This window comes from Azospirillum sp. OGB3, assembly GCF_014192915.1.
Lineage (GTDB): Bacteria > Pseudomonadota > Alphaproteobacteria > Azospirillales > Azospirillaceae > Azospirillum.
Genome location: NZ_JACHYN010000017.1, coordinates 55,989 through 111,026, shown reverse-complemented (window position 1 = coordinate 111,026; position 55,038 = coordinate 55,989). Strand labels below are relative to the sequence as shown.

58 protein-coding genes and 1 tRNA gene (2 of these 59 running past the window's edge) are annotated in these 55,038 nt (G+C 66.9%); 36 read left to right on the top strand and 23 right to left on the bottom strand.

Features of this window, described 5'->3' with window-relative positions:
• The 6 genes from FHW79_RS26235 to FHW79_RS26210 form a co-directional block, all read right to left on the bottom strand.
• Positions 1-37, bottom strand: the beginning of a protein-coding gene (locus FHW79_RS26235) for an MlaD family protein (protein ID WP_247884611.1). It extends 1,658 nt beyond the left edge of the window; only the first 37 of its 1,695 coding nucleotides appear in the window; it begins with the start codon at positions 35-37; its stop codon lies beyond the left edge, outside the window.
• Positions 30-1,301, bottom strand: coding sequence for a paraquat-inducible protein A (locus FHW79_RS26230; RefSeq protein ID WP_183181623.1), 1,272 nt, complete (start codon positions 1,299-1,301; stop codon positions 30-32). The genes FHW79_RS26235 and FHW79_RS26230 overlap by 8 nt, the downstream gene beginning before the upstream one ends.
• A 160-nt stretch (positions 1,302-1,461) precedes the next feature.
• Positions 1,462-2,163, bottom strand: coding sequence for a hypothetical protein (locus FHW79_RS26225; protein ID WP_183181622.1), 702 nt, complete (start codon positions 2,161-2,163; stop codon positions 1,462-1,464).
• Between the two features lie 111 nt (positions 2,164-2,274).
• Positions 2,275-3,969 carry a tetratricopeptide repeat protein gene (locus tag FHW79_RS26220; RefSeq protein ID WP_183181621.1) on the bottom strand — a complete coding sequence of 565 codons (1,695 nt, stop codon included), beginning with the start codon at positions 3,967-3,969 and terminating at the stop codon, positions 2,275-2,277.
• 66 nt (positions 3,970-4,035) lie between these two features.
• Positions 4,036-6,354, bottom strand: a complete 2,319-nt coding sequence (locus FHW79_RS26215; RefSeq protein WP_183181620.1) for an NADP-dependent malic enzyme — start codon at positions 6,352-6,354, stop codon at positions 4,036-4,038.
• A gap of 164 nt (positions 6,355-6,518) precedes the next feature.
• Entirely contained in the window at positions 6,519-7,820 is a 1,302-nt protein-coding gene (locus FHW79_RS26210; protein ID WP_183181619.1) for a dicarboxylate/amino acid:cation symporter, read from the bottom strand.
• Between the two features lie 240 nt (positions 7,821-8,060).
• Between FHW79_RS26210 and FHW79_RS26205 the strand changes: the two genes are divergently transcribed.
• Positions 8,061-9,890, top strand: coding sequence for an ATP-binding protein (locus FHW79_RS26205; protein WP_247884610.1), 1,830 nt, complete (start codon positions 8,061-8,063; stop codon positions 9,888-9,890).
• The gene (locus tag FHW79_RS26200) at positions 9,887-11,266 is read left to right on the top strand and encodes a sigma-54 dependent transcriptional regulator (protein WP_183181618.1); all 1,380 of its coding nucleotides are present in this window, start codon (positions 9,887-9,889) and stop codon (positions 11,264-11,266) included. The genes FHW79_RS26205 and FHW79_RS26200 overlap by 4 nt, the downstream gene beginning before the upstream one ends.
• Before the next feature lie 7 nt (positions 11,267-11,273).
• On the opposite strand, the gene FHW79_RS26195 is transcribed toward FHW79_RS26200, so the two are convergent.
• The 5 genes from FHW79_RS26195 to FHW79_RS26170 form a co-directional block, all read right to left on the bottom strand.
• On the bottom strand, positions 11,274-11,966 hold the full coding sequence (locus tag FHW79_RS26195) for a DUF2161 family putative PD-(D/E)XK-type phosphodiesterase (protein WP_183181617.1): 693 nt from the start codon (positions 11,964-11,966) through the stop codon (positions 11,274-11,276).
• Between the two features lie 254 nt (positions 11,967-12,220).
• Positions 12,221-14,374, bottom strand: a complete 2,154-nt coding sequence (gene scpA, locus FHW79_RS26185) for a methylmalonyl-CoA mutase (RefSeq protein ID WP_183181615.1) — start codon at positions 14,372-14,374, stop codon at positions 12,221-12,223.
• 169 nt (positions 14,375-14,543) lie between these two features.
• Positions 14,544-15,137 carry a biotin transporter BioY gene (locus tag FHW79_RS26180; RefSeq protein ID WP_014198536.1) on the bottom strand — a complete coding sequence of 198 codons (594 nt, stop codon included), beginning with the start codon at positions 15,135-15,137 and terminating at the stop codon, positions 14,544-14,546.
• A gap of 38 nt (positions 15,138-15,175) precedes the next feature.
• Complete coding sequence (locus FHW79_RS26175) at positions 15,176-17,176, bottom strand: acetyl/propionyl/methylcrotonyl-CoA carboxylase subunit alpha (RefSeq protein ID WP_183181631.1); 2,001 nt, start codon at positions 17,174-17,176, stop codon at positions 15,176-15,178.
• Between the two features lie 23 nt (positions 17,177-17,199).
• Positions 17,200-18,732, bottom strand: a complete 1,533-nt coding sequence (locus FHW79_RS26170) for an acyl-CoA carboxylase subunit beta (protein WP_183181614.1) — start codon at positions 18,730-18,732, stop codon at positions 17,200-17,202.
• 219 nt (positions 18,733-18,951) lie between these two features.
• Here FHW79_RS26170 and FHW79_RS26165 point away from each other — a divergent pair, with 219 nt between their 5' ends.
• Positions 18,952-20,400 carry a short-chain fatty acyl-CoA regulator family protein gene (locus tag FHW79_RS26165; protein WP_183181613.1) on the top strand — a complete coding sequence of 483 codons (1,449 nt, stop codon included), beginning with the start codon at positions 18,952-18,954 and terminating at the stop codon, positions 20,398-20,400.
• 61 nt (positions 20,401-20,461) lie between these two features.
• Positions 20,462-21,190, top strand: coding sequence for an amino acid racemase (locus tag FHW79_RS26160; RefSeq protein WP_183181612.1), 729 nt, complete (start codon positions 20,462-20,464; stop codon positions 21,188-21,190).
• A gap of 32 nt (positions 21,191-21,222) precedes the next feature.
• On the opposite strand, the gene FHW79_RS26155 is transcribed toward FHW79_RS26160, so the two are convergent.
• Together FHW79_RS26155 and FHW79_RS26150 are read right to left on the bottom strand one after the other, a co-directional pair.
• Positions 21,223-21,807 (bottom strand): DUF2087 domain-containing protein, encoded by a 585-nt coding sequence (locus FHW79_RS26155; RefSeq protein ID WP_183181611.1) that lies wholly within the window; start codon positions 21,805-21,807, stop codon positions 21,223-21,225.
• A 257-nt stretch (positions 21,808-22,064) separates the two neighbouring features.
• Entirely contained in the window at positions 22,065-23,069 is a 1,005-nt protein-coding gene (locus FHW79_RS26150) for an AraC family transcriptional regulator (protein WP_183181610.1), read from the bottom strand.
• A gap of 86 nt (positions 23,070-23,155) precedes the next feature.
• On the opposite strand from FHW79_RS26150, the gene FHW79_RS26145 reads away from it, so the two are divergent.
• The 3 genes from FHW79_RS26145 to FHW79_RS26135 all read left to right on the top strand — a co-directional run bounded on the left by FHW79_RS26145 (position 23,156) and on the right by FHW79_RS26135 (position 25,169).
• Complete coding sequence (locus tag FHW79_RS26145) at positions 23,156-24,139, top strand: oxidoreductase (protein WP_211108495.1); 984 nt, start codon at positions 23,156-23,158, stop codon at positions 24,137-24,139.
• Positions 24,140-24,544: 405 nt separating this feature from the next.
• Positions 24,545-24,853: a hypothetical protein gene (locus tag FHW79_RS26140; RefSeq protein WP_183181609.1), complete on the top strand. Its 309-nt coding sequence runs from the start codon at positions 24,545-24,547 to the stop codon at positions 24,851-24,853.
• Positions 24,854-24,914: 61 nt separating this feature from the next.
• Entirely contained in the window at positions 24,915-25,169 is a 255-nt protein-coding gene (locus FHW79_RS26135) for a DUF4167 domain-containing protein (protein ID WP_183181608.1), read from the top strand.
• Positions 25,170-25,390: 221 nt separating this feature from the next.
• Here the strand turns inward: FHW79_RS26135 and FHW79_RS26130 are convergent, their stop codons facing one another.
• Positions 25,391-25,624 carry a hypothetical protein gene (locus FHW79_RS26130; protein ID WP_183181607.1) on the bottom strand — a complete coding sequence of 78 codons (234 nt, stop codon included), beginning with the start codon at positions 25,622-25,624 and terminating at the stop codon, positions 25,391-25,393.
• Positions 25,625-25,821: 197 nt separating this feature from the next.
• Here FHW79_RS26130 and FHW79_RS26125 point away from each other — a divergent pair.
• Positions 25,822-25,915: transfer RNA gene (locus FHW79_RS26125), tRNA-Ser, on the top strand.
• Positions 25,916-25,934: 19 nt separating this feature from the next.
• Here FHW79_RS26125 and FHW79_RS26120 read toward each other — a convergent pair.
• From FHW79_RS26120 to FHW79_RS26110, 3 genes are all read right to left on the bottom strand, one after another.
• Positions 25,935-27,008: a site-specific integrase gene (locus FHW79_RS26120; protein ID WP_183181606.1), complete on the bottom strand. Its 1,074-nt coding sequence runs from the start codon at positions 27,006-27,008 to the stop codon at positions 25,935-25,937.
• Between the two features lie 197 nt (positions 27,009-27,205).
• Positions 27,206-27,628: a hypothetical protein gene (locus tag FHW79_RS26115; protein ID WP_183181605.1), complete on the bottom strand. Its 423-nt coding sequence runs from the start codon at positions 27,626-27,628 to the stop codon at positions 27,206-27,208.
• Positions 27,629-27,678: 50 nt separating this feature from the next.
• The gene (locus FHW79_RS26110) at positions 27,679-27,894 is read right to left on the bottom strand and encodes a hypothetical protein (protein ID WP_137104996.1); all 216 of its coding nucleotides are present in this window, start codon (positions 27,892-27,894) and stop codon (positions 27,679-27,681) included.
• Positions 27,895-28,040: 146 nt separating this feature from the next.
• Here FHW79_RS26110 and FHW79_RS26105 point away from each other — a divergent pair, with 146 nt between their 5' ends.
• Together FHW79_RS26105 and FHW79_RS26100 are read left to right on the top strand one after the other, a co-directional pair.
• On the top strand, positions 28,041-28,514 hold the full coding sequence (locus FHW79_RS26105; protein ID WP_183181604.1) for a DUF29 domain-containing protein: 474 nt from the start codon (positions 28,041-28,043) through the stop codon (positions 28,512-28,514).
• Between the two features lie 6 nt (positions 28,515-28,520).
• Positions 28,521-28,973 (top strand): DUF29 domain-containing protein, encoded by a 453-nt coding sequence (locus tag FHW79_RS26100; RefSeq protein ID WP_183181603.1) that lies wholly within the window; start codon positions 28,521-28,523, stop codon positions 28,971-28,973.
• A gap of 575 nt (positions 28,974-29,548) precedes the next feature.
• On the opposite strand, the gene FHW79_RS26095 is transcribed toward FHW79_RS26100, so the two are convergent.
• Positions 29,549-29,905 (bottom strand): helix-turn-helix transcriptional regulator, encoded by a 357-nt coding sequence (locus FHW79_RS26095; protein WP_081863150.1) that lies wholly within the window; start codon positions 29,903-29,905, stop codon positions 29,549-29,551.
• A gap of 84 nt (positions 29,906-29,989) precedes the next feature.
• Between FHW79_RS26095 and FHW79_RS26090 the strand changes: the two genes are divergently transcribed.
• The 4 genes from FHW79_RS26090 (at position 29,990) to FHW79_RS26075 (ending at position 32,659) form a co-directional block, all read left to right on the top strand.
• Entirely contained in the window at positions 29,990-30,274 is a 285-nt protein-coding gene (locus tag FHW79_RS26090; protein WP_183181602.1) for a hypothetical protein, read from the top strand.
• A gap of 207 nt (positions 30,275-30,481) precedes the next feature.
• Positions 30,482-30,787: a hypothetical protein gene (locus FHW79_RS26085; protein WP_183181601.1), complete on the top strand. Its 306-nt coding sequence runs from the start codon at positions 30,482-30,484 to the stop codon at positions 30,785-30,787.
• Between the two features lie 741 nt (positions 30,788-31,528).
• Positions 31,529-32,323: a hypothetical protein gene (locus FHW79_RS26080; protein ID WP_183181600.1), complete on the top strand. Its 795-nt coding sequence runs from the start codon at positions 31,529-31,531 to the stop codon at positions 32,321-32,323.
• Between the two features lie 3 nt (positions 32,324-32,326).
• Positions 32,327-32,659 carry a hypothetical protein gene (locus FHW79_RS26075; RefSeq protein ID WP_183181599.1) on the top strand — a complete coding sequence of 111 codons (333 nt, stop codon included), beginning with the start codon at positions 32,327-32,329 and terminating at the stop codon, positions 32,657-32,659.
• A gap of 108 nt (positions 32,660-32,767) precedes the next feature.
• Here FHW79_RS26075 and FHW79_RS26070 read toward each other — a convergent pair whose 3' ends face one another.
• Genes FHW79_RS26070 through FHW79_RS26050 form a run of 5 tightly spaced genes read right to left on the bottom strand, consistent with a single transcriptional unit; the run spans position 32,768 to position 40,476 of the window.
• On the bottom strand, positions 32,768-35,938 hold the full coding sequence (locus FHW79_RS26070) for a type I restriction endonuclease subunit R (RefSeq protein ID WP_247884609.1): 3,171 nt from the start codon (positions 35,936-35,938) through the stop codon (positions 32,768-32,770).
• On the bottom strand, positions 35,935-36,666 hold the full coding sequence (locus FHW79_RS26065) for an abortive infection family protein (protein WP_183181598.1): 732 nt from the start codon (positions 36,664-36,666) through the stop codon (positions 35,935-35,937). The genes FHW79_RS26070 and FHW79_RS26065 overlap by 4 nt, the downstream gene beginning before the upstream one ends.
• Positions 36,663-37,667 (bottom strand): DUF4268 domain-containing protein, encoded by a 1,005-nt coding sequence (locus FHW79_RS26060; protein WP_183181597.1) that lies wholly within the window; start codon positions 37,665-37,667, stop codon positions 36,663-36,665. Before FHW79_RS26060 ends, FHW79_RS26065 begins: the two co-directional genes overlap by 4 nt.
• The gene (locus FHW79_RS26055; RefSeq protein ID WP_183181596.1) at positions 37,664-38,893 is read right to left on the bottom strand and encodes a restriction endonuclease subunit S; all 1,230 of its coding nucleotides are present in this window, start codon (positions 38,891-38,893) and stop codon (positions 37,664-37,666) included. Before FHW79_RS26055 ends, FHW79_RS26060 begins: the two co-directional genes overlap by 4 nt.
• Positions 38,890-40,476 (bottom strand): class I SAM-dependent DNA methyltransferase, encoded by a 1,587-nt coding sequence (locus FHW79_RS26050; RefSeq protein ID WP_183181595.1) that lies wholly within the window; start codon positions 40,474-40,476, stop codon positions 38,890-38,892. Before FHW79_RS26050 ends, FHW79_RS26055 begins: the two co-directional genes overlap by 4 nt.
• Before the next feature lie 592 nt (positions 40,477-41,068).
• Between FHW79_RS26050 and FHW79_RS26045 the strand changes: the two genes are divergently transcribed.
• From FHW79_RS26045 to FHW79_RS25940, 22 genes are all read left to right on the top strand, one after another.
• Complete coding sequence (locus tag FHW79_RS26045; RefSeq protein ID WP_183181594.1) at positions 41,069-41,365, top strand: hypothetical protein; 297 nt, start codon at positions 41,069-41,071, stop codon at positions 41,363-41,365.
• Between the two features lie 22 nt (positions 41,366-41,387).
• Positions 41,388-42,209, top strand: coding sequence for a hypothetical protein (locus FHW79_RS26040; protein WP_183181593.1), 822 nt, complete (start codon positions 41,388-41,390; stop codon positions 42,207-42,209).
• Positions 42,210-42,323: 114 nt separating this feature from the next.
• On the top strand, positions 42,324-42,581 hold the full coding sequence (locus FHW79_RS26035; RefSeq protein ID WP_183181592.1) for a hypothetical protein: 258 nt from the start codon (positions 42,324-42,326) through the stop codon (positions 42,579-42,581).
• On the top strand, positions 42,578-42,967 hold the full coding sequence (locus FHW79_RS26030; RefSeq protein WP_183181591.1) for a hypothetical protein: 390 nt from the start codon (positions 42,578-42,580) through the stop codon (positions 42,965-42,967). The genes FHW79_RS26035 and FHW79_RS26030 overlap by 4 nt, the downstream gene beginning before the upstream one ends.
• Positions 42,968-43,000: 33 nt before the next feature.
• Entirely contained in the window at positions 43,001-43,999 is a 999-nt protein-coding gene (locus FHW79_RS26025; RefSeq protein WP_183181590.1) for a site-specific integrase, read from the top strand.
• A 17-nt stretch (positions 44,000-44,016) separates the two neighbouring features.
• Positions 44,017-44,811: a site-specific DNA-methyltransferase gene (locus FHW79_RS26020; RefSeq protein ID WP_183181589.1), complete on the top strand. Its 795-nt coding sequence runs from the start codon at positions 44,017-44,019 to the stop codon at positions 44,809-44,811.
• On the top strand, positions 44,808-45,074 hold the full coding sequence (locus tag FHW79_RS26015; protein ID WP_183181588.1) for a hypothetical protein: 267 nt from the start codon (positions 44,808-44,810) through the stop codon (positions 45,072-45,074). The genes FHW79_RS26020 and FHW79_RS26015 overlap by 4 nt, the downstream gene beginning before the upstream one ends.
• 2 nt (positions 45,075-45,076) lie before the next feature.
• A complete protein-coding gene (locus FHW79_RS26010; protein WP_183181587.1) occupies positions 45,077-45,451 on the top strand; it encodes an HNH endonuclease in 375 nt (124 codons plus the stop codon).
• 119 nt (positions 45,452-45,570) lie between these two features.
• Positions 45,571-46,065, top strand: a complete 495-nt coding sequence (locus FHW79_RS26005) for a phage terminase small subunit P27 family (protein ID WP_183181586.1) — start codon at positions 45,571-45,573, stop codon at positions 46,063-46,065.
• Entirely contained in the window at positions 46,065-47,801 is a 1,737-nt protein-coding gene (locus FHW79_RS26000; RefSeq protein WP_183181585.1) for a terminase TerL endonuclease subunit, read from the top strand. The genes FHW79_RS26005 and FHW79_RS26000 overlap by 1 nt, the downstream gene beginning before the upstream one ends.
• Positions 47,801-49,087 (top strand): phage portal protein, encoded by a 1,287-nt coding sequence (locus FHW79_RS25995; RefSeq protein WP_183181584.1) that lies wholly within the window; start codon positions 47,801-47,803, stop codon positions 49,085-49,087. Before FHW79_RS26000 ends, FHW79_RS25995 begins: the two co-directional genes overlap by 1 nt.
• A 12-nt stretch (positions 49,088-49,099) precedes the next feature.
• Positions 49,100-50,143, top strand: coding sequence for a S49 family peptidase (locus FHW79_RS25990; protein WP_183181583.1), 1,044 nt, complete (start codon positions 49,100-49,102; stop codon positions 50,141-50,143).
• 5 nt (positions 50,144-50,148) lie between these two features.
• On the top strand, positions 50,149-51,465 hold the full coding sequence (locus tag FHW79_RS25985; RefSeq protein WP_183181582.1) for a phage major capsid protein: 1,317 nt from the start codon (positions 50,149-50,151) through the stop codon (positions 51,463-51,465).
• A gap of 15 nt (positions 51,466-51,480) precedes the next feature.
• Positions 51,481-51,642, top strand: a complete 162-nt coding sequence (locus FHW79_RS25980) for a hypothetical protein (protein ID WP_183181581.1) — start codon at positions 51,481-51,483, stop codon at positions 51,640-51,642.
• A gap of 69 nt (positions 51,643-51,711) precedes the next feature.
• A complete protein-coding gene (locus FHW79_RS25975; RefSeq protein WP_183181580.1) occupies positions 51,712-52,020 on the top strand; it encodes a head-tail connector protein in 309 nt (102 codons plus the stop codon).
• Positions 52,017-52,352 (top strand): phage head closure protein, encoded by a 336-nt coding sequence (locus FHW79_RS25970; RefSeq protein ID WP_183181579.1) that lies wholly within the window; start codon positions 52,017-52,019, stop codon positions 52,350-52,352. Before FHW79_RS25975 ends, FHW79_RS25970 begins: the two co-directional genes overlap by 4 nt.
• Entirely contained in the window at positions 52,352-52,864 is a 513-nt protein-coding gene (locus FHW79_RS25965; protein WP_183181578.1) for an HK97 gp10 family phage protein, read from the top strand. The genes FHW79_RS25970 and FHW79_RS25965 overlap by 1 nt, the downstream gene beginning before the upstream one ends.
• Entirely contained in the window at positions 52,861-53,250 is a 390-nt protein-coding gene (locus FHW79_RS25960; RefSeq protein ID WP_183181577.1) for a DUF3168 domain-containing protein, read from the top strand. Before FHW79_RS25965 ends, FHW79_RS25960 begins: the two co-directional genes overlap by 4 nt.
• Before the next feature lie 28 nt (positions 53,251-53,278).
• A complete protein-coding gene (locus tag FHW79_RS25955) occupies positions 53,279-53,692 on the top strand; it encodes a phage tail tube protein (protein ID WP_183181576.1) in 414 nt (137 codons plus the stop codon).
• 8 nt (positions 53,693-53,700) lie between these two features.
• Complete coding sequence (locus tag FHW79_RS25950; RefSeq protein ID WP_183181575.1) at positions 53,701-54,075, top strand: gene transfer agent family protein; 375 nt, start codon at positions 53,701-53,703, stop codon at positions 54,073-54,075.
• Positions 54,075-54,257 (top strand): phage tail assembly chaperone, encoded by a 183-nt coding sequence (locus FHW79_RS25945; protein WP_183181574.1) that lies wholly within the window; start codon positions 54,075-54,077, stop codon positions 54,255-54,257. Before FHW79_RS25950 ends, FHW79_RS25945 begins: the two co-directional genes overlap by 1 nt.
• A 9-nt stretch (positions 54,258-54,266) precedes the next feature.
• A protein-coding gene (locus FHW79_RS25940) for a phage tail length tape measure family protein (RefSeq protein WP_183181573.1) crosses the window boundary here: on the top strand, positions 54,267-55,038 show its 5' end (the start). Its footprint extends 2,177 nt past the window's final position; only the first 772 of its 2,949 coding nucleotides appear in the window; it begins with the start codon at positions 54,267-54,269; its stop codon lies off the right edge, out of view.

The following is a 55,038-nucleotide window of genomic DNA, read 5'->3' as shown; positions in this document are numbered from 1 at the left end:
GCTTGGCCGGCTCTACCGTGGAATTCGAGTCAGTCATAGGAGGAATCCTGCCGCTGCGCCCGCCGGGGCGGCGCATCCCAGATCAGCCGCGGATCGAAGGACTCCGACGCCAGCATGGTGATGATGACGACCGCGGCGAAGGCGACGGCGCCAATCTCCGCGTGGATGGTGGCGATGGCGCCCAACTGGACCAGGGCGGCCAGCAGCGAGATCATGAAGATGTCCACCATGGACCAGCGCCCGACCCCTTCGATCAGCCGGTAGAGCCGCGTGCGGTCGCGCCGCCGCTTCGGCGAGCCCCGCTGCACCGTCCACAGCAGATAGGCCAGCCCAATCAGCTTCAGCACCGGCACGGTGATGCTGGCGAAGAAGACCAGCAGGGCCACCGGCCACATCTCCGCCGCGATCAGCGCCTCCACGCCGGACAGGATGGTGTCGGGCTGGCCGGCGCCGAAATAGACCACCGTCATGATCGGCAGCAGGTTCGCCGGAATGTAGAGGATCGTCGCCGCGGAGATCAGCGCCCAGCCGCGCGGCAGGCTGTTCGGCTTGCGGTGGTGCAGACGGGCGCCGCAGCGCGGGCATGTCCCCTCCGGTCCACCGCCATCGGGCCCGGCGACCACTTGGCGGCAGTCGTGGCAGGCGGTCAGCCGCTCCGGTTCGGTGCTCGCCGCCTGGGCGACGCGCGTCTGCGGCGCGATCCGCTCCCACACCTCGAACGGGCTGAGCGACGCCTCCCCCCACACCTGCACCAGGATGAAAGCGACCAGGGCGGCCAGCGACGCCCCGGGCTCCAGCTCCGCCAGATCGGACAGCTTCACATAGGCGACGATCAGGCCGAGCAGGAAGACCTCGGCCATCGCCCAGCGGCGCAGCCGAGCCACCGTCCGAAAGGTCCAGGCGGCGCCCGGCGCCGCCGTCCGCCCGGCGGCGAGCGGCATCACGACGTAGAGCGTGCCGAGCACCTGCGCCAGCGGCGCCAGGAACAGCACGAAGAAGACCAACACGCCCAGCGCCTCGTAGCCGCCGTCCCACAGCGCCACCGAGCCGCTGAGCAGGGTGGCCGTCTGCGCCCGCCCTTCCAGCTCGAAGGTCAGGATGGGGAAGAGGTTGGCGGTGACGAACAGGATGGTCGAGGCGATGGCCAGGGCGACCGCGTGCCCCAGCCCGCCGGTCCGGAAATGGCGCAGCACCGCCCCACAGCGGTGGCATTCGGCGCGGTGGCCGGGCAAGGCCGGCGGCAGAGCGTGCGGCGCGCCGCAGTCGTGGCAGAGCAGGATCGGGTGGTCCGGTGCGGTCATAGCGTTGGCTTAACATTTCCCACGGGCGAAAGGTCCGCCGCTTGCGGGGTGCGCCGACGGAGGGTTACCGACCGGGGCGGACCGCAGGCCCCGGATGGAAAAAGCCCTTTCCCCATGGGTGGGGAAAGGGCTTCGGTCTTTGGTGGAGAACAGGTTTCGATCAGACGAACATGTTGAAGCTGCCCAGCAACTTCTGCGTGCCGGACTGGCCGGTGGGAATGGAATTCAGGCTCGCCGCCGCCTGGCTCAGCCCGTCCAGCATAGCCTGCTGACCGGTGGACAGGTTGAACGGGCTTTCACCCTTCTTCGGAGCCTTGACGACCGTGTCGTAATCCTGGGTGTATTTGCCCATGCTGAGCTGGATGGCGTAGTTCTTGGGGTCCTTGGCGGACTGCCCCTTCTCGCGCGTCAGGCGCAGCGTGTAGTCGCCGCGGTCGAGTTCGTACTCGCCCTGCATCATGCCCTTGAAGGCGTCGTAATTCTTGCCGGTGCTCTTGTCGCTGTCGGCCACGACCGTGCCGAACTTGGACATCACCTGGACGCGCAGCCCCTCGTCGCCGACCTGACCCAGAGTGACTTCGCCCTTGGTGGTCACGCGGAACTTGTAGAAGTCGACGGGGTCGTCGGCGCCCAGTGCGCCGACCACGTTCAGGCGGGTCACGTTCTTGGCGAGAACGCCCATGTCCGTGGCGAAGCCGGGGGTGTTGACGGAGGATTTGCGGACGTCCTTGCGGAATTCCTGCACGTTCGCGGCGGCGGCGGCTTCGGCCTCCCGCTGCGCGTTCATGCGTTCCACAGCGGCGGACACGGACTTGTTGAGGTCCGAGACCATCTGGTTGACGCCGGCCATTCCGTCAGACATGGCACCTTCTCCCATCAGGCGCGCCCCCCGAACGGAGGAGCGCGAATGGATCGCTGGATCCCCACTTTACCGCAATGCATGTAAAGTTGCGAATTGTTTTTCGCTGAAATTTCAGATAGGGCGCCGGACGAGTTGTGCGGCCATCCGGTTCAGCACGCCATGGACGTCCTCCCCGCCCTGCGGCTGGAACAGGCGCTGCGCCGGAAACCAGGGGCGCACCGCGGTGCCGAGTTGGGTCCAGTCCCGCCCGCCGAAGCGCCAGACCGGCACCCCGAGCGCCGCCGCCAGTTCCCCCACCGCCGTGGCGGGCGCGATCACCAGATCCAGGCTCGCCATCAGCGCCGCCGTCCCGTCGAAGTCGTCGGTCAGGTCGAGATCGTCCCAGCGGTGGATGGCGACGCCGAACCGGTCCTCCGCCGCAACCCGCTCGGCCTCGCACGCGCCGTACTGGAGGTTGACGAAGACCACGCCGGGCACGGCGAACAGCGCGCCCCACTGGGCGAGCCGGCTGTAGGCGGCGCGGCGCGATTCGGTCATCAGCCCGCTGCGCCAGCCAATTCCCACCCGCAGGCCGGGGCCGAGCGCCACCACCCGCTCCCGCCAGAGCGCCACCCGCGCCGGGTCGGGGACCAGCCAGCCGCCGGCAAAGCCCGCGAAGGCGGGCAGGTCGCGGCGGAAGACCCGCGCAAGGGAGCCGATGGGCGTGTGCAGGTCGCAATCGGACATGGCCACGGCATCGGAGCTTTGCGGACGGACGAGCGCGCCGGGAAAGGAGCGGGCGAACAGCGACACCAGCCGCCGGTCCGTCTCGATCACCACGGACCGGGCGCGGACTATGGCCTCCGCGCAAAGGGAAGAAAACAGGATGGTGTCGCCCACCCCCTGCTCCCCCCAGATCAGCAAGCGCTTTCCCGTCAAGTCCTCGCCGCGCCACGCGGGCAACCGCGGCTGCCGTGCCCCGCCCGCCTGACCGGACGCGAAGCGCCAGCCATAACCGGCCCACCCCTCCGCCAGTTCGCCGCGCTCCAAACGCAGCAAGCCGCGGTTGAACTGCGCCAGCGCCAGATCAGGCGCCACGCGCAGTGCCCGCCCGTACAGACGTTCCGCCCATGCCCCGTCGCCTAGGCGCTGGACCGCCAGACCGAGATTGCAAAGTGCCGCCGCATAGCCGGGGTTGAGCGCCAGGGCACGGCGGAACCAGCGGGCCGCTTCCGTATGGCGGAGCCGCGCCTGCAGCGCGTGGCCGAAATTGTTGTTGGCCTGCGGCTCGTCCGGCAGCAGGCAGAGCGCGCGGCGGTGCGCCCGCTCGGCCTCGTCCAGCCGCTCGGCGTCGCGCAGCCCGCCGCCGAGGTTGGACAGCGCCTCCGGCAGCGCCGGGTCGAGCAGGACGGCGCGTTGCCACGCCGCCAGGGCCGCTGGGGCCCGGCCTTGCCGGCTCAGCGCGTTGGCCAGATTGTTCCAGAGCGGCGCCCGGTCGGCGCAGCGGGCCAGAGCAGCGCGGTGGTAGGCCTCGGCCTCCGCGAAACGACCCTGCCCGGCGCGCAACGTGCCCAGGCTGTCGGCGGCGTCCACGCATGAGGAATCAAGAGCCAAGGCCGCCTCGAAGCATGTGGCGGCCCCGTCAGTCTGTCCGAGATCGCGCAGCACCAGCCCGAAGCCATAAAGCAGCGCCGGGTTGCGGCGGTCCAGCCGCAACGCGTCGGTGTAGGCGGTCACCGCCTCCGCCAGCCGTCCCTGCGCGTGATGGCGGGCGGCCTGTGCCGTCAGATTGAGGAGGTCATCGCGAGAGGGAGCGTCGGAACTCATCCCGGCAGAGTGGCCCGCGGAACCGGAGCGGCGCAAGCGCCGTCCGGCCCCGCGGTTGCCGGTTGCTCAGTCCTCGCCGTCCTGAAGCGCCGGCGGACGCGGGGCGGCGTTGACCGGGGCGGCGAGCTGGGCGTCGACCACCGCCACCGCCGTCATGTTGACCAGACCGCGCGTCGTCACCGACGGCGTGACGATGTGCACGGGGCGCGCGGCGCCCAGCAGCATCGGCCCGACATTCTGCGCGTCGGCCATGATCTTCAGCATGTTGAAGGCGATGTTGGCGGCGTCCAGGGTCGGCATGACCAGCAGGTTCGCCTCGCCCTTCAGGCGGCTGTCGGGCAGCACGCCCTTGCGCAGCACCTCCGACAGGGCGGCGTCGGCGTGCATCTCGCCGTCCACCTCCAGGTCGGGCATCTCCTCGGCGATGAGCTGGTAGGCCAGCCGCATCTTGCGGGCCGACGGGGTGTCCGCGCTGCCGAAGTTGGAGTGGGAGAGCAACGCCACCTTCGGCTCGATGCCGAAGCGCTTCACCTCCTCCGCCGCCAGCCGGGCGATCTCGGCCACCTGCTCGGCGGTCGGGTCGGGGTTGACGTAGGTGTCGCAGATGAAGTGCGTGCCCTTCTGCGAGATCAGCCCGTTCATCGCCCCGGCGACCTTCACGCCCTTGCGCAGGCCGATCACGTCCATGACGTGGTTGAAGTGGTCGCCGTAGCGGCCCGAGGTGCCGCAGACCATGCCGTCGGCCTCGCCCCGGCGGACCATCAGCGCGCCGAAGACGCTCGGCTGGGTGCGCACGACGTTCAGCGCGTTGGCCGGCGACACGCCGCGGCGGCCCATAAGCTGCCGGTAGACCTCGGCGTAGTTGTGGCAACGCAGGTCACGGGCGGCCTCGATCACCTCCACGTCCTTGCCGATGCGGATGCGCAGGCCCATGTCGGCGATCGTCCGCTCGATCACGTCGGCGCGGCCGAGCAGGACCGGGTGGGCGATGCCGTCGTCCACCACCACCTGGGCGCAGCGCAGCACGCGCGGCTCCTCGCCCTCGGCGTAGACGATGCGCTTGGGCGCCGCCTTCGCCTTGGTGATGACCGGCTTCATGACGAGGCCGGAGCGGAAGACATACTGGCCGAGGCTGTCGCGGTAGGCGCGGAAATCGACGATCGGCCGCGTCGCCACGCCCGACTCCATGGCGGCCTTGGCGACCGCCGAGGACACCTCGATCACCAGACGCGGGTCGAAGGGCTTCGGCAGGATGTAGTCCGGGCCGAAGCGCAGGTTCTCGCCGACATAGGCGGCGGCCACCACGTCCGACGGCTCGGCCTGGGCGAGGCTGGCCATGGCGTGGGTGGCGGCGATCTTCATCTCCTCGTTCACCGTCGTGGCGCCGACGTCGAGCGCGCCGCGGAAGATGAAGGGGAAGCAGAGGACGTTGTTGACCTGGTTGGGGAAGTCCGAACGGCCGGTGGCGATGATCGCGTCCGGGCGGGCCTGCCGGGCGAGGTCCGGCATGATTTCCGGTTCCGGGTTGGCGAGCGCCAGCACCAGCGGCTTGTCGGCCATGCGGACCAGCATCTCCGGCTTCAGCACCTTGGCGCCGGACAGGCCGAGGAAGATGTCCGCCCCGTCGATGACGTCGTTCAGCACGCGGGCGTCGGTGTCCTGCGCGTAGGCGTCCTTGTAGGGGTTCATCTCCTCGTTGCGGCCCTTGTGGACCACGCCGATGCGGTCGACCAGCCAGACGTTCTCGCGCTTGACGCCCAGGCTGAGCATCAGGTCCAGGCAGGCGATGCCCGCGGCCCCGCCGCCGGTCGAGACGACCTTGACGGTGGCGATGTCCTTGCCGACCAGCTTCAGCCCGTTCAGGACGGCCGCACCCACCACGATGGCGGTGCCGTGCTGGTCGTCGTGGAAAACCGGGATCTTCATCCGCTCGCGGCAGCGGCGCTCCACCTCGAAGCAGGCGGGGGCGGCAATGTCTTCGAGGTTGATGGCGCCGAAGGTCGGCTCCAGACGGACGATGGTGTCGACCAGACCGTCGACGTCCTTCTCGTTCAACTCCAGGTCGAAGCAGTCGATGCCGGCGAACTTCTTGAAGAGGACGGCCTTGCCCTCCATGACCGGCTTTGCGGCCATCGGACCGATGTCGCCCAGGCCCAGAACCGCCGTGCCGTTGGTGATGACCGCCACGAGGTTGGCGCGGGCCGTAAGCTCCGCGGCCTGGGCCGGATCGGCGGCAATGGCGCTGGACGCTGCGGCCACGCCCGGCGAGTAGGCCAGCGCGAGGTCGCGCTGGTTCGCCATGGGCTTGGTGGCGACGATCGCCAACTTACCGGGCTTCGGATTCCGGTGGTACTCAAGCGCCATCGCGTCGAAGTCGCCGGACATACGTCCTCTCCCCTTTTAACTTGATTTCAGTTAATTTGCCGAACGACGAACTGTTTCCCCTCCGGCTTATACCCGAATTGCCCGAGTACCGGAATGGGAAAGGGGCAGCCCGCGGCGGACCGCCCCTTCCTTTTCACCCCCAAGGTCCGGAGGCCGGACCCGGATCAGATGCGGGCCAGGGCCGGCTCCTTGAAGTGCTCCTGGTATTCGGCGACCGCCTTGCTCTCGTCGAACTCGCCTTCCATCTTGGCAACCACGATGGTGGCGACGCCGTTGCCGATCAGGTTGGTGATGGCGCGGGCTTCCGACATGAAGCGATCCACGCCGAGCAGCAGCGCCAAACCTTCGATCGGCAGGTGGCCGGTGGCCGACAGGGTGGCCGCCAGCGTCACGAAGCCGCCGCCGGTGACCGCCGCCGCGCCCTTGGAGGTCAGCATCAGCAGGCCGAGGATGGTGAGCTGCTGCCAGATCGTCAGGTCGATGTTGAAGGCCTGGGCGATGAAGATCGCGGCCATCGACAGGTAGATGGAGGTGCCGTCGAGGTTGAACGAGTAGCCGGTGGGGATGACGAGGCCGACGACGTGCTTGGAGCAGCCGAACTTCTGCATCTTCTCCATCATGCGCGGCAGCACGGACTCCGAGGAGGAGGTGCCGAGCACGATCAGCAGCTCGTCCTTGATGTAGCGCAGGAAGGTCAGGAGGCTGAAGTTGTACAGGCGGGCGATGCTGCCCAGCACGACGAAGACGAACAGCGCCATGGTGATGTAGACCGCCGCCATCAGCTGGCCGAGCGAGGTCAGGGATGACACGCCGTACTTGCCGATGGTGAAGGACATCGCGCCGAAGGCACCCAGCGGGGCGACGCGCATCAGGATGCCGATCACGCCGAACATGGCGTGCGACACCTTCTCGAACATGTCCTCGACCACCTTGCCTTTCTGACCCATGGCGGACAGCGCGACGCCGAAGATCACCGCGAAGAACAGGATCTGCAGCATGTCGCCCTTGACGAAGGCGCCGACGACGTTGTCCGGGACGATGTTGACCAGGAAGTCGATGGTCGTGTGGTTCTGCGCCTCGGTCGCGTATTTGGCGACGGCGTCGGCCTTCAGCGAACCGGCCTGGATGTTCATCCCCGAGCCCGGCTTCACCAGATTGACGACCAGCAGGCCGAGCCCCAGTGCGAAGGTGGTGACGATCTCGAAATACAGGATCGCCTTGCCGCCGACCTTGCCGACCTTCTTCATGTCGCCGATCGAGGAGATGCCGGTGACCACGGTCAGGAAGACGATCGGGCCGATGACCATCTTGATCATCTTGATGAAGACGTCGCCCAGCGGCTTCATCTGCACCGCAAGAGCCGGATAGAAATGGCCGAGCAGAATGCCGATGGTGATCGCGGTCAGAACCTGAACCGTCAGGTTCGTGTAGAATGGCTTTTTCTGGGGCTGTCCTTGGGCGTGCATGGTCGTCTCCTCGTGGCGTTCCTGAAATGGGCTGCCGCTCTTGTCTCGCGGTCGGCGGCCTGCCCGTCATACCCCTCTGGAAGCAAGCGGTGTGCCAAAGACAAAAGTGAGGAATCGCAGCGCTCTGACGGAGCGCGTGGGTCAGAATCCGCACGACAGGGGTGGAATCCATGTGCGAAAATCCGCACATCGCTCCCTCCGTGCGATCTCTTGTTGCGGCGCAGCATGAATTGAGGACCGTTGGTTAGGATCGCCCCCACCCGCTGGACATTTTCGCAAAGCCGCGACTGGCTCGCCCGGCGGTTGCCGGTCCTGTTCGCCCGTCCGCGAAGGGTGATGCTGGCCGTGCTGGTCGTCGGCATGCCGCTGGCCGCGGCGGTGGCCGCGGGTCTGGCGGCGGACAACGCCAGCGAGTCCCTCCGCGAACAGGGGTCGGCGCAGCTGTCGCTGTACGAATCCAACCTGCGCACGGAGCTGGAGCGCCACGCCGCCGTGCCGATGGTGCTCGCCCGCGACCAGGAGGTCGCCGACCTGCTGCGCGACCCCAGCCCGGAGCGGGTGGACCGCCTGAACCGCAAGCTGGAGGCCATCGCGGCGACGCTGAAGGCGTCCGCTTTGTATGTGATGAACGGGACGGGAACCACCGTCGCGGCCAGCAACTGGAACGCCTCGCCCAGCTTCGTCGGGCAGAATTTCAGCTACCGCCCCTATTTCCAGTCGGCCATGGAACAGGGGGAGGGGCATCACTTCGCGCTCGGCACCACCTCGCTCGTCCCCGGCTACTACACGGCGCAGCGGGTGGTGGCGGAAAACCGCACAGATGGGCGGGCGGGCGGGCGGCCGGCCGGCGTCGTGGTCCTGAAGGTCGGTTTCCACGAGCTGGAACGGGCTTGGTCGCACGGCCAGGAGAAGGTGCTGGTCTCCGACCGCGACGGCGTCGTCTTCATCACCAACGTCGAGGGCTGGCGCTACAACGCCCTGCCCCGCCGCCTGCCGGTCACGTTGCCCGCCGCGGCGGCCCCCGCGACCGAGGAGATCCCAACCCTGCCCTGGGCCTTCGGCGGGGCGTCCGACCGCATCACCCTGCGGGAGGGCAACGCGGAGCGGCGCTACCTCCTGCAGTCCGCCGCGGTGCCCGGCGGCGACTGGACCATCCATGCCCTGACCAGCCTCGCCCCGGTCGCCACCCGCGCCCAGCAGGCCGGGCTGCTCGCCGCCGCGGTGGTGGCGCTGGCCGCCCTGACCGGCCACGCGCTGGCCCAGCGCCGCCTCAACCTCGTGGAGCGGCTGGCCCTCCAGGAAGAGGCGCGGGCCGAGCTGGAGCGCCGCGTGGCCGCCGCCACGGCGGAGCTGCGCGCCACCGAGAACGAGCTGACCCAGGCGGCGAAGCTGGCGGCGCTGGGCCAGATGTCCGCGGCCATGGCGCACGAGATCAACCAGCCGCTGGCCGCCATCCGCAGCTTCGCCGACAACGCGGTGGTGCTGCTGGAGCGCGGACGGCCGGACGCGGTGCGCGACAATCTGGCGGAGATCGCCGACCTGACCGACCGCATGGCCGCCATCACCCGCAGCCTGAAGGGCTTCGCCCGGCGCGCCTCGGGCACGTTGGGCGCCGTCTCCGCCGCCGCCGCCGTGGGGCAGGCGCTGGCCCTGCTGGAGGCCCGGCTGCGCCGCGATTCCGTGACGGTGGACACCGACCTGCCGGACGGCCCCCTGCTGGTCACCGGTGAGGACGTGCGGTTGCAGCAGGTGCTGGTCAACCTGATCGGCAACGCCGCCGACGCCATGCGCGCCTCCCCCCGCCGCCATGTCCGCATCACCCTGGCCGAGGAAGGGGAGGAGGCGGTGCTGACCGTCCGCGACAGCGGCCCCGGCATCGCGGAGGCCGACCTGCCACGCATCTTCGTGCCCTTCTTTACGACCAAGGAGGCGGGCGACGGGCTCGGCCTCGGCCTGTCGATCAGCCACGGCATCGTCGAGGATTTCGGCGGCAGCCTGACCGCCGCCAACCACCCGGAGGGGGGCGCCCTCTTCACCATCCGCCTCAAGCGCAGGGATTCCCAGACATGACGACCGGCAGCACCGCCCCGGGCGGCACCGTCCTTTTCGTGGACGACGAGCGGTCCGTCCGCCTCGCCGGGCAGCAGGCGCTGGAACTGGCCGGCTTCGACGTCACCGCCTGCGACGGGGCGGAACGCGCGCTGCGCCATCTCGGCCGCGACTGGCCGGGGGCCCTCGTCACCGACGTGCGCATGCCGCAGATCGACGGGCTGGAACTGATGGAACGCGCCCTGGCGCTGGACCCCGAACTGCCGGTCATCCTGATCACCGGCCACGGCGACGTGCCGATGGCGGTGGAGGCGATGCGGCGCGGCGCCTACGACTTCCTGGAAAAGCCCTTCCCCTCCGACCGGCTGGTCGAGGTGACGCGGCGCGCGGTGGAGAAGCGCCGGCTGGTGCTGGAGAACCGGCGCCTGCGCGACCAGCTGGCCGGGCTGCCCGCCGGGGAGGTCTCGCCCATCGTCGGGCGGACGCCGGGGATCGAGCGGCTGCGCGGCGCCATCGCCGCGGTGGCCGACACCGACGCCGACGTGCTGGTGCTGGGCGAGACCGGCACCGGCAAGGAGATGGTCGCCCGCGCTCTCCACGCCGGCAGCGGCCGGCGCAAACACCCCTTCGTCGCCCTGAACTGTGGCGCCATGCCCGAAGCGATCTTCGAGAGCGAGCTGTTCGGGCACGAGGCCGGGGCCTTCACCGGGGCCGGCAAGCGCCGCGTCGGGCGCATCGAGCACGCCAGCGGCGGCACGCTCTTCCTCGACGAGATCGAGAGCATGCCGCTGTCGCTCCAGGTCAAGCTGCTGCGCGTGATCCAGGAGCGGGTGGTGGAGCCGCTCGGCTCGAACGAGCTGATCCCCGTGGACCTGCGCGTCGTCGCCGCGACCAAGGTGGACCTGCGCAAGGCGGCCAGCGAGGGCAAGTTCCGCGAGGATCTCTATTACCGGCTCAACGTCGTCGTGGTGACCATCCCGCCGCTGCGCGACCGACGCGACGACATTCCCCTGCTGTTCCAGCATTTCGTCGTGCAGGCCGCCGCCCGCTACAACCGCGAGCCCCGCGCGCCCAGCCCGGCTCAGGTGCAGCGGCTGGCGGCCCACGACTGGCCCGGCAACGTGCGCGAGCTGCGCAACGCCGCCGACCGCTTCGTGCTGGGGCTGGACGACACGCTGTCGGCGGTGGGCGGCACGGCTCCGGCGATGGCGGCGGGACGCAGCGGCCTGTCGCTGGCGGAGCAGGTCGACCTGTTCGAGAAGAGCCTGATCGAAAGCGAGCTGGCCCGTTGCAAAGGCAGCGTGAAGGCCGCCATCGAGGCGTTGAACATCCCCCGCAAGACCTTCTACGACAAGCTGAAGCGCTACGGGCTCAGCCGCGAGGATTTCGTGGAGTGATGAGCGCTCATTCCGCGGCCAGCGCGTGGGCGAAGGTCTCCACCCCCTGCACGCCGGCCGCGCTCAGCCCGTAGGTTCCCTTGGCGATGCGCTCGAACCAGCCGTAGACGTTGCGCTGGAGGATGGCCGCGGCGTCCTTCGGCGCCCCGGCGGCGCGCAGCGCCTTCAGCGACAGCGGCCCGGCGGTCAGCAGCCGGGCGCAGCGCAGCGCGTCCTGGCGGTAGGCGGTAACGATGGGCACGCGGGTGGAACCGCCGCGGTTGGGATCGCCCCGGCGCCGCGCGTGCTCCCCCAGCAGGCGGGCGGCGCGCGTCCTGTCCTTGCGCGGGCTGTAGGGAACGGGGTCGAGCAGAACCTCCACCTCATGCCCCGCCGCCCGGCCGGTGTCGACGATCAGCAGGCCGACGCCCAGCCGCCGGCACAGCTTGCGCACCCCGCTGTCATGGGGCGACGCGCCGCTGGCCTTGCGCCCCGGCTGCGGCACGGCGAGATAGACGGTGTCGGTCAGGGCGAGCCGGTCCACCCCCTGAAGCAGCAGGTCCAGGGTGAAGCGCTTCTTCAGCTCGACGATCAGCGGCGGCTCGGCCCCTCGCACAGCGACGAGGTCGCAGCCGTGGATCTCAGCCTTCACGTCATAGCCCTGGGCTTCGAGGAAGGCTTTGACCGGGGCGTAGAGGTCGGTTTCGGCGGTGATGGGCAAGTGAAGAAACTCTCGCTACGACTCTCACTCTACGCCCTTCTCCCACAGAGCGAGGAAGGACAGTAAGGCCCTTCAGAATAGCCGCCTGTCCTCGCTGAACACACCATGCTTCGCAACGAATTCATCATAGGCATTCAGCGCCGGGCGGTTTTCCTCCAACCAGCGCATCTGCCCATCGGTCAAATCCCAAGGCGCAGGGGCCTCGTCGGCCACTGCCTTAGGAGCGCGAGCAAAGGAGACCCCATCCTCTGTCCTCACGCCGCGGCCTTCTGCTTGCGCAGGATGGCCAGGATGTCGGAGGCGGCCTTCGGGATGTTGGTGCCGGGGCCGTAGATGGCGGCGGCGCCTGCCTTGTAGAGGTAGTCGTAGTCCTGGGGCGGGATCACGCCGCCGCAGACGACCAGGATGTCCCCGGCGCCCTGGCGGCGCAGTTCCTCGACCAGTTGCGGGACCAGCGTCTTGTGGCCGGCGGCCTGGGACGACACGCCGATGACGTGCACGTCGTTCTCCACCGCCTGACGGGCGGCCTCCTCCGGGGTCTGGAACAGCGGTCCGATGTCCACGTCGAAGCCGATGTCGGCGAAGCTGGTGGCGATCACCTTGGCGCCGCGGTCGTGGCCGTCCTGGCCCATCTTGACGACGAGGATGCGCGGGCGGCGGCCTTCCTCGGCGGCGAAGGCGGACACCTCCTCCTGGATCCTCTTGAAGCCCTCGTCGCCCTCGTAGGCGGCGCCGTAAACGCCGGAAACCGAACGGATGACCGCCACGTGGCGGGTGAAGGCCTTCTCCAGCGCGTCGGAAATCTCGCCGACCGTGGCGCGGGCGCGGGTGGCCTCCACCGCCAGGGCGAGCAGGTTGCCGGACTTCTCCGTGGCGGCCTTGGTCAGCGCCTCCAGGGCGGCGCGGCACTTGGCGTCGTCGCGGTTGGCGCGGACCTGATTGAGGCGGGCGATCTGGGATTCGCGGACCGCCGTGTTGTCGATGTCCAGCACGTCGACCATCTCGGGGTTCTCCGGACGGTACTTGTTGACGCCGACGATCACCTCCTCGGCGCGATCGACGCGGGCCTGCCGGCGGGCGGCGGCCTCCTCGATCAGCAGCTTGGGCATGCCGCTGTCCACCGCCTTGGTCATGCCGCCCAGATCCTCGACCTTGTTGATGAGGTCGAGCGCAGCCTTGGCGAGGCTGTGGGTCAGATTCTCGATGTAGTAGGAGCCGCCCAGCGGATCGACCACGTTGGTGACGCCCGACTCCTCGGCGATGATGAGCTGGGTGTTGCGGGCGATGCGGGCGGAGAATTTGGTCGGCAGGCCCAGCGCCTCGTCGAAGGCGTTGGTGTGCAGCGACTGGGTGCCGCCCAGCACCGCGGCCATCGCCTCGATGGTGGTGCGGATGACGTTGTTGTAGGGGTCCTGCTCGGTCAGGCTGACGCCGGAGGTCTGGCAGTGGGTGCGCAGGGCCAGCGATCGGGCGTCCTTCGGGTCGAACTTCTGCTTCATCAGGGTCGACCACAGCAGGCGCGCGGCGCGCAGCTTGGCGATCTCCATGAAGAAGTTCATGCCGATGGAGAAGAAGAAGGACAGGCGCGGCGCGAACTTGTCGACCGGCAGCCCCTTGGACATGGCGGCGCGGACGTATTCGAGGCCGTCGGCGATGGTGAAGGCCAGTTCCTGCACCGCGGTCGCCCCGGCCTCCTGCATGTGGTAGCCGGAAATCGAGATCGAGTTGAACTTCGGCATGTTCAGCGCCGTGTACTCGATGATGTCCGCGATGATCCGCATCGAGGGTTCGGGCGGGTAGATGTAGGTGTTGCGGACCATGAACTCCTTGAGGATGTCGTTCTGGATGGTCCCGCTCAGCTTGTCCTGGCTGACGCCCTGCTCCTCCGCGGCGACGATGTAGCCGGCGAGGATCGGCAGCACCGCGCCGTTCATGGTCATCGACACCGACATCTTGTCGAGCGGGATGCCGTCGAAGAGGATCTTCATGTCCTCGACGCTGTCGATGGCGACGCCGGCCTTGCCCACGTCGCCGACCACGCGCGGGTGGTCGCTGTCATAGCCGCGGTGGGTGGCGAGGTCGAAGGCGACCGACAGGCCCATCTGCCCGGCCTTCAGGTTCGCCTTGTAGAAGGCGTTGGACTCTTCGGCGGTCGAGAAGCCGGCGTACTGGCGGATGGTCCAGGGCTTCACCGCGTACATCGTGGCGCGCGGGCCGCGGGTGAAGGGCGGGAAGCCGGGCAGACTGTCCAGTTCCAGGCCATCCAGATCGTCGGCGGTGTAGAGGGCCTTGACGTCCAGCCCCTCCGGAGTCTTCCAGACGAGGTCGTCGAGCGTCCCGTTGGCGCCCAGGTCCTTGGTGGCCAGGGCCTGCCAGTCGGCCTGGGTCTTCTTCGGGAATTCGCTCATGGGACGTCTCCTCGACACGGCTTCTTGGTTCGAATGATTTGAAACGATCAATGAATGGGAGGGTCTTGCCCCACCCGGCCCTCCCCCGCTTCGCAGGGGAGGGAGAGTTAGTCCCCTCCCCCGCCCAGCGGGGGAGGGTTAGGGTGGGGGCAAGCAAGCCCCCCTACCCTCAGCCCTGCGACCGGCGGGCGACGACCTTCCAGGCGGCCTGCATGATCGCGGCACCCAGCGCCGTCTTCAGGACCGTGGCGGCCAGGAACGGCGTCAGGCCGAGAGCGACGGCCTTCTCGCCGCCGAACAGGACGGCCATCCAGGCCACGCCTGGGACGAACAGCAGGGCATGGCCGATCGCCAGGGCGCCGACGGCCTTCAGCGGGCTGCGGTCCCAGCCACGCTCGGCCAGCCAGCCGGTGACGCCGGCGGCCAGGACGAAGCCCAGCAGGTAGCCGGCGGTCGGACCGGCCATGTAGGCCGGGCCGGCGCCCGGACCGGCGAAGACCGGCAGGCCGGCGAGGCCTTCCAGCAGGTACAGCAGGACCGTCGCCGTGGCGAGGCGGCTGCCGTAGGCCATGCCGAGCAGGATGACGACCATGCTCTGCATCGTCATCGGAACCGGCCAGAACGGGACCTGGACCTTGGCCGAGGCGGCCAGGAGCAGGCTGCCCAGAACCGCCGCGGTGGCGGCGGTGAGCAGGCCGCCCCGCGGGGCGACCGTTTCGAGAAGCGAAGCGGCACGCTGCGTCAGCGTGTTTGCGAAAGCCATCGTCCTTACCTTTCCCTATATGTCGGAGCCCGCTTGGCTCACGCGAACTCCAGGATCTTCTGATCGACCGCCAGGCTGGAGCCGGGCGTCGCGTGCACCTTGGACACCGTGCCATCCTGCGCCGCGCGCAGGATGTTTTCCATCTTCATCGCCTCGACCACGGCCAGCACCTCGCCGGCCTTGACCTCCTGCCCCTCAGTCACGGCGACCGAGACGAGCAGGCCGGGCATCGGCGACAGCAGGAACTTCGACATGTCCGGCGGCGCCTTCACCGGCATCAGCGCGTCGAGCCGCGCGGCGTTGGGCGTCAGCACCTTGACCAGCGCCTGGCTGCCGGAGTGGGACAGGCGGTAGCCGACGCCGACGCGGTCCACCTGGACGCAGACATGCGCGCCGTTCACCGTGCCGCGGAACAGCGGCTGGCCGAGCATCCAGTCGCTCCACACCACATGGTGCCGGCCCTCGAAATCGACGGTGTAGCCGATGCGCTGCGGGCTGCCCTCCGTCGGGTGGACATGGACCGGATGCTGCGCGCCGTCCATCACGACGACCCAGTCGTCGCGCACCCGGACCTTGTTGCCCGGCATCTTGCCGGTGATCTGGATGTCGCGGTCGTTCAGGCAGCGATGGATCACCGCGGCGACGGCGATCAGGACCGCCGGGTCGTCCGGCGGCAGGTCGGAGGCGTGGAAGCCGGTCGGGTATTCCTCGGCGATGAAGTTGGTGGTCAGCCGGCCTTCGACGAAGCGCTGGTTGGCCATCAGCGAGGCGAGGAACGGGATGTTGTGGCTGACGCCGCGGATGTAATACTGGTCCAACGCCTCGCGCATGCGGGCGATGGCGGCGTCGCGCGTCGACCCCCAGCTGCACAGCTTGGCGATCATGGGGTCGTAGTACATGGAGATTTCGCCGCCCTCGTAGACGCCGGTGTCGACGCGGACGTGCGGGTCCTCCGACGGCGGGCGGTAGTGGGTCAGCCGGCCGGTGGAGGGCAGGAAGTTGCGGAAGGGGTCCTCGGCGTAGACGCGGGACTCGATGGCCCAGCCGTGGAGCTTGATGTCGTCTTGGCGAAGCGTCAGCTTCTCGCCCGCCGCGACGCGGATCATCAACTCGACGAGGTCGAGGCCGGTGACCAGCTCGGTGACCGGATGCTCCACCTGGAGGCGGGTGTTCATCTCCAGGAAGTAGAAGTTGCGCTCGGCGTCGACGATGAACTCGACCGTGCCGGCGGACTTGTAGTCCACGGCGCGGGCCAGCGCCACGGCCTGCTCGCCCATCGCCTTGCGGGTGGCGGCGTCGAGGAAGGGCGACGGCGCCTCTTCGATGACCTTCTGGTGGCGGCGCTGGATCGAGCATTCGCGCTCGCCCAGATACAGGGCGGTGCCCTGCCCGTCCGCCAGCACCTGGATCTCGATGTGACGCGGCTGCTGGATGTACTTCTCGACGAAGACGCGGTCGTCGGCGAAGGAGGAGCGCGCCTCGTTCTGGGCCGAGCGGAAGCCTTCGCGGGCCTCCTCGTCGTTCCAGGCCACGCGCATGCCCTTGCCGCCGCCGCCGGCCGACGCCTTGATCATCACCGGGTAGCCGATGTCGCGGGCGATGGTCACCGCCTCGCTGTCGTCGGCGATGACTCCCAGATAGCCGGGCACCGTGCTGACGCCCGCGGCCTTGGCCAGCTTCTTGGACTCGATCTTGTCGCCCATCGCCTGGATGGCGTGGGCGTCCGGACCGATGAAGGCGATGCCGGCGGCGGCCAGCGCCTCCTGGAACTCGCGCTTCTCGGACAGGAAGCCGTAGCCGGGATGGACGGCCTGGGCGCCCGTCTTCTTGCAGGCGTCGACGATGCGGTCGATCAGCAGGTAGCTCTGCGCCGAGGGGGCGGCGCCGATGTGGACGGCCTCGTCGGCCATCTCGACGTGCAGGGCGTTCTTGTCGGCGTCCGAATAGACGGCAACCGTCTTGATGCCCAGGCGGCGCGCCGTGCGGATGACGCGGCAGGCGATCTCGCCGCGGTTCGCGATCAGGATCTTTGAGAACAGGGTCGTCATGGGGCGGCGCGCCTTCAGAGCGGGATGTTGTCGTGCTTGCGCCAGGGGTTCTGGAGCTGCTTGTTCTTCAGCATGGACAGCGCCTTGATGACGCGCCGGCGGGTGCCGTGCGGCATGATGACGTCGTCGATGTAGCCGCGCGACGCCGCCACGAACGGGTTGGCGAACTTCTGCCGGTATTCCTCGGTGCGCGCCTCGATCTTGGCGGCGTCGCCGATGTCGCCGCGGAAGATGATCTCCACCGCGCCCTTCGGCCCCATCACCGCGATCTCCGCCGACGGCCAAGCGTAGTTGATGTCGCCGCGCAGATGCTTGGACGCCATCACGTCATAGGCGCCGCCGTAGGCCTTGCGCGTGATGACGGTGATCTTCGGCACGGTGGCCTCGGCGTAGGCGAACAGCAGCTTGGCGCCGTGCTTGATGATGCCGCCGTACTCCTGCGTCGTGCCGGGCATGAAGCCGGGGACGTCCACCAGGGTCAAAATCGGAATTTCGAAGGCGTCGCAGAAGCGCACGAAGCGCGCGGCCTTCTTCGAGCTGTCGATGTCCAGGCAGCCGGCCAGAACCATCGGCTGGTTGGCGACGATGCCGACCGTGCTGCCGTTCATGCGGCCGAAGCCGATGATGATGTTCTTGGCGTAATCGGGCTGAAGCTCGAAGAAGTCGCCCTCGTCGACCGTCTTGAGGATCAGCTCCTTCATGTCGTAGGGCTTGTTCGGGTTCTCCGGCACCAGCGTGTCGAGCGACAGGTCGTCGCGGTCGATCGGGTCGGTGCAGGGACGCTCCGGCGCCCGCTCGCGGTTGGAGGCCGGCAGGAAGTCGATGAAGCGGCGCAGCTGGAGCAGCGCCTCCACGTCGTTCTCGAAGGCCATGTCGGCGACGCCGGACTTGCTGGAATGGGTGATCGCCCCGCCCAGTTCCTCCGCCGTCACCACCTCGTGCGTGACCGTCTTGACCACGTCCGGGCCGGTCACGAACATGTAGGAGCTGTCCTTCACCATGAAGATGAAGTCGGTCATGGCCGGCGAGTACACCGCACCGCCGGCGCACGGCCCCATGATCAGGGAGATCTGCGGGATGACGCCCGAGGCGTTGACGTTGCGCTGGAACACCTCGGCGTAGCCGCCGAGCGAGGCCACGCCCTCCTGGATGCGCGCACCGCCGGAATCGTTCAGGCCGATGACCGGCGCGCCGACCTTCATCGCCTGATCCATGATCTTGCAGATCTTCTCGGCGTGGGCTTCCGACAGCGAGCCGCCGAAGACGGTGAAGTCCTGGCTGAAGACGAAGACGAGGCGCCCGTTCACTGTGCCGTGACCGGTGACCACGCCGTCGCCGGGAACCTTCTGGCCTTCCATGCCGAAGTCGTTGCAGCGGTGCTGCACGAACATGTCGAACTCCTCGAACGAGCCTTCGTCGAGGAAGAGTTCGATGCGCTCCCGCGCGGTCAGCTTGCCCTTGGCGTGCTGCCCGGCGACGCGCTTTTCGCCGCCGCCCAGCCGCGCACCGGAGCGCATGGCGTCCAACTTGGCCAGAATTTCTTGCATCAGGCGTTTCCCACTTTGGCGAGCGGCGGAGGATCTTGCGAACCTTGTGGCAGCGGTCCCCTCACCGGAACGCCTGGATTATTCACAAGATTTGCAACAGGGCAATTGGCCGGGCGGGAAAAATGTGCGAAGTTGCGAACATCTTTGCAAACGCAGCGCGCGGTTTGCCAAGATTGCAAATATGCACTTCGGCATAATCTCCGGGTGGTAGGCGTGTCCATGCAGAAGCTCTTCCTCGGCTACAAGCTCCGCCGCCTGCGCGAGCAGCGCGGGCTGACCCAGGCGGCGCTGGCCAAGACGCTGGACCTGTCGCCGAGCTATCTGAACCAGATCGAGAACAACCAGCGCCCGCTGACCCTGCCGGTGCTGCTGAAGATCTCCGCCGTGTTCGAGGTCGACCTGTCCAACTTCGTCGAGGACGAGGACAGCCGTCTGGTTGCCGACCTGCGCGAGGCCCTGGCCGACCCGCTGTTCGCCGGGGCGCCCCTGACCAACGCCGAGCTGCGCAGCGCCGTGGGCTCCAGCCCGGAGCTGGCCCGCCGGGTGCTGAGCCTGCATCAGGCCTACCAGAAGCTTCACGAGCGGGTGCAGTCGCTGGCCGACAGCCTGTCCAACCAGGAGCCGAGCGACGCCTTCGCCGGGCCGCAGTTCCCCTATGAGGAGGTCCGCGACTATTTCCACTACTGCAACAACTACATCGGCCCGCTGGACGAGGCGGCGGAGGCGCTATGGAACGCCGAGAAGATCCACTCCGGCGCCCTGCTGAACGAGCTGGCCGCCTATCTGAAGCGGCGGCACGACGTGCGCGTGAAGATCGTCGCCGACGACGGCGAGACGGCGATGCGCAGCTACGACGGCAGCACCGGCACGCTGCGCCTGTCCGCCCTGCTGAACGGCCCCAGCCGCGCCTTCCACATGGCGCACCAGATCGCCCTGCTGGGCTTCGGCGACGTGATTGAGGATCTCGTCGTCCAGGCGAAATTCTCCAGCGAGGACGCGCGGTCGATCTGCCGGGTCGGGCTCGCCAACTATTTCGCGGGGGCTCTGGTCCTGCCCTATCGCGCCTTCGCCGCCCAGGCCCGCGCGTTGCGCCACGACGTGGAGCAGTTGCAAAGCCGCTTCGGCGCCAGCTTCGAGCAGGTTTGCCACCGGCTGTCCACCCTGCAGAGGCCGGGGGCGCGGGGTCTGCCCTTCTACTTCGTGCGGGTGGACATGGCCGGCAACATCACCAAGCGCCATTCGGCGACGCGCTTCCACTTCGCGCGCTTCGGCGGCGCCTGCCCGCTGTGGAACGTGCACGAGGCCTTCGCCCAGCCCGGCAAGATCCTGGTGCAGTTCGCCACCATGCCCGACCGCACCACCTACATCGGCATCGCCCGCACGGTGACCAAGCGCGGCGGCGCCTATCTGAAGCCGTCGCGCCAATTCGCCGTCGGGCTGGGCTGCGAGGCGACGCACGCCAACGAGATCGTCTACGCCGCCGGCATCGACACCTCCAACGAGGCCGCCGCGGTGCCCATCGGCGTGAACTGCCGCATCTGCGAGCGCACCGACTGCCAGCAGCGCGCCTTCCCGCCCATCGGCAGCCAGCTGTCGGTGGACGAGCACCACCGCAGCTTCGTCCCCTACCTGTTCACCCAGGAGGGGCGGACCGTGGAGAAGGCCTAAGCGGTTGGCGATTCCGCTTCGGCGGCTCTATCATCCGCGGCCCAACCGACAGGATCACGACATGACGACGCCCACCGCCCGGCCCCTGCCCCAGAAGACCATCGGCGTCCTCGGCGGCATGAGCAACCAGGCCACCGCCGAATATTACCGCCTGCTGAACGACGGGCTGAACGCCCGCTTCGGCGGCTGGGACAACGGCGAGATCGTCATCGTCAGCGTCAATTTCGGCAACATCGAGCATTTCGTCCGCCGGAACGAGTGGGATGCCGCGCACCGCTACCTGTCCGGCAAGGTCGACGCGCTGGAGCGCGCCGGGGCCGACGTGATCCTGTGCGTGTCGAACACCATGCACCGCGTGGTCGAGCCGATCATGGCGGAGCGCGCCACCCCCTTCATCCACATCGCCGACCCGACCGGCGCGGCGATGCGGGCCGCCGGCCTGTCGCGGGTCGCCCTGCTCGGCACCATGCCGACGATGCGCTCCGAGGACCTGCACCACCGCTACAAGGAGCGCTTTGGGGTCGAGATCATGGTGCCGACGGACCCCGACAAGGAGACCGTGGACCGCATCATCTTCGACGAGCTGGTGCGACGCGACCTGCGCCCGGAGTCCAAGGCCCAATACCTGGAGATCATCGACCGGATGGCCGCCGACGGGGCGCAGGGGGTGATCCTCGGCTGCACCGAGATTTTCCTGCTGGTCGATCAGGCCGACCGGCCGGATATCCCCATGTTCAACACGACGGCGCTCCATACCGACGCCGCGGTGGCCTTCGCGCTGGGCGACTAGGCCACCGCCCGCCTCTTCCAGGCACGTGGCGCCTAGGATGGCGCCCGTCCGGTGGCGGACGCAGCCTTCAGGCGGCGGATCATGGCGAGCGCCTCCGGCGGCGGCCGGCGCTCCACGCGCCGATAAACACTTCCGTCGCGCGTCCGGTCGAGCAGACCGAAATCGTACAGCTCCCGGCGCAGCAGGACATGGTCGCCGAAGCGGTGGGCGTTGCGCAGGAGGCCGTTCACCTCGCCCTCGCTCATCGCCCGGCCGGCGAAAATCCGCGACCACAGGACCCACAGGCACAGGTCCCGCTCGCTCCGCTTCGGCGGCCAGCGCAGCAGGACGCCGGGCGCGTCGAAGCAGCGGGCCACCTTCAGCACCCGGACCGGATCGACCGGCGACGCTGTTTCGAGCGCCGCGCCGGGACGGTCCTGTGCCGTCATCCGCTCCGTCGTCTGAACCGGGGCCTGCGTCCGGAAATGCTGGAAGTTCCGGCAGCCGACCGCCTTGGCCAGCATGTTGAGCCATTCGACATGGCCGGGCGGCTCGGTCCGGCCAGCGAGTTGCGCGCGCAACGAGCGCGCAAGCGCGGAAATATCGTCCGCGCTGTAGGGCAGCGATGTCCTGGACATGGAATCATCCTCACAACGCGCCAATCCGCGAAGGGATGCCGGTGGTCGCCGACTTCCGACGCGGCACGCGATGAGGTGTCGGTCGAGAGAGTGTCGTGGCAGGTTTAGCTCCCCTCGACGGGGCGACGACGCCTTGGTGAACTGCCGACCAGAATGGCTTTCTAGCGCAAGGCGGCGGCGGCGGCAACCCACAGTTCGCCGCCCCCGGCTGTGACGAGCCGCTCCGCCCGCCTTGTCAGAGGCTCTGCGCGACGCGTTCAATCCTTGATCGCCGCAGCCCGGTCCGAAGCGGGAGCCTTGTCCGCTCCCGTCCGGTAGCGGACCGGCGAGACGCCCATGATCCGCCGGAACGTGGCGCTGAAGGCGCTGTCGGACAGATAGCCGAGCGAGGCGGCGATCGTGGAGACGGGTTCCTGCCCCCGCCGCAACCGCGTGGCGGCAAGGCGCATCCGCCAGCGCAGCATGTAATCGATCGGGGGAATGCCCACGCGCTCACGGAAGGCCGCGGCGAAGCTGGAGCGCGACCGCCCGGCGATGCCCGCCAGTTCCGCAAGCGTCCAGTTGCGGCACGGCTCGGCATGGATGGCGCCAAGGGCCCGGCCGATGGAGGAATCCAGGCTTGCCGCCAACCAATTGGCACCCTGCGGCGGATGTTCGCTCAGATGCGTCCGCAAGGCGTGAACGAACATCAACCGCAGCAGGTCGTTGCAGACGAGTTGAGACCCCACGCCCCCGGCACGCCATTCCCGGTCGAGCTGGTCCAGAAGCCAGCCGATCGGGGCGGCTCCCGGGACGTCGCCGGGGATCATCAGCAGCCGTGGCAGCAGGTCGAACAGCAGGCCGCCGTCCAGCCGGTCGAACCGCACGCTGCCACCGAGGAAGCGCACCTCGTCCCCGGCTGCGCCGGGCACGCCGTTCCCCGCGTTGACGTTGGCCTCACCGCCCGGCGCCTGGAACACTTGCGCAGCCGGGACGGGGGGCAGGTCCGGCGCGCTCGCCAGGACGAAGCCACCGCGCACCACCACGAAGCAATCCCCGGCATCGAGGCGCCGCGGCGCTTCCCTCCCATCCGGCCCATCCGGCCCATCCGGCCGAATCCAGCAGGTCCCCGCGGTCATCACGTTGAACTTGATCGTGTCCGGCGGCTGGAAGCGGATCGACCATGCGCCCCGGGCGACGAGACGCGCGGAGCACAAGGTCTGAGCCTGCATCAGGCGGAGCACGTCCGACAGCACGTCGGCGGGCGCGTTCTGGACGATCACGACAGGATTCCGGACGGAGCGGGATGGATCATCCGGCGCATATAGGCGACAAGGGCGCCCGACGCCACGCCCTGTGAGGAGGCTTGATGATTTCCCCAGACCAGACACCCATCGGGTCCGGCTTCGGTCCCGCCACCACCGCCGCCGAGGCCGTCCGCGGCATCGATCTCCGCGGGCGCGTGGCGGTGGTCACCGGCGGCTATTCCGGCATCGGGCTGGAGACGACGCGCGCGCTCGCCGGCGCCGGGGTGACCGTCATCGTGCCGGCGCGGGACCGCGCCCGGGCGGCGGCCGCGCTGGCCGGCCTCGACCGCGTCGAACTGGAGGCGCTCGACCTCGCGGACGCCGCCTCGGTCGCCGCTTTTGCCGGGCGCTTCCGCGAGACCGGGCGGCCGCTGTCGATCCTCGTCAACAGCGCCGGCATCATGGCGACACCGCTTCACCGCGACGCCGACGGGCGCGAGGGGCAGTTCGCAACGAATCATCTCGGCCATTTTCGGCTGACCCTGGCCCTGTGGCCGGCGCTTCTCGCGGCGGGGCGTGAGGTGGGCGGCGCGCGCGTCGTGTCGGTTTCGTCGCGTGGCCACCAGATCGCCGGAATCGACTTCGACGACCTCGACTTCGAACGGCGCCCTTATGACAAGTGGAACGCCTACGGCCAGTCCAAGACGGCCAACGCGCTGTTCGCCGTCGCCCTGGATCGCCGCGGCCGGGACGAAGGGGTGCGCGCCTTCTCGCTGCATCCGGGACAGATTCTCACCGAGTTGAGCCGCCATCTGACCGCCGCGGAGATCGCCGGTTTCGATGCTTTGGACGCGGATGGACGGCCACGCATCGATCCTGCCCGCGGCATGAAAACCGTCGCGCAAGGGGCGGCCACCAGCGTCTGGTGCGCAACCAGCCCACAGCTCGAAGGCCTTGGCGGGGTCTATTGCGAGGACTGCGACGTCGCTCCGGTCCACAGCGCGGCGACGGGGCGGCGTGGCGTGCACCCCTGGGCGGCGGACGACGCGCTGGCCGAGCGCCTGTGGCGCGTCTCGCAGACTTTGACCGGCGCCTCGTTGCCCTGACCGGTCACGGCGTCGCCCGTCGAGGATGCCGCTCGCAGCGATGACGGACGTTACCGATCCGCTCGCAGACCGACGAAGCGATGGCCGAAAGTCGGTTTCGCGGGCTTCGGGACCGCCGCGGTGGTGATCCGAACCACTGACCCCACATCACATCCGGGAGGCGCACCGTCTGCCAGTTCTGCCAGACCACGATCGGATCCGGCGGGTGGGCCGGCGACGCCACCACGACCCGATCGAATCGGCGCAGAACATTGATGCCGCCGCCGCATGTTTGACGACTCAGGTGATTGGCGACTTTGGTGTTCGACCGTCGCGGGCCATCGGCAGTCCGCCGTATTCGCTGGAGCGGATTGGCGGAAACCTGATAGGTTGAGCGAGGCTTCAACGGGCGAAGGGGTGTCTTGGATGCCGCTGACGGAAAGGACCGCCCAGGGCGACCAGTATGTCCTTCCAGGTGCGGAACGCCGGACTGAGCCCGGCCTTCCCTACGCTGCCGAACCCGACGGCCAACTCGCCCTACATTTCTACGAGCCTCTCCGTGCCGACGAGCGGGAACCCGCCAAGCCGCTCTCACCGCCACGCCCGCTCCCCCGTCCCACGCCGATCAACGAAGGTCCTCTTGCCGGCCGCGTTGCGTTCTTCCCGCAGGTCATGAATGATGTGACCGAAGCTTTCCGAGCGTTTTCCGGTGTGCCGAAAGATGGCGAGGATTGAGCGTTCCGCAACGATCCTTCGTTCCTGATCACGGTCCGCCGACCAACCGAGGATCAACGTTATGCCTTTTGACAATCCGGCGGGTGATCGAGCCCGTCGGCAGCCCCGGTTCGGTAAAGCAGCCCAACGACACGCCACGCAGGGAGACCTGACCCGCACACAACCAAAGGCAAATGGCTCCGCGCGGCAAAAGCACCTCCAATGGCTGTCCCGTGCCGAAGATGCCGAGCGATCCGGTAATTCGGTCGAAGCAGAATCCTGTCGTCAGTATGCGGAGCATTGGTTCCGCGTGACACACGACCGCAACGATCCCTGAGACTTCGCCGCTCCAGGGGCCAGCGGCTCCCGAAGCGGTGGCCGGTCGGGCGGACGCTGTCATGGCTCCTGCGATGCCGCCGCCCGGCCCGTCCTTATGCAGGCCCCCCGAACCTCCGTCGCCGTCATCCGCATCGCCACGATCGGCCCGATTTTCCAACGCCTCAAGCGGATGTCGTTTCTCAGAACGGACTCCGAGCAGTTGGGGACCTGGAAACCGTCTCAGGCGTGAAGATCCTGGAGTTGCAGGTGCTTGGGCCGGCGCCCCCGCCGCTTGGGCGCAGCGAAGGCCGCGGTCGCACCGCTTTCACCGCGCACTTCGGCCTTCAGCTCCTGGACACAACGCAACAGCAGTTCCTTTTCGCGCAAATCTTCCCGATCGGTAATCTCCAGGCAGCTCAGCTTGATCTCGACCAGATCGATCAGCGTTTCGGCACAGCGGCGTGACAAGCTCATGGCGTCCCCCTGACCAAGCATTGCGATCGCGTTACAGTCGTAAGCTACCTCTGATTTTCTAAAAAGTATATAAAATTTTATACAGATTTTGAAGTTTCTGGGCTCGATCACATTTTTGGCGACTAAGCGTTGACAGGCCCCATCCGGATCGTTAGAACGCACCCACGCCAGCGGCGCCACAGGGCGCCGGCCCGGTAGGAGGGGTGGCCGAGAGGCTGAAGGCGGCGGTTTGCTAAACCGTTATAGGGGCTCAAACCCCTATCGTGGGTTCGAATCCCATCCCCTCCGCCATTCCTTTCAAATCAAATACTTAGCTGGCTGATTTGGCGGTTTCCTGGGGATGCAACCCAGGAGAAACCGTTATAGATGTGCCGGTTTTTGTGCCGGCCCTGGCCGGGACGTACCCGAGATAAATCTCCGTCGTTTTCACGCTGCTGTGCCCGAGGTGCTTGGACAGGGCGTAGATGTCCCACCCGTCCCGCAAGGCCCGGATGGCGAAGCCGTGCCGCAGATCGTGGCAGCGGAAGGGCCGGAACGGTGTGCCCACCCGCTGTGCCGACTTTTGTGCCGACCGCACCATCTCCCGAAACCGTGACGACACGTTGAGATAACGCGATCCCTTTCCGTGCCAGAACACCGCGTCGGAACCCAGGAAGTGGGGCAGCGCGGTCAGCATCGCCACCGTCTCAGGTTCCAGGCGGATCGTTCGGGGCCGGCTGGTCTTCGTCTTCAGGAAGGTCACCGTTCCGGCCTTGAGGTTCACCTGTCCCCACGTCAGGCCAGCGGCCTCCTCCTGCCGGCAGCCGGTTTGGGCGAGGAACCGGATCATGCTGGCGAACAGGCCGGGGCACCGCGTGATGACGGCCTCCACGTCCGCGCTGGACGGAGGATGGATGGACTCGCGCCGTTCACGGGTGAGGCGGCGATTGTAGTCGCGCGCCGGGTTCGCCTCGCACGCTCCCCATTCGACGGCGGCGCCCAGGACGGCGGACACCGCGGTCAGGTCCCGATTGATGGTGGCGTTGCTGGCTCCGCCCTTGCTCCTGGCGCTGACCAGGGTGGAGATGGTCTTCCGCGTGATCTGATCGACGTACAGCGCCTCCAGATGCGGACCGACCTGCCCGAGGCTGACCGTGTAGCGCTTTAAGGTGCCGGGCTTCACCGCGTCCGGCCCCACCTCAGTGAGGTACCGCACGACCGCGGCTTTCCATGTCAGGCGTGATTCGCCGAAGTGGACCGCGGCGGTGATTTCCTTCTTGAGCTGGTCGAGGCGCCTTTGGGCTTCTTTCCGATCAGACGTGCGTAAGCTTCGTCGATGCTCGGCCCCGCCGGCCTGTATGCGGGCCCACCAGACGGCACCGCGCTTGTAGAGGTTCGATGGCATGCTGCCTCCTGATCTTGTATCCAGCGCCGGAACCGCTCGGCATCGAAGGTCCAGCGCCCGAACAGCTTAGCAGCACCGGGAATCTCCGCCGCGCGATGCTGTATGGTCCGCAGGGACAGGCCCGACACGCGCGCCGCCTCGGACGCCCCGAAACGTTCCCGTTCCTGTGACTCCGTGCTGGAAAGGTCGCTCATGCGTCAGCCTCGCGGCGCGGCGTGCTTGTCGATCGGTTCGCCGCCATCGTCCATGGCGACTCGATGCCCATGCTCAAGCGCGCCACGGGCCTTCAGGCGCTCGTACAAGACGAGATCCCGGACGTCGGCGACATAGGGCAGAGTCACCGGCAGGAAGGGCCGGCGCGATGCCCGCGCCCTCCCCCGCATGTGTTCGTCGGGATGGCTCTCCACCGTGGGCGGCAGATCCACCAGCTCGGCGGCGCAGTAGGCCTCCTCCGCCTCATTCCAGCGGTACAGCCGGTACCGGACCACCTCCGGGTACGCGACGCGCCCATCGGCCCTGCGGACGGCGCGGATGCGCCGGATGGCGGGCGCTGGGGCCTTGGTCGCGCAGGCTTCACGGTGGCGGGCGGCGTGGCGCTCCGGAAGGCGGAGGGGCGCCAATCTGGCGGCGATCGGCGCGGGTGGGTGCGCCGTACTGTGTGTGATGGATATCATACGTCGACTCCGCAGGATTTCAGGGCGCGCAAGGCGCGCCGGGAGGCATGGGGAGCGGTACGGCACGAGATGGAGGACAATCCGACGGCGGAGACCGCCGCGGAGGGATCGGGCGTTTTCAGCAGCGGCCCGGCCTCGCCTTCGATCTGCACGACGAAGAGGCCCTCGCGCGGCTGAAAGCCGAGCAGCACGCGGGGTAAATGGTCGCTCATGCTGCCCGGGCCCCGCTGTTCGGGTGGCTCATATCCGGGAGACGGATGACCTTGCTCGGCATGGCCGACATCTGCGGCAAGCCGATGCGGGTGCGTTGGACAGATGGACTGGCGCGGGTCATATTTAGAGACCGGAGGGTTTTCCCATGCCTGATACGCGGCTCTACGACAGCGACTTCTTTGCCTGGACTCAGGATCAGGCCGGTCGGCTTCGGCGGCTGGCGGCGGAGCGCAGCAACGTCGATCTGGACCTGGAAAACCTCGCAGAGGAAATCGAGGATATGGGCAATGACACCCTGGATAAGATCGAGGGACTCGTTGTCCAGATCATTGGCCACCTGTTGAGGCTGGAGCACTGCCCGGACGTTGATCCGCGACGGCACTGGCGCAGCGAGGTAACGGCGTGGCGCAACACGGTGAAGCGCCGAGCCAAGCGGTCGCCAACGGCTTTGAATCGACTCGATCTGGACGAGCTGACGGAGGACGCCGTGGCGGAATTGACGGCGCTCTACAGCGATCAGGCCTGGGTAAAAGGTCTTCCGACAAGCTGCGCCTACAGGATTGATCAGGTGCTTGACCGCGACTGGTGGCCGGCGAACCGGCACGGCTTGGCGGAGTGATCGCCCATGCCTGATACGCGGCTTTACGATAGCGACTTCTTTGCCTGGACGCAGGATCAAGCCAGCCGGCTTCGGCGGCTGGCGGCGGAGCGCAGCAACGTCGATCTGGACCTGGAGAACCTTGCCGAGGAAATCGAAAGCATGGGGCGCAGTGAGCAGCAGCAACTGGAAAGCCGGTTGACCGTGCTGTTGCTCCATCTGCTGAAATGGCGTTTCCAACCCGGCCTTCGGGGGAACAGTTGGCGCCTGACGATCAAGGAGCAGCGCAACCGGATCGAGCGCCACCTTCGGAAAAACCCGAGCCTGAAGGCCATGCTCGGCGAAACCATCGTCGATGCCTACAGCGATGCGCTGATCGGCGCGGAGCGGGAAACCGGTCTGCCGGAAACGACGTTTCCGAAGGATTGTCCGTGGTCGTTTGATCAGATGATGGACGACGGCTTCCTGCCCGAAGCGTGAACCGGCGTCCCCGACTCCATCATCGTGTGCGTCGCCCGAACAGCGCAGGGCAAAGAGGGCGTCCCTAACATCGTCCGCATCGATCTGGCCGGCTGCATGAGCGACTTGCAGCCGGTCTAAGAGTCTGTCCAGGCCGTCCGCTAAGGCGGTGATGTCGGCGCAATTCACAGAGTCTAATGGGAGAGGCATGGTCGGACCTTCCTCGAACCGGCATCGGGCGACGCGCTCTTACAAGCGCCCCCAATGAGCGGTACATTATGTATCGTCTGATATCAATACATAATGTACTGTTTGCACGCAAGCCGCTAAGCTCATCGGTGCAGTGCGAGGTTGCTGCATACCGTAGTATGCAACCCTATGCTTTTCCGTATCTCCGAACCTACAACTAGATAGTATACGGCAACCGAAGGTTAGGATATTTTGTTGCTGGTTCGTTCCTATTTGGGCTTGCAGTTCAAACAAACGCGAATGTAAACGCGGTGCAGCGAGAAAGGGGATGCCGGTGCGCGGACGTGAGTTGGCTGAAGCGGAGCAGATCTTGCGAAGCCTTCCCGATCACGTCAGAAAGCGAATGCTCAACGTGATTCGGGAATATGCTGCTGATCTTCCTGGGCCAACTCCGCCTCAGTCCGAAGCATCTGAAGAATTGCAGCGCGGCGCCGTGGATGAAGTGTCTTCAAATATTCAACAGCCTCGGCATACTCGGCCTCAGGGTGCTTGTCGTCGCCGAAATAAAGCCACTGCCAAGTAACGCCGAGTTGTGTGGCGAATAGTTTTGCGTTGCGAACCGTGAGGGGACGGTTACCATTCTCGGCGCTACGCACTGTAGCGGCCGAAAAGCCATGTGTCTCTGCAAATTTCTCCGCAGAGCTGTATCCAGCCTTCTTTCGTATGGCTCTCAGGCGTTCGCCTCTGGCCTTTTCATCCTTCATGTGCGGAATTGTATCGTTACGCGACGCGACGGTCCGGTACAAAGCGTATTGCAGCACGACAGTACATGATGTACTGTTTTGGCCATGGATGACCTCGACACATTCACCAACGTCATTGATCTCTGGCCGAATGCCGTTGCAATGGGCAACGATGTTGGCGAGACCGGATTGACCGTGCGCGCTTGGAAGCGCCGAAACTCGATACCCGGTGAGAAGTGGCTGAGAGTTGTCGAGGCAGCTCGACGTCGAGGATTTGAGAACGTAACTCTGGAGCGTCTTGCAAAGATCGCCCAGGCTCGCAAGACCCCGGATTCAATCACCGCCATATCAGATGAAATGTCTGCGGAACTCATTGGACACCCCGCATAGCCGGGGCGCCAATGGTGGAGCGTAACCGCGTCAAGCGGGTAGCGGTGAAAAAGGGGAAGCCGCATGCATAAGAACTCACATCTGTCGCGTTCGGAAGCATCGCTCGCAAGGCGTGAGCTGGGCAACAGCCATGGCTGAGGGGAAGGGAGAGGCGATGGACGTAGGCAAGACGGCGGAGGGAAATCCTCTGTTGCGAAGGGAGTCAGTATGACGGCGCCATTCGCCCACGATTCATCCGGGACGCCATACGACGTTGCCGCCCTGACTGGGCGCCAGCAGGCTGTCCTCGCCCTGTGGCCAGAGTTCCAAGCGGCCGCCGCGATGCGATGGACGAACCTGGATCAGGTGGTGCGCGCCATCTTCCATGACCGGAGCGGTCTTGCCGATCTGCCCGACGACGAGGCCGACCAGTTGGAGGCCTTGCTGAAAACGGCCATCACCCGCCTGCACATGGTCACGCCGGCACTGCGTCGGTCGCCTCCTTCCCGGAGTTGTGGGCGAGGCTCGGCATGAGGTCGACTCGCTGCCACCTCCTGGCACCGAGCATTCCACAAGATTCGAAATCCGACTCCTACCTCTGGCTTTGCTGCGCGGTCCGCGGCGCCGTTTCCGGCTGCCCACGCGCTGCCACCCCATACCGTGCCCATGCGGGCGCGGTGCATCCCTGACACCGATCGGAGGGCCATCGATGCCACGCGCTCCCCCCAGTTCCCCCCGAGGCTGATCGCCTGATCATTCCTGCGTCTGTGCACCGCTCAACCCATGAGCGGAACAGAGAGGTTTTCTGCCGCAGCCGCGTCCCAACGTGGCTGTGAACGGAGAAGATCTGCGCGCGGATTGAACCGGGGCCGGTCACCTCGATTCGCGGCCGCTCGTCCGGCCGGCGTCATCCAGGGCACTTGAATCCTACGTCGGTCGGCTGGCCGGCGCACGGGACGGCTTGTGCCCTCACCAACAGCACGGCTGCGCAGGGCGTGGCCGTGAACGGGAGGGTTTTCGCTTTGACGACACCAAGGGCACCGCCCTGAGCTGGGGCGGCCTTGCGACCGGCCGCCCCAGGACTGCGCTCAGGAACCGTTCGGACGCCCGGCCTTGACCACCGGTGCGAACGGGAAGGTGTGCGCCGTCATCATACTTCAACCGCGACTCGATTGCGACTCGATTGCCGTCATTTCCGGCCACGGATTTGTGCGCCGCGATGACGGCTGAACCGCCGGCTGGTCACGGAACTGCCGGAGACGGGACAGGTGCGCCATGAGCGAAGCGAACGCAGAATTTCGCAGAATCGTTGGACGGTTTCAGGCGGCGATCCGGGCCAATCCCCGGCTCAAGCTGCGCGACAAGGTGGTGGCGTGGGCGATGCTGGATCGCCTCGACCGTCAGGCCTTCGCGGCCAGCGGCGAACTGACCGTGTGGGATGCCGTCGGCGTCGAGGCCCTGGCCGCCGACACGTCGCTGTGTGAGCGCGACGTGGTGCGGGCGCGGGCGGCCCTGCGCCAGGAACGGGTGATCGAAGACGTTGGCCGGCCGGCGAAGGGACGCCCCGCGCAGGTTCGGTTCAACCGGGCTTGGCTGGAACGTCGCGAAGTCGCCGAATCGGCAACGGAGGACACAGGTGTCCCGGACTCCGGAGTCTTCGGTGCCCTTGAACGGAGGACTCCGGCGCCGGCAACGGAGGACAAAACCCCCGCCCAACGGAGGACACCGGAGTCCTCCTATCCTTGTAACCTTGGAATCAACCTGGCGCGCGCGGGCACGCCGGCACCTGCACGCACACGCGAAGGCGCTCTGGCCGCGGTGCTTGCCGCCCACTTCTCGCCGACCGAAATGCGATGGTTTGAGGGCGTGGCCATCGAGCTCGACGGTGGCTCGGCAGTGCTGTGGGTTCCCAACGCGTTTCAGCGGGATTGGATCGACGCACGGCTTGCCGATCGGCTGAAGGGCGCGCTCGGCGTCTACAGCCTCGAGGTGCGCGTGGGCGCTCCGCCGGCAATGTCCCCGGCCAGAACTCAACCGACCTTGCATGCCGTCGCCGGAGGGAGGGCATGAGCCATGGCGGGATCGTTCGCAAGCGAACAGATGGGGTTGCTACTGAGCGGCGGGGCAGCTGTCCCTCCGGCCGCGATGGCGGCAGCTCCTGCGCCGCGGCGCCGGGCGGCCTCCGTGGGCGAGGTGCAGATGGCCCTGAAGGTTTCGACCGCGCAGCGCGTCAGCCGGCATTCCACCGGCGACCGCCACGCCGCCGGGCTCTATGCCGCTGTGCTGGCACTGCGCGCGGTTGGGCGGCGCGTCTACCGGTGCGGCGCCTTGCATCAGGTCGACGGGCGCCTACTGACCACGCACGAGCTGCTGAAGCTCGCGGGTGGCGTCGGGAAACGGACATGAGGCTGGCAGGCCGGGCGTGACTGAAAGTTTCGCGCCGTCACCCCGCCAGCTCCATCCACAGAACCGACAGTCGGCCCGCCGCGCTGTTGCAGCCACCGCGGCGGGCCTTCATTCTGCCAATGCGTCACCAAAGCTTTCCGCCTGCTTGATCACGATCAGAGTGGCATCCTCCTGCCGGTCCGGCGGATAGCCGTACTTCTTCAGAATACGGCGGACCATACGGCGGAGGTTGGCCTTCACCGACTCCTTTTGCGTCCAGTCGATGCTGACGTTTGCGCGAACGGTTTTGACCAGTTCACGGGCGATGTCTTTCAAAGTGTCGTCGCCCATGGCTTGCACGGTACTGTCATTCAGGGCCAGCGCGTCATAGAAGGCCAGTTCCTCCTCGGACATACCGAGATCCTCGCCACGCCGGATGGAGTCTCGGAACTGCTTGGCCAACTCGATCAATTCCTGGATCACCTGCGCGGTGTCGATGGCCCGGTTGTGATAGCGGCGGATCGCCTCCTTTAGCATCTCGGAGAAGTGTCGGGCCTCGATCAAGTTGCGGCGCTCGCGCAGACGAATTTCGTCGTTCAGCAGCTTCTTCAGCGCTTCCATCGCGAGATTGCGCTGGGGCATGCCCTGCACCTCGGCCAGGAATTCGTCGGACAGGATGGAGATGTCCGGCTTATCCATCCCGGTTTCGCGGAAGACGTCGATGATGCGGTCGGTGGTGATTGCCTTCGAGACGAGTTGCCGGATAGCCGCGTCCTGAACCCCACCCCCGCCCTCCTCGCCGCCTTCGTCGGGCAGTGCGTACTTCATCAACGTCGCGCGGACCGCTTGGAAAAAGGCCACATCGCCATCGAGCGCCTTCACATCCGGGTGCGGCACCGACAGCGCGTACGCCTTGGACAAGGCGTCCACGGCAACGACAAAGCGGCGTCGGCTGTCCCGTTCCACGCCGTCCTTCCGTCCACAGTCGGAATCGTCCGACTCGTGGCCGTCCAGGGTCAGGATGTGTTCGGCGGCCGACTTCAGGATGTTGAGCTGTTCGCTAGGCGCGGCAGTGTAGAAACGCCGGTGGTCGAAGCCATGGAACATCGCGGCGACCACCTCGTGTTTTTCCTTCATCAGCCTGACGGCCATTTCCTGTGGCCGGTCCACGTCCTCCCCCGCCGGGTGGCCGGCGGCGGTGAACTGGGCAAGCGCCTTCTTGAGCTGGTCGCCAATGCCCAGGTAGTCGACCACCAGCCCGCCTGGCTTGTCCTTGAACACCCGGTTCACGCGGGCAATGGCCTGCATCAGCCCCAGCCCGTGCATCGGCTTGTCGATGTACATGGTGTGCAGACACGGCGCGTCGAAGCCGGTCAGCCACATGTCCCGAACGATGACCAGCCGGAACGGATCGGCGGCGTCGCGGAAGCGCTCGGCCAGCTTTCGCCGCCGGTTCTTGGTGCGGATGTGCGGCTGCCAGTCCGTTTCGGAGGCATTGCCGGTCATGATGACCTTCACGACGCCTTTGCCATCGTCGGCGTCGAACCATTCCGGCCGCAGCTTCACGATGGCGTCGTGCAGGTCCACGCAGATGCGCCGGCTCATGCAGACCACCATACCCTTACCGTCCATGACGGCGAGCCGTTCCTCGAAATGCTGCACAATGTCGGCCGCGATCAGCTTGACCCGGTCGTCGGCGCCGACCAGCGCCTCCAGCCGCGCCCACTTGCTCTTCAGCCGCTCGCGTTCGGTCGGCTCCTCGTCCTCGGTGACCTCCTCGGCTTCGTCGTCGAGCGTCTGTTTCAGCTCGTCGTCCAGCTCCAGCTTGATCAGCCGGGCGCTGTAGTAGATCGGCACCGTGGCGCCGTCCTCGATGGCGCGGTGAATGTCGTACTTGTCGATGTAGTTGCCGAAGACGTTGCGGATGTTGTGGTCAGCGGTTTCGATGGGGGTCCCGGTGAAGCCGATGAAGGAGGCGTTAGGGAACGCGTCGCGCACGTGCTGGGCGAAGCCGCCGGCTGACAAGGTCGTTTTCTTCGACCGTTTGTCCACGTGCAGCTTGGGGCGGAAGCCATATTGGCTGCGGTGCGCTTCGTCGGCGATGAATACGATGTTGTGGCGCGTGGAGATTTCCGGATAACGCTTTCCCGGATCAGGCAGGAACTTCTGGATCGTGGTGAAGACCACGCCCCCCGAGGCGACGTCCAGCTTCGCCTTCAGGTCATCGCGCCCCTCGACCTGCACCGGCGTCTGTCGCATCAGCTCCGAGCAATGCGAGAAGGTGTCGAAGAGCTGCTGGTCCAGGTCGTTGCGGTCGGTCAGTACGACGACGGTCGGATTGTCGAGACGCTGGATGATCTTTCCGGCGTAGAACGCCATGGTCAGGCTCTTGCCCGAGCCCTGGGTGTGCCAGACCACGCCAGCCTTGCCGTCGCCGTCCTTCGCCGCGGCTGCGACCGTCGCCTCGACCGCTTTGTTGACAGCGTGGAACTGGTGATAGGCGGCCATTTTCTTGACGACCGTCTCGCCATCGTCCTCGAACACCACGAAGTGACGCACGAGATCGAGGAAGCGCTCCGGCGCGAAAGCCCCCTCGATAACGACCTGCAACTCCGCCTGCCCCGACGGAGCCCGTTCATCACCGTTGATGGTGCGCCAGGGCTGGAAGCGGTCCCACCCAGCTGTGAGCGTGCCCATGCGCGCGCGCATGCCGTCCGACACCACCAGCGCCGCGTTGAAACGGAACAGCGTGGGGATCTCGCGCTTGTAGGTCTGGAGCTGGCCATAGGCCTTGTCGAGCGTGGCCGACTTGCTCGCCGCGTCCTTCAACTCCAAGACCGCGAGCGGCAGCCCGTTGACGAAGACGACGAGGTCGGGGCGGCGGGTCGCGGTGCCTTCCTGAACCGTGAACTGGTTGACGACCAGCCAGTCGTTGCGTCCGGTGTGCCGGAAGTCGAACAGTTGCACCAGGTCGTGTTTGACCGCGCCGTCCTTCGTCCGGTACTCCACCGGCACGCCGTCGGTGATCAGGCGGTGGAAGGCCCGGTTGTCGGCGACTAGATTGGGACTGTCGGGGCGCGCCACCTTGCGCACCACCTCCTCCAGCGTCGGTGCCGGGATCTTGGGGTTGATCATGGACAGCGCGTTGCGCAGCCGCCCTTCCAGCACCATGGCGCCATAGTCCGCCCGCTCCTCACAGGGCGAGTTGGGGGCGATGTCCGGGCCGTGAGCGATCTTGTAGCCGATGCCGGCAAACCAGGCGAGGGCGGCCGCCTCGACCGCGCTTTCGCTCATCTTCATTGAGCTTCCTCCGTCGCCGTGGCGGGCTCGGCGCCCGTCTTGTCATCCTCCTGGAAGTCCTCGAGCGCCGCAACATACGCTTCGCGATCGACGTGAAACAGCACCTCGGCCGGGCGATACGGCTTGTCGAAGATCTTCACGACATCGTGCAGGACGTCGACATGCTCGTTGAACGGCTCGTTGTCCTGAAACAGCATCATCGGCGGGTCGGGCGTCTTCACCGGCTCGGGCTTCGAAACCGATTGATGCATGTGAAAAAGAAAGCTGACGACAGCGTCTGCGGAGCCCACGATGAAAGCCGCCTGATCCACGCGGATGTCGGGCATGCCGGTGGGGGCGCCATGCCCGATGCCCGGAATGTTGCGCACGGCCGCAATGCCCTGGATCGTCGTGGTGAGCCCGTTGACGATGTTCTTCAAGCCGTCGCGAAGCGTGGTGCCTTCGGGGTGGCGGTCCGGATCAAACTCCAGACAGCGAACCGTCTCGCGCAACAGGTCGGGAAGCTTCGGGGTGGACGTCCTTAACGTAACCTCGCGCTCTTCCAGGATGGTCTTGCAGCAGATCTCTATGAGGGTCTTGGCCACATCGACAACCATACCAGGCTGATCGGAGATGCTTCGCTCGACGGCCTCAATGGCGTACCGCAAGCGCCCTGCTGCCGGATAAGCCTCAAGCAGCACGCGCGAGCCGGGTAAGTGTGTTGACGATAAAGGACCCTCGGAGTTCACCGCGCGTTCTCCTCGACGATCATTTCAGGTTCCCAATTCGCAGCGTTCAGTGCCCTGACCCGTTGGTTGAAAGTTGTGGAAAAGCGCTCAAGCTTGTCGCGCATCCACTGCATGTATTCGGGCCAGCGGGTCTGATCGAGGGGATCGACATCGGGCCAGTACAGCACGATGCGACACGACTTCTTCGCGGGAAGTTCCAGCCAGTCGAGCGGCGCACCAATTTCGCCCTCAATGGCCTCCTTCTGCTGCTGGAGCAGCTTGAAGTAGGCAAGTGAGTTGTCGGCGGTGATGTAAAGGTCCACACCGATCCGGTTGCTGGTGGAGTTGAGCAGCGCGCTGAGCAGGAAGCCCGAACGGCCGACCCGGAAATTCATCCAGTGCTGGGGGTACGGCTTCTGCGGCCGTATGGGCGAGTTGTTCTGGCGCAGGAAATCACCGAAGCGCGCCCAATACTCCAGTTGCAATGCCTTAGTCGGGCTCAGCGTGTCGGCGGCGATGGCGGAGGCGGCCTGCGACACCGAACTGCTCCAAGCGTTGGGCTTGGAGACGACGTTGAACTTCGGCGCGGCCAGCGAGTCACCAATCCGCCAGAGCTCGATCTCCAGTCCGAAGAAGGTGAAGCGGTCGTTGGTGATCTGGTTCAGCCAATCGAGCGCCGCGCGGTGCTCGTCGGTGAAGGTGGCGGCGATCCAAATGATGGTCACCGCCTCCAACCCGGCGGCGTAGGTCAGCAACTGGCCAAAGTGCCCATGATCAGTGCGTCCCAACTGATTCTCGATCAGCACCCAGTGCCCGGAGTCGGTGTCCTTGCACAGAATGTCTGCGCGGAATGGCCCGACGTTGCGCTCCGTCGCCTCCAACTCCAACTCCAGCCCAACGGCTTCGCCCAGGAGCTTCAGGTTCTCTGCCTGCGCCAGCCAAGGCGTGAAGTCGCCGGCCTCCGACGCCCAGATGTCGCGAAGGTCCAGCTTTTCGAGGCGGCCGAGTTTGACGACGGTCATATAACGTCGCCCACCATGCGCTCGGCATCTTTCACCCGAATTTCCCCGGACATGAGCTTAGGGAGCAGCAGATCACGAAGCTCAAGCAAAATGCTAGACTCCTTGTCGCATTGGGAAGCCAAGTTAAACATCGGCCGAACAATGCCATCAAACGCCGACATTAGCTCACGATTAGGCAAGGGAAATGTTACGTTCTTCAAGAATGTTGATGGCCTCGAAATAGCAGGAACCCCCGTCGTGTTTATATTAGATTCTATTTCCCACCTGCCTCGGCCGACAGAAAAATAGAGATATGCATAGTATCGCGAACACATTTCTTCGTTAACCGTAGCAACCATCTGACTCTGAGAAACAACATATCTTTTATGCTCACCGTCATCAGGAACAAGCGAAACCTGCCCTACAGTACCCCTGTGCGTAAAAACAATATCCCCAGCCTCAGCCCGTGAAGCACTTAGCTCATCGGCCTTTTCATTAGACAAATAGGCAAATTTACCATCAACAAACATACCAGCCAAGTTCGATCCACGTATAACCGGGACACCAGCGTCAACAAAATTTTCTGCTTTGATTCGAGAACCGAATGGTCCCATAGATATACGATCCGTAATCTGTCCAAACTTAACTATACTCCACCCATCAGATGCACGATTTTGGTCTGAGGTATATTTTGCAAATGACCTTCCACACCAATTCAAGGCTTCATCTTTTTCTTCTTTCCCCTTAAACATAGATTTAAATATCTGCTCCATTGCCGACTCCAAATTTCTTCGCACCAAGCAGTTTGATTCTATCTTTCCATCTATTGTTGACAAAATATAAGAAATTCCGTCCTGCTCTTCTCTTGGTGGCCACAGAACCTCTATCGGATGCACATGGTTACGGTTGAGAGTTGGATTGGCACTTCCGACATCAAAGTCTTGCAGACTCAGGCTTTTTAAAAAATAGTAAACGAACCTGGGGTTATTACCGCAAAAATCGGTAACCCAGAGCGTTGTATCGTGAGGCCAGTAGTCTCCCTCTACATAAAACACTGTGCCCAAGGTTCCCTTGCGCCCTATCACAACGCCCGGACCAGAAACCATCGCCTTGTCATTGTAGAAAGAAGTACCACTCGATGAAATGACCGGAAACGGGCCGCAGGCGGCTCCATCGCGAGTAATATCAAATCCTCTCTGAAGGTTGATTTGATCGCCAACCCTTGTTGTCTTCCATTCAACAATCATAGATCGCCCAGAACCTTTCGAACTGATGCTTCAAGGACCACTCTGTTCTCGAATTCAGCCAGCAATCGCTCTTTGATTCGCCTGAAATGCAACTCGAATGGCTCACCCCCTTCGCCAGCTTCCGCGGTGCCAACGTATCTTCCCGGCGCCAGCACATGTCCGTAAGCACGGATATCTTCTAGCGTTACAGACTTACAGAAACCTGGCTTGTCCTCGTATTCCCCTCCCCAGGTGCGCCACGCATGATAGGTCTTGGTGATCGCGTCGATGTCCCCGCCTGGGATATCCGTAAGCTCCCGACGAACGCGGTCAACCATACGACCGAGCTTGCGGGCGTCGATGAAAAGCACCTCGCCGCGCCGGTCGCGCAGGGTCTTGCCCGGCCCAACCTTCCCGCCCGCCTTGTTGCGGGAGAGGAACCAGAGACACACGGGGATCTGCGTCGTGAAGAAAAGCTGGCCGGGCAGCGCCACCATGCAGTCCACCAGATCAGCCTCGACGATGGCTTTGCGGATCTCGCCTTCGCCGGACTGGTTTGAGGTCATGGAACCGTTGGCAAGCACGAAGCCGGCAACGCCGTTCGGCGCCAGATGGTGGATGAAGTGCTGCACCCAGGCGAGGTTGGCGTTGCCGGCCGGCGGCACGCCGTAGGCCCAGCGCACGTCATCGCGTCGGCGCTCGCCGCCCCAGTCGCTGTCGTTGAACGGCGGGTTGGCGAGGATGAAGTCGGCTTTCAGGTCCTTGTGCAGGTCATCGTGGAAGCTGTCCGCGTTGCGGTCGCCCAGATTGGCCTCGATGCCACGGATGGCGAGGTTCATGCGAGCGAGCTTCCAGGTCGTGTGGTTGCTCTCCTGCCCGAAAATGGACAAGTCGATGCGCCGGCCGTTGTGCGCCTCGACGAATTTTTCCGACTGCACGAACATGCCGCCGGAGCCGCAGCACGGGTCGTAGACGCGGCCCTTGTAGGGCTCGATCATCTCGACCAGCAGCTTCACCACGCATTCCGGGGTGTAGAACTGGCCGCCCTTCTTGCCTTCGGCGGCGGCGAACTGGCCGAGGAAATATTCGTACACATGCCCCAGGATATCCTGCGGTGTGCCGTTTTCGCCCTCGCGCCGCGCCACCAGCTCGATGGTGCCGATCAGGTCCACCAGTTCGCCCAGCATCTGCTTGTCGAGCGAGGCGCGCCCATAGTCCTTCGGCAGCACGCCCTTCAGCGTCGGATTCGCCTTCTCGACGATATCCATGGCCGCGTCGATTCGCGTTCCGATCTCCGGCTTCTTGGCGTCCTTCTGAAGCTCCGGCCAGCGGGCCTCCTTCGGCACCCAGAAGACGCTCTCGGCCTCGTACTCGTCCCGGTCTTCCGGGTCAGCGAGTTCATCCCTTTCCAGCGCCTCGTGCAGGGCGAGGAAACGGTCGGAGATGTACTTCAGGAAGATCAGCCCGAGCACGACGTGCTTGTACTCGGCCGCGTCGATGTGCTTGCGCAGCTTGTCGGCGGCGGCCCACAGCGTCTGCTTGAAGTCGGTCTTGGCGGCGCCGTTCGCCGGCTTTGCGGTGTCGGCTTTGCGCGGTCTCGGCATGCGTCCCTCTAGCGTTCAGGGGGGCTACTATACCCATTTCGGATTGCGAAGGAAGATGGGCGGTGAGGACAAATGCCCTGTGCGCTGATCCGCCGCTTGCACGGCAACAACGTTGGGCCAGTCAGGCAGTGCTCGTCGTGAACGAGAGGGAAAGTCTCACTATTCTGCTTTTTGAATGTAGAGAACGTTGGATTCCGCTAACCGACTTTCCAGCAGCGTGTTTACTGAGTCATCCCACGCCCTAACCCGTGCGTCCTAAGTCCACGAATTCTTTGGTAGGTCCGTCGGGTTTCGAACCCACGGCCCCAGGATTAGGAATCCTATGTTCCATTCCGCAGAGTTACAACGATCCTGATGAAGCTATCTACCGGCTGCTCATGTCGGCTCACGGCGCAATGTGGTCGTAAACGGTTAAATGCATGAGGCAAAAATGGAACAAACCATACATGCATTCCTATTGATAAGGATCTGGTATGTGATAACGGGCAAAAGTCCTAAACCCAGGCGCGGTACTGCCGGTATGGCATCGGCCCTGCCCTCCGACACCATCACATGGCGCCGCGCTTGGGCTCCCAAATGCCGGAGCCGATCCATGCGCATCGCCGCTTTGTCCTTACCCCCTCTACTGGACTCGTACCAGCGGCTTGCCGCGTGTTGCGCCGCCCAGGAACCGGCTGCGCCGGATGAACTGGACGGCATGCTGGGCAACCTGGAACACGTTCTAGCCTGCGCGGAAGTCGATACCCCCGAGGACCTGATCGCCAAGGGGCGGTTCCTGCTGACCTACCGCAACGATCCCGCGATGATTCCCCCGGCGGCCTTGGAAACGTTGGCTGCCGGCATCGAACGGCTGTGCGCCGCCACCATCCGGCCGGCAATCGCCGCCTGACGGTCATCCGCTGGAGATTGCCGTGGCCGTTCACACCATCACCGGCGCCGCCGTGCGTCAGCGTCGCGCTATCGACCTCGAAGAGTTGGTCGTGTGGACCATCCGCACACAAAAGGCCGACCGGGATCGCGTGAGTCTGCACTCCGTCGAAATGGCCGCCGCCGCGGCCATCCGGCGGGGCAATCACCCAACCGGCGGCTTCGATGGGCCGGGCGGCTGGGGGGTGGACAGTTGCGTCCGCGTCGCCGAGATCGGTTTGGCCGGGACGCGCGTGGACGGTGGTGGCCAGATCCGGGGCGTGGCGCCGCGGCTGCATCCGGACGCCGAGGCGGTCATGGCGGCCATCGACCGGGCCTTCGGCAACCTGAAGGGCTGGCGCCGGCTCATCCTCGACCAAGCACGTGAGGGCGGACGCCCATGCTGGAACCTGGGGTGCCAGCGGTTTGTGCCGGTCCGTAACACGGCCCCCAAAGGTGGCGGCCGGCGCCATGTCGTGGTGAGCGAATGGGAGTCGGTGCCGCCGTTGTCCGTGGTGGCGCGCCGCATGATCGCCCGCGGTGTTGGCATCCTGGACAGCCGGGGCCGCCGCAAGTTTCAGCAGGCCGAGCCCGGCTTCACCTATCGCACCTTGGACGACGGATCGCGTCAGGTGGTGGTCCGGTGGAGCGCAGTGGAACTGTCGCCCAGCATCGGCGAGATCCGGGAGGCGCGGGAAGACTACGCCTCGTGGCATGCCGGCATGATGCGGGTGCTGGGAGCGGTGGTGGATCTGCCGCTGCGCGATTATCGGGTGACCGGCTTTGCCGCCCCGGCGACGCCGTGGATCTCCAGAGAGGATATTTAACCTATTATTTAGGAATAAAGGTCACTACTTGACGGCAGACAGCGCCCGAGGTGGGTGCACACAAAAGCCCGCCCGGCCCCGCCGCGGCGGGTTTCGTGTTTTCCGAGGTGCATCATGCGATGCGAATACGACACCGTGCTGACCCTCGCCCTCGGGTCGGCGGAGCGGCAATACGACGCGCGCATCCAGTACCGGGGCGGGCGCTGGGAAGCCAACATCGACCGGGTGGAAATCCGCGTGGGCGATGAATGGGTCACCGCGCCGTGGGCGCTTCCTCTGCTGGAAGACAGCGGGTCCCTCTATGACGATCTGCGCGCCTACGCCGTCGGCCGCCTCGCCGACGCTCGCGAGATGGCCAGGAGCGACCGATGACCCGACAGCATGCCGCCGTCGTGCCCTTCGCCAATGCCGAGGAGGCATGGTTGTGGACGTGCCGCATGGTGGCCGGCAGCGTCTACGGTGTGCCGGTGCAGCGGGCGCCGGAACCGATCCTGCGTCCCTGTCAGCCCCTCGATGTGGTGCATGCGGTGGACCAGCTCTACCGCCACGGCCAGCTCACGCGGGATCACCTCGCGGTGCTGGGGCATTACGGTCGCCGCCAGTCGGCGCCCTATCCGGCGCCCGATCCGGCGCGTGACCGCGAGGCCCGCGCGCGCCTGCTGTGGGACGAGGCCTTCGGGCAGATCGCCCCGGTGCTGGCGGCCAAGGGGTTCATCCTCTGGGAACGCGCTGGAACCGCCGCTTTCGAGATGGTCTGACCCACCGATAAGGGCGCTTATTGGGGGGCTGAGATGGCCTTGCCCGCCTTGATTTCCGGCGGCTCCAAAGCCGTCGCCGACCTTGAAGCACTGGCCGAACAGGCGGCGGATTTCGCCGCGGCGGCCATCGCCGAAAACACCCGGCTAGCCTACCGCAAGGCCTTCCGGACCTTCACCACCTGGTGCGGGGAGACCGGCTTCGATCCGTTACCGGCGGTGCCGGCGACGGTGGGGCTCTACCTCACCCACTTGGCCACAGCGGGGCGGACGGTCAGCACCATGGAGCAGGCGCTCGCGGCCTTGGCCTTCGTCCACCGTCAGGCGGGCGAGGGCTTCGACACCAAGCACCCGGCCATCGCGAACACATTCGCCGGCATCAAGCGGACGATCGGCACGGCGAAGATGGGCAAGGCTCCCCTCGTCGCCGATGACATCCGGGCGATGCTGGCCACCGTGCCCAGCTCCACCGTTGCCGGCCTGCGGGACCGGGCGCTGATCCTGCTGGGCTTCGCGTCGGCGTTGCGCCGGTCGGAGCTGATGGGCTTGGACCTCGGACGGATCGGGACCGGGACCGGCTACATCGAACTGACCTCGCAAGGCATCCTGGTGCACTTGATGCGAAGCAAGACCGATCAGGAAGGGCAAGGCCAAATGGTTGGCGTCGCCCGCGGCCGGAACATGGCGACATGCCCGGTGCGGGCGGTGCAAGCCTGGATGCAGGCGTCGGCGGCTTCGGCCGGCGCGCCGCTGTTCCGATCGGTCAACCGCCACGGACGAGCGGGCGCCGGGCGCCTCTCCGATCGGGCGGCGGTGGACATGCTCAAGCGTGTCGCCGCGGCCGCCGCGATCGATCCGGAGCGCGTGGCGGGGCACTCGCTGCGCTCCGGCCACGCCACCACCGCGGCGCAGGCCGGCGCGGCTGAGGACACCATTCAGCGCCAGCTCCGCCACAAGAAGGCGGACACGACGCGCGGATACATCCGCCGGGCCACCGTCTTCGACGGCTCCAGCTCGGCGGCGCTGGGTCTCTGATCGGAACGAGAGAAGACATGCCCTACACCGTGACGATTGGCGGCGCCACGCTGGCGCTGGGGGACTGCATCGAGCGGATGCAGGGCCTCGAGGACGCTTCGGTCGACTTGGTGCTGACCGACGTGCCCTATTCCAGCGGCGCCACCCGCGAGGCCGGCAAGACCGCCTACAACAAGACGATGACCCGCGGCACGAAGGAGGGTGGACGAGACCGGTGGTTCGGCTCGGACAGCCTCAGCACCCGCGGGTTCATGTCGCTGATCCGCCAGTGCGCGCTCGAATGGCAGCGCATCCTGGTGCCGGGCGGGCACCTCCTGTGCTTCATCGACTGGCGCATGATGGACAGCCTGGCCGACGCGGTGGAGACGGACGAACTGCGCGACCTGGCCCTGCGGGGCGAGGCCGCCGACACCATCGAAAGCGCCGACCTCCGGCGCGCCGGCCTGCTGGTGTGGGACAAGGTGCACCTCGGCATGGGCCGGCACTTCCGGAACCGGCACGAGCTTATCCTGCACTTCACCAAGGGTGTCGGCCGTGAGCCGCTGAACCACCGCACACCCAACGTGCTGGGCTACCCGCCGGTGCGCTTCGGCCTCCACCCGACCGAGAAGCCGGAGGCCCTGCTGGGCGAACTGATCGAGGCCACCTGCCCGGCGGGCGGGCTGGTGGTCGACCCCTTCTTCGGTTCCTGTTCGACCGGGGCCGCCGCGGTGAAGCGCGGGCGCCGCTTCTTCGGGGTGGAGCGTGAGCAGCGGTATTTCGATGCAGGCTGGAAGCGCCTCGCCGAGTTGAACGCGGATCTCGCCGCATGACCCTTGACCGTCTTCCGGAGGGCGCCATGGAGCGCACCATCACCGACGCCGTGGCCGTAGCTCCGGCCATCACCATGCCCTGGTGGATCTCCGCCCTGCACGGCTTCGCCGGCGAACTGGCCTTTTGGTGCGCCGTCTTCGTCGCCGTCGGCCGCGCCCTCTGGCTGGTGTGGGACTATTGGGACCGGTTCCAGCACCGCCGGAGCGCGGCCAAACCGTTCACCGGTGAACGGTTTGGCGCCGGCAAATCCCCTGAGGTCTGACCATGCCCAAGGCCCCTCCCCTGCACCGCCCGCCCGGCTGGCGCCCCCCGGCCGTCGCCCAGCGCGAGCAAACCCGGCAGCTTGGCCGTGAGACCGACCGGCGCCGGCGGGACAACCCTGCCCGTGCCCTTTACAAAACGGCGCGGTGGCGCACGCTCCGGGCCGCGCAGTTGGCGGCGCACCCGCTGTGCCAGTGCGAGGCCTGCGGCGAAGGCCGCCGCCGCATCACCCCGGCCACGGTGGTGGATCACATCCGCCCGCACCGCGGCGACGAGGATCTCTTCTTCGACCCGGCCAACCTGCGCAGCATGGCCAAGCCCTGCCACGACCGGAAGACCGCGCGCGAAGACGGCGGGTTCGGCCGGGCCAGGGCCTGACCCGGCCGGGGGGTGGGGGGTCCGATCCCCGGCGCCCCTCGACCGGGGGACCGTTGTGCCTCCCCAGATTTTTCCGCGTGCAAAACCGGGGGAAAAAAGCACCCGGTGGGAAGACCGCCATGCCGCGACCTCGCAAACCGACCGCGCTCAAGGAGCTGGCCGGCACGCTTCAGCCGTGCCGCACCAACGAGCGCGAACCCCGGCTCCAGCCGGGCGTGCCGCTGCCGCCGCCGCATGCATCGGCGATGGCCCGGAAAGTCTGGCCGGGCATCGCCGGCATGCTCGAAGAGATGGGCGTGCTGACTGCGGCGGACGCGCCGGCGCTGGAGGCGCTGTGCGAGACCTACGCTGACCTGCTGCGCGCCCGCCATGCGCTCGACCGTGGCGTCAGCGACGGCGAGGACCTGATCGCCGCCGCCGGTGACCTGACCTACGTCACCGAAGGCAAGAACGGGAAGATGCTGCGCGCCCGCCCGGAGGTCGCCATGGTGGCCGACGCCGACCGGCGCCTGTGCATGTGGCTGGCCCGCTTCGGACTCACCCCGGCCGACCGTTCGCGCGTGTCCGCCGCCGCTTCCGGTGAGCAGGAAGAGGACGAGTACGAGGGCTTCTGATGGCCGCCGCGCGCTCCAGCGGCGACGCGGCCGACAAGATCGCCGCGGCGGACCAGGCCTTCGTCGACACCGCCAACCGCTACGCCCGCGATGTGGTCAACCACCGCATCCCGGCGTGCGCCTACGTGATCGCCGCGTGCCGTCGGCACCTGGATGATCTGGAACTCAGCAAGGGAGACTGGCCCTACCGTTTCGACGTGGCCAAAGCCGGCCGGGTGTGCCGCTTCATCGAGCTGCTGCCCCACACCAAGGGCAAATGGGCGAAGAAGGACCCGGCCAACCCCCGCGCCCACCTCATCACGCTGGCGCCGTGGCAGGTGTTCATCCTGTGCGTCGTCTTCGGGTGGGTCCGCAAGGCCGATGGTTTCCGGCGTTTCCGCCTGGCCTACATCGAGGTGCCGCGCAAGAACGGCAAGAGCGCCCTGGCGTCGGGGATCGGCCTCTATATGTTCGCCGCGGATGGCGAATACGGGGCGGAGGTCTACGCCGGCGCCACGACGGAGAAGCAGGCCCTCGAGGTCTTCCGGCCGGCCCGGCTGATCTGCCTTCAGACCCCGAAGCTTCGCAAGCGCTTTGGCATCCAGGTCAACGCCGCCAACCTGCACGTCGTCGCCAACGGCTCCCGCTTCGAGACGGTGATCGGCAACCCCGGCGACGGGGCCAGCCCGAGCTGCGCCATCACGGACGAGTACCACGAGCACGACACCTCATCGCAGTTCGACACCATGGTGACCGGCATGGGGGCGCGTGAGCAGCCCCTCAGCCTGGTCATCACCACGGCCGGTTTTGACATCGGCGGGCCGTGCTACGAGCTGCGCGGCGACCTCATCAAGATCCTGGACGGTGTGACGCCGGACGAGGAGAAGTTCGGGATCGTCTACACCTTGGACAAGGACGACGATTGGGCCAGGCCCGGCGCCTTGGCCAAGGCCAACCCGAACATCGGGGTGAGCGTCGCGGCCGATTTCCTGGCGGCCCGGCAACGCGAGGCGGTCAACAGCACCCGCGCACGCGGGCGCTTCCTGACGAAGCACCTGAACCTGTGGGTGAACGCCCGCTCCGGCTTCTTCGACATGAAAGCTTGGATGGCCGGGGCGCGGCCGGGGCTGACGCTGGACGACTTCCTCGGCCGCCCGTGCCGCCTGGGCCTGGACCTGGCGAGCAAGGTGGACATCGCCGCCCTGGAGATCCTGTTCCCGCCGCTGGAAGAGGGCGGGACCTGGGCCACCTTCGGCTACCACTACCTGCCCGAAGCCACCGTCGATCTGCCGGAAAACGAACGCTACCAAGCGTGGCGGGACGCCGGGCTGCTGAAGGTGACGGACGGCAACGTGACGGACTACGAGGTCATCGAAGAGGACATCCTCGATCTGGCCGACCGCTTCGAGGTGCTGGATGTGGCCTACGATCCGCACCAGGCCACCATGCTGGTCAACCGGCTGGTGAAGCGTGGCTTGCCGATGATCGAGTACCGGCCGCTGGTGCTGACCTTCTCCGAACCGATGAAGCAGCTCGACGCGCTGATCCGGGACGGCAAGCTGGAACACGCCGGGTGCCCGGTGATGACGTGGATGATGTCCAACGTCGTCGCCAAGCCCGACAAGAAAGACAACGTCTATCCCGACAAGGAAAAGCCGGCCAAGAAGATCGACGGGCCGGTGGCGCTGATTTCGGCTCTGGGCCGCGCCATGGCGCGCGAAGAGGCCGACGACGACTTCGAATATACGGGGATGTGATGGGCCTCTTCGACAGACTGCGCGGCGCCAGGGCGCCGGCGGCGCGCATCGAACCGACCGTCAGCGGCGGACCGACCGGTGAGGACACGCCGTCCGGGGTGCAGACCCCGGAGGCCTGGCTGGTGACGAGCTACGGCCGGGCGTCGAGCGCCGGGGTGCGGGTGAACGAAGGGTTGGCCCTCTCGCTGTCGGCGGTGATGCAGGCCCTGCGCGTGCTGACCGGCGTCTTCGCCATGACGCCGCTGGTCTATTACCGCCGCACGGGCAACGGTGGAAAGGAGCGGGCCACCGGGTCCCCGCGCTACACCCTGTTCCACGACCGCCCCAACGGCTTCCAGACGCCGTTCGCCTTCAAGGAGCTGTTGCTGGCGGACATCTGCCTGGCCGGCCGCTTCGCCGGCTTCATTTCGCGCGACTACCGCCAGGACCCCACCGTTCTGACCCGCCTCGATCCGCGCGGCCTGGGGGTCAACTTCCACTTCGACCGGCAGACCGGGATTGAACCCTTCTACGACGCCACGCTGCCCGACGGCACGCGCGACCGCTTCAGCGCCGATCAGGTTTGGCACATTCCGGGGTTCACCCGCGACGGCCTGACCGGCATCGACCCGATCACCTACATGCGCGAGGTGCTGGGCGGCGCCCTGGCCACCACCGAGTACGCCAACCGCTTCTGGGCCAACGACGCCAAGCCCAACGTCGTCCTCACCTCGCCCAACAAGATCCCGCGCGAGGCGAAGCAGGAGATCAAGGCGGATTGGGAGGACCGCTTCGCCGGCGCCGCGCGCGCCCACGGCACGGCGGTGCTGGACCAGGACCTCAAGCCGACCTTTCTCAGCCACGACAACGAGAAGGCGCAGCACCTCGAAACCCGGATCTTCCAGGTGTCCGAGGTGGCGCGGGCGCTGGGCGTCCCGCCGCACCTGCTGTTCGAGCTGTCGCGCTCGACCAACAACAACATCGAGCACCAAAGCCTGGAGTTCGTGATCTACCACATGATGCCCCACTACACGCGGGTGGCGGAGGCGGCGACCCTGGCCTTTGCCGAACAGGGCTGCTTCTACGAGTTCCTCCCCGACGCGCTGCTGAAGGGCGACAGCAAGAGCCGCTGGGAGGCCTACAAGGCCGCCCGCGAGCTGGGCGCGCTGAACGTGGACGAGATCCGCGCCGCCGAGAACCGCAACGCCATCGGCGGCGCCGCCGGCACGGCCTACCTGTGGCCGCTCAACTTCTACGTGGCCGGCACCGAACGGCCGAAATCCGCCGGCGGCACGCCGAAGGACTGAGGAGACTCCCCCATGCCATCCGCTGTCCTGCGCGCGATCCGCGCGCAGCCGTGGGCCATCACGCCCGATTACCTGGCCGTCATTGAGCGGATCGCCGAGCGCGCCCTGGATGCGCCGGAGGTCATCGCCAAGGCCGAGGACGGCCATGAGGCCCGCTACCTTCAGGCCGTCGCCGCCATGGGGAGCCGCTTGGACGGCGCCCGCCGGACCACCATCCGCAACGGCGTGGCCTGCATCCCGATCCTCGGGCCGATCTTTCCCCGCTCCAACGTGATGTCCGACTATTCCGGCGCCACGTCGCTGGACGTGGCCGCGGCGGATCTGCGGGTGGCGCAGCTGTCGGACGCCGTGACCCGCATCCTCCTGGTGATGGACAGCCCCGGCGGCGCGGTGTCGGGCACCGCCGAGTTCGCCGGGCTGATCGCCGCCAGCCCCAAGCCGGTCACCGCCCACGTCACCGGCCTGGGCGCGTCGGCCTGCTACTGGATCGCCAGCCAAGCCCACGAGATCGTTCTGGACCGCGCCGGCCTGGTGGGGTCCATCGGCGTCGTCATGAGCGTGCGGGCGCAGGAACACGCCGACCGCGACGGCTACCGCCAGTATGACGTCGTGTCCTCCAACGCCGCCAACAAGCGTCCCGACTTCAACACCGAGGCCGGCCGGGAGCAACTGCGCGCCGAGTTGGACCAGATCGAGAAGGTCTTCATCGGCGACGTGGCCAAGGGCCGCGGGGTCACGCCCAAGACCGTAATCGAGAACTTCGGCCGCGGCGGCGTGAAGGTCGGCAAGTCGGCGCTGGACGCCGGGATGGTCGATCGCCTGGGCACGCTCGAGGACACCCTGACCCGCCTCGCCCGTGGTGGCGGGGCCACCGGCAAGGCCGGCGACAGGGCCGCGGACCTGGAGACCGAGGTGGAGGCCGAAGCCGAAGCGGCTCCGGACACCACCGCAATTCCCGACACAGCCGCAATTCCCGACGCACTGCCGCGCACCGGGGCCAGCACACGGCTGGCCTCTCTTCAACTCGACCTGCGGCGCCGCCGCGCAAGGAGCTGACCGACATGAGCCGTATCATCAAGCTGAAGGCGGACCAGGCCAAGGTTCAGGACGACATGGAGTCGCTCCTGGCCACCGCCGACGCCGAAGGCCGCGACCTGACCGAAACCGAGGCGAAGACGTTCGAGGACCTGAAGGCGCAGGACGACAAGCTGTCCGCGTCCCTCAAGGTTGAGGAGGACCTCCAGCGCCGCCGCGCCGCCGCCGCCCGCCCGGCGGCCTCGCTGCCCGGCGCCGCCGGCCATGTGCCCGCCCAGCCGGCGGAGAAGCTGGAAGCCGGTCAGCAGTTCGCCCGCATCACCATGGCGCTGGTCAACGGCAACATGGACCGCCGCGCCGCCGCCGATTGGGCCGAAAACGCCTGGGGCACGCAGGCCGGCCAGATCGTCGCCAACCTGGAGCAGTCGGAGCAGACCAAGGGCGGCCTCCTGGTGGACGAAACCCATTCCACCGACTTCATCGACCTTCTGCGCCCGCGCGTCGTGGTGCGCGGCATGGGCGCCACGGTGCTGCCGATCCCGACCGGCAACCTGACGATGAAGCGCAAGACCTCCGGCACCTCGGCGACCTACACCGGCGAGCGCCAGCCGATCAACGTCACCGGGGCGACGGTCGGCAACATGAAGCTGTCGGCCAAGAAGCTGACCGCCCTGGTGCCGATCACCAACCAGCTCATCCGCCGCGCCAGCACGAGCGTGGAGCGCATGGTGCGCGACGATCTGCTGGGCAGCGTGGCGCTGAAGGAGGATCAGCAGTTCATCCGCGGCGTCGGCTCCGACCTCGCCCCGGCCGGTCTCGTCAACCTGGCCGCGCTCGGCAACAAGATCGCCGCCACCGACCTCTCCGGCATCACCGACGCGGCGGAGCGGGTGCAGGCGGTGCGCAACGACCTCAGCCGGCTGCGCCTGCGCGTCATCAACGCCAACGTGCCGATGGCGCGGTGCGGCTACATCGTTTCGCCGACGACCAAGGAGTTCCTCGAGAACCTGACGGACGGCAACGGCAACAAGGCCTTCCCGGAGATCCAGCAAGGCCGCATCGGCTCCTATCCCTATTCCATGACGACCTCGGTGCCGAGCAACCTCGGCGCGGATGGCGACGAGTCGGAGATCATCTTCGCCGACTTCGCCGAGGTCCTGATCGGCGACACCTACGTCACCACCATCGCCAGCTCCGATCAGGCGTCCTACCACGACGGCACGGAATGGCGTTCCGCCTTCCAGACCGACGAAACCCTGATCCGCATCATCACCGAACACGACCTGGGCACGCGCCACGACGTGGCGATCGCCGTGCTGCAACAGGTCGCCTGGAAGCCGTAAGAGGAGTCCGACGCCATGAAGGCCGTCAAGTTCAAGGAACCCGCCACGGTGGGCACGCTCTACAACGCCGGCGAGGTCGCCCGCTTCGCAACGGACGTGGCCGACGCGCTGGTGAAGGCCAAGGTCGCCGAGGAAGTGCGGGCCGAGGCGAAGAAAGCGGGCGACGCCGGCAAGTAGGCCGGCCACCCGCACCACCCGCACAGAGGGCCGGCTTTCGCCGGCCCTTGTGCTTTCCGGAGCTGCGCAATGCCCTTCGTGACCCTGGATGAAGCCAAGGCGCATCTGCGCGTGGACGGCGCCGACGAGGACGCCGACATCGCGCTGAAGCTGGCCGCGGCGGAGGAGCTGGTGGGGCAGTCGCTGGGCCGTCCGGTGCCGTGGAGCGATGGCGCCGGCCTCCCGGTGCCCGTGCCCGCGTCGGTGAAGGCCGCAGCCCTGCTGATCCTGGCCGACCTCTACGCCAACCGTGAAGGGGTGGCCGCCGGCCTGTCGCTGGCCGACAACCCGACCTTGGAGCGGCTGCTGTCGTTCCATCGCAAGGTCAGCGTGGCATGAGCGGGCGGCGCACCGGGTATCGCACCGGGGCCGGCGAGCTGGACCAGCGCGTCGCCATCGAGCGGGAGATCCGCAGCGGCGACGGCGGCGGCGGGGCCACTGTGGCGTGGGTGCCGGTGTGCACCGTCTGGGCGAAAGTCTGGCCGGTCTCCGGCGACGAACGCGCCAACGCCCAACAGCGCGAGGCGTCGGTCTTGGTACGCATGCGCATCCGCCGGCGGGCCGACGTGGCCCCCGACATGCGCGTGATCTGGCGCGGCCAGACCTACAATATCCGCTTCATCGCCGACGCCGGGCGGGACCCCTTCCTCACCCTGGATTGCGAGGGCTGATGGCACGCCGCCGACTCTCCGGAGCGATCAAGCTCCGCCGCTTGCTCCGCCGTCTGCCGGCGGACGCGCAAACCGAGGTGGCCACCGCGATCGAGGGTGCGGCGACCCGGATTTTCGACGCCGCCCTGACGGCCATGCCGGCGCCGGGAAAGAACCGCTACGCCACCGGTGAGCTGCGCGCCAAATTCAAGGTCAAGATCCGCCAGGACGGCCTCGGCGCTTCGGTCGGCAGCTTTGGCCGGCGCCGGGCGCGGCACGCCCACCTGGTGGAGTTCGGCGCCCGTCCCCACGCCATCAAGATGCCCGGCGGCGCGGTGATCCAGCACCCCGGCAGCCCGGCGCAACCCTTTTTGGTCCCGGCGTTCAAGGCGAACAAGGCGCGCAACCTCGCCGACATCGGCGGCGCCGTCGACCGCGCGCTGAAGCACGCCGCCGGCCTGGTCACCGACGATGGGGACGGCCTGGCCGCCATGCCGGCGCTGATCCGCCGCACCAAGGACGCCGACCCATGAGCGCCGGATGGGAGCTGCAAAAGGCCGTGTACGACGCGTTGTCCGTGCCCGGCGTGCTGGCCGCGCCCGTCTACGACGACGTGCCGCAGGGCGCCGCCATGCCCTACGTGGCGATCGGCGACAGCACCATCGCGCTGGCCGGCAGCAAGACCGACGACGGCGAGGACCACAGCCTGACCCTGCATGTCTGGTCCCAATACGCCGGGCGGCGCGAGACGAAGGAGCTGCTCGGCCAGATCAAGGCCGCACTGCACGGCCGCCCCCTGGTCCTGTCCGGTCACGCCCTGGTGCGCCTGCGCTTCGATTTCGCTTCCGACTTCGCCGACGTGGACGAACAGACCCGCCACGGCGTGATCCGCTTCGCCGCCCTGACCAACCCCGACTGATCCACCACCCCTTTTCCTCGAGGACGCTATGGCTGATATCCCCGGCACCGAATGCCTGCTGAAGGTGGGCAACACGGCTTCCGCGCCCGCCTCCTACACCACGTTGGAAGGCCAGACCGACACCAGCTTCGACGGCTCCACCAACGTCGCCAACACCACGGCCAAGGACAACGGCGGCTGGCAGACCGGCATGCCGACCACGATCAGCGGCCAGGTCTCGTGTTCCGGCAAGCTGCGCACCAGCCGCACCCACCTTGACGCGCTGGAAGCGGCGTGGCGGACGCGCAGCGCCCACGCCTGCCAGATCGTCTTCGACGCCGCCGGCAACGGCTACGGCGGCGACTTCTACGTCACGCAGTTCAACGTGAGCGCGCCGGCCGAAGACGCCGTCACCTACTCCATCACCCTGACGCCGGCGGGCGCCCTCGCCGCGATCCCGTGAGGCACACCATGAGCAACGCCAATCCCCACCGCGGCGAGGTCGCCCTGGTGCTGGGCGGAACCTCCGTCGCGCTGCGCCCGTCCTACGAGGCCATTGTCGAGTGGGAGGAGCGGCTGGGCCGCGGCACCACCGAGATCCTGATGCGCCTCGGGGCCTCGGCGTTCCGCGTCGCCGAGCTGGCCGCCATCGTCGGCGCCGCGGCCCGCGCCGGCGGCGCCACGATGACCGACGCCGACGCCGGCCGGCTGATCGTCGCCGACGGCCAGGTCGAAGTGATTCCGGTGGTGGCCAAGCTGCTGAAGCACGCGCTGACCGGCGGCAAGGACCCCGAACCGGGGGAAGCCGGGGCGGCGGTGACCGGGGAATCCCCTTCCGCCGCCTGATGAAACACGCCTGCGCCATCGGCTGGCGGCCCGCCGAGTTCTGGGCCGCCACGCCGCACGAGCTGTTCACCGCGCTGGACGGCTGGGCCTTGGCGCAGGGCGACAAGGACGCCCTCGCCGAAGAACGGCGCGAGCGCTTCGCCGACTTCCGCGTCGCGCTGGAACGGGCCGGAGTTGCCTAAAGGTGGCCGATGACTGAGGTCGCATCCCTTCTCGTCCGGATCGAGGCCTCCACCGCCCTGTTGCGGTCGGAGCTGGCGCGGGCGGACAAGGCGGTCGGGCAGACGGCCGGCGGCATCGAGCGGTCCGCCGCCCGCGCCGAACAGGCCGCGCGGCAGATGGCCGCCGGCGTCACCAACGCCTACGCCGGCATCGCCAAGGCGCAGGAGCGCGTCAACGCCCTCACCGGCGTGACCCGCGGCCCCACCCGCGACCGGGCGGCCGACATCGAGGCGTATGGCCGCGCCCTGGATGACATGCGGGCCAAGCTGGTGCCGGCAGCCAAGCTGGAACAGACCTACACCGCGGCGGTGGCGGAAGCCGACCGTGCGCTGAAGGTGGGGGCGATCAGCCAGGCCGAACACGCCGACGCGGTGAAGCGGGCCAAGGGCAGCTACGACGCCGGCATCGCCTCCCTGCGCGGCATGGAGCGGGCGGCCACCGGGGCGGCGAAGGCCTCCGGACTCTCCACCATGCAGATGCAGACGCTGAAGTACACGGCCAGTGACGTGGTGGCCTCGCTGGGGTCCGGCATGTCACCGCTGCAAATTGCCCTTCAGCAGGGACCGCAGGTCGCCCAAGCCTTCAGTTTCAGCATCACCGCCATGACCGCGGCCATCGCCGGCGTCGCCGTCGCGGTCGGCGCCCTGGTGGTGGCCAACCAATCCTATCAATCGTCGATGCGCGCCGTGACGGTGGCCAACCAGGTGATGGGCGGCACCATCGGCCTGACCGGTGACCAGC

What these genes read in the sequence shown, in the direction of transcription:
- FHW79_RS26110 (WP_137104996.1), bottom strand. Translation starts at nt 27,894, where the DNA reads ATGAGCGACCATTTACCCCGCGTGCTGCTCGGCTTTCAGCCGCGCGAG.
- FHW79_RS26230 (WP_183181623.1), bottom strand. Translation starts at nt 1,301, where the DNA reads ATGACCGCACCGGACCACCCGATCCTGCTCTGCCACGACTGCGGCGCG.
- FHW79_RS26105 (WP_183181604.1), top strand. Translation starts at nt 28,041, where the DNA reads ATGCCTGATACGCGGCTCTACGACAGCGACTTCTTTGCCTGGACTCAG.
- FHW79_RS26030 (WP_183181591.1), top strand. Translation starts at nt 42,578, where the DNA reads ATGACCCGACAGCATGCCGCCGTCGTGCCCTTCGCCAATGCCGAGGAG.
- FHW79_RS25980 (WP_183181581.1), top strand. Translation starts at nt 51,481, where the DNA reads ATGAAGGCCGTCAAGTTCAAGGAACCCGCCACGGTGGGCACGCTCTAC.
- FHW79_RS26100 (WP_183181603.1), top strand. Translation starts at nt 28,521, where the DNA reads ATGCCTGATACGCGGCTTTACGATAGCGACTTCTTTGCCTGGACGCAG.
- FHW79_RS26090 (WP_183181602.1), top strand. Translation starts at nt 29,990, where the DNA reads ATGGATGACCTCGACACATTCACCAACGTCATTGATCTCTGGCCGAAT.
- FHW79_RS26130 (WP_183181607.1), bottom strand. Translation starts at nt 25,624, where the DNA reads ATGAGCTTGTCACGCCGCTGTGCCGAAACGCTGATCGATCTGGTCGAG.
- FHW79_RS26165 (WP_183181613.1), top strand. Translation starts at nt 18,952, where the DNA reads ATGCAGAAGCTCTTCCTCGGCTACAAGCTCCGCCGCCTGCGCGAGCAG.
- FHW79_RS25965 (WP_183181578.1), top strand. Translation starts at nt 52,352, where the DNA reads ATGGCACGCCGCCGACTCTCCGGAGCGATCAAGCTCCGCCGCTTGCTC.
- FHW79_RS25945 (WP_183181574.1), top strand. Translation starts at nt 54,075, where the DNA reads ATGAAACACGCCTGCGCCATCGGCTGGCGGCCCGCCGAGTTCTGGGCC.
- FHW79_RS26005 (WP_183181586.1), top strand. Translation starts at nt 45,571, where the DNA reads ATGCCGCGACCTCGCAAACCGACCGCGCTCAAGGAGCTGGCCGGCACG.
- scpA (WP_183181615.1), bottom strand. Translation starts at nt 14,374, where the DNA reads ATGAGCGAATTCCCGAAGAAGACCCAGGCCGACTGGCAGGCCCTGGCC.
- FHW79_RS26050 (WP_183181595.1), bottom strand. Translation starts at nt 40,476, where the DNA reads ATGCCGAGACCGCGCAAAGCCGACACCGCAAAGCCGGCGAACGGCGCC.
- FHW79_RS26225 (WP_183181622.1), bottom strand. Translation starts at nt 2,163, where the DNA reads ATGTCTGACGGAATGGCCGGCGTCAACCAGATGGTCTCGGACCTCAAC.
- FHW79_RS25955 (WP_183181576.1), top strand. Translation starts at nt 53,279, where the DNA reads ATGGCTGATATCCCCGGCACCGAATGCCTGCTGAAGGTGGGCAACACG.
- FHW79_RS26075 (WP_183181599.1), top strand. Translation starts at nt 32,327, where the DNA reads ATGGCGGGATCGTTCGCAAGCGAACAGATGGGGTTGCTACTGAGCGGC.
- FHW79_RS26070 (WP_247884609.1), bottom strand. Translation starts at nt 35,938, where the DNA reads ATGAAGATGAGCGAAAGCGCGGTCGAGGCGGCCGCCCTCGCCTGGTTT.
- FHW79_RS26035 (WP_183181592.1), top strand. Translation starts at nt 42,324, where the DNA reads ATGCGATGCGAATACGACACCGTGCTGACCCTCGCCCTCGGGTCGGCG.
- FHW79_RS26220 (WP_183181621.1), bottom strand. Translation starts at nt 3,969, where the DNA reads ATGAGTTCCGACGCTCCCTCTCGCGATGACCTCCTCAATCTGACGGCA.
- FHW79_RS26015 (WP_183181588.1), top strand. Translation starts at nt 44,808, where the DNA reads ATGACCCTTGACCGTCTTCCGGAGGGCGCCATGGAGCGCACCATCACC.
- FHW79_RS26010 (WP_183181587.1), top strand. Translation starts at nt 45,077, where the DNA reads ATGCCCAAGGCCCCTCCCCTGCACCGCCCGCCCGGCTGGCGCCCCCCG.
- FHW79_RS26020 (WP_183181589.1), top strand. Translation starts at nt 44,017, where the DNA reads ATGCCCTACACCGTGACGATTGGCGGCGCCACGCTGGCGCTGGGGGAC.
- FHW79_RS26170 (WP_183181614.1), bottom strand. Translation starts at nt 18,732, where the DNA reads ATGCAAGAAATTCTGGCCAAGTTGGACGCCATGCGCTCCGGTGCGCGG.
- FHW79_RS26045 (WP_183181594.1), top strand. Translation starts at nt 41,069, where the DNA reads ATGCGCATCGCCGCTTTGTCCTTACCCCCTCTACTGGACTCGTACCAG.
- FHW79_RS26200 (WP_183181618.1), top strand. Translation starts at nt 9,887, where the DNA reads ATGACGACCGGCAGCACCGCCCCGGGCGGCACCGTCCTTTTCGTGGAC.
- FHW79_RS25995 (WP_183181584.1), top strand. Translation starts at nt 47,801, where the DNA reads ATGGGCCTCTTCGACAGACTGCGCGGCGCCAGGGCGCCGGCGGCGCGC.
- FHW79_RS25985 (WP_183181582.1), top strand. Translation starts at nt 50,149, where the DNA reads ATGAGCCGTATCATCAAGCTGAAGGCGGACCAGGCCAAGGTTCAGGAC.
- FHW79_RS26215 (WP_183181620.1), bottom strand. Translation starts at nt 6,354, where the DNA reads ATGTCCGGCGACTTCGACGCGATGGCGCTTGAGTACCACCGGAATCCG.
- FHW79_RS26180 (WP_014198536.1), bottom strand. Translation starts at nt 15,137, where the DNA reads ATGGCTTTCGCAAACACGCTGACGCAGCGTGCCGCTTCGCTTCTCGAA.
- FHW79_RS26145 (WP_211108495.1), top strand. Translation starts at nt 23,156, where the DNA reads ATGATTTCCCCAGACCAGACACCCATCGGGTCCGGCTTCGGTCCCGCC.
- FHW79_RS26055 (WP_183181596.1), bottom strand. Translation starts at nt 38,893, where the DNA reads ATGATTGTTGAATGGAAGACAACAAGGGTTGGCGATCAAATCAACCTT.
- FHW79_RS25975 (WP_183181580.1), top strand. Translation starts at nt 51,712, where the DNA reads ATGCCCTTCGTGACCCTGGATGAAGCCAAGGCGCATCTGCGCGTGGAC.
- FHW79_RS26210 (WP_183181619.1), bottom strand. Translation starts at nt 7,820, where the DNA reads ATGCACGCCCAAGGACAGCCCCAGAAAAAGCCATTCTACACGAACCTG.
- FHW79_RS26085 (WP_183181601.1), top strand. Translation starts at nt 30,482, where the DNA reads ATGACGGCGCCATTCGCCCACGATTCATCCGGGACGCCATACGACGTT.
- FHW79_RS26120 (WP_183181606.1), bottom strand. Translation starts at nt 27,008, where the DNA reads ATGCCATCGAACCTCTACAAGCGCGGTGCCGTCTGGTGGGCCCGCATA.
- FHW79_RS26025 (WP_183181590.1), top strand. Translation starts at nt 43,001, where the DNA reads ATGGCCTTGCCCGCCTTGATTTCCGGCGGCTCCAAAGCCGTCGCCGAC.
- FHW79_RS26155 (WP_183181611.1), bottom strand. Translation starts at nt 21,807, where the DNA reads ATGTCCAGGACATCGCTGCCCTACAGCGCGGACGATATTTCCGCGCTT.
- FHW79_RS26140 (WP_183181609.1), top strand. Translation starts at nt 24,545, where the DNA reads ATGCCGCTGACGGAAAGGACCGCCCAGGGCGACCAGTATGTCCTTCCA.
- FHW79_RS26135 (WP_183181608.1), top strand. Translation starts at nt 24,915, where the DNA reads ATGCCTTTTGACAATCCGGCGGGTGATCGAGCCCGTCGGCAGCCCCGG.
- FHW79_RS25960 (WP_183181577.1), top strand. Translation starts at nt 52,861, where the DNA reads ATGAGCGCCGGATGGGAGCTGCAAAAGGCCGTGTACGACGCGTTGTCC.
- FHW79_RS25950 (WP_183181575.1), top strand. Translation starts at nt 53,701, where the DNA reads ATGAGCAACGCCAATCCCCACCGCGGCGAGGTCGCCCTGGTGCTGGGC.
- FHW79_RS26160 (WP_183181612.1), top strand. Translation starts at nt 20,462, where the DNA reads ATGACGACGCCCACCGCCCGGCCCCTGCCCCAGAAGACCATCGGCGTC.
- FHW79_RS26080 (WP_183181600.1), top strand. Translation starts at nt 31,529, where the DNA reads ATGAGCGAAGCGAACGCAGAATTTCGCAGAATCGTTGGACGGTTTCAG.
- FHW79_RS26095 (WP_081863150.1), bottom strand. Translation starts at nt 29,905, where the DNA reads ATGAAGGATGAAAAGGCCAGAGGCGAACGCCTGAGAGCCATACGAAAG.
- FHW79_RS25990 (WP_183181583.1), top strand. Translation starts at nt 49,100, where the DNA reads ATGCCATCCGCTGTCCTGCGCGCGATCCGCGCGCAGCCGTGGGCCATC.
- FHW79_RS26000 (WP_183181585.1), top strand. Translation starts at nt 46,065, where the DNA reads ATGGCCGCCGCGCGCTCCAGCGGCGACGCGGCCGACAAGATCGCCGCG.
- FHW79_RS26060 (WP_183181597.1), bottom strand. Translation starts at nt 37,667, where the DNA reads ATGACCGTCGTCAAACTCGGCCGCCTCGAAAAGCTGGACCTTCGCGAC.
- FHW79_RS25970 (WP_183181579.1), top strand. Translation starts at nt 52,017, where the DNA reads ATGAGCGGGCGGCGCACCGGGTATCGCACCGGGGCCGGCGAGCTGGAC.